Here is a 55,902-nt window from a genome sequence, read left to right as displayed (position 1 = left end):
CTCTTACCGAGGCGTACCGTCTTGGCTGCGAGGGATGCGGGGACCACTGGAGCGCTCGCTGCGGCAACGCAGCGGGCGCTTCGCATGGGAGCGATGGCGATGTGCACCAGAGCAGGGCTAGCATCCGGCTTCCGGGCTTTCTGTCAGCTCACTCTCCGGCTGGACCGCCAGCGCGCGGTCTCGATGTCGTCGCGGGAAATCCCCATGTCGCTGAGCATGTCGTCCGGTGAGTCGCTCAGATCGTCAGTTGCCTTCAATAGCGCCCTCTGATCGGCTCGGCGACCAAACCAATCGACAACGGGACCAGCTACGACTAGAGGAAGGTTCATAAGCATAGGAAGGTTCACAAGCATCAGGGCACTCCCTTCACCGCTGCACAAGCTAGGCCGATGCGCCAGGAGCGTCTGTGACAGGATTCACAGACCTGTTAGTGCCTGCTAATTCAAGAACGTGCCGAGAACATCACCGCCATTCCGTGTGAGCGGGAATGTTTTGCAATGCACGGAAAACAAGGGCTTAGGTGAGAGCGTGTTGCAAATGTGATGTAACCACGGTCCGGAGACCATGTTTTCATCTAAGGCATTGTTCTGCTTGGATATTTCGTTGGCTGGGGAACCTGGATTCGAACCAGGACTAACGGAGTCAGAGACAGTTTCGCACCGCTGTTTTCATTAGCTTTTCGGCGGAAATGTTCCATCCGTGTTCCAGCGGCGAGGCTACTGGAGCAGTCTCGCCTCGATCTCCGCGACCGCCGCTTGATCGGCGTCGGCATCTTCGAACAGATGCCCGTAGGTGTCGAAGGTCACTGTTATCGAGCTGTGACCCATGAGGGTTTGGACGCGTTTCGGGGATAGTTTCTGTTCGATGAAAAGGCTCGCCGCCGCGTGCCGCAATGCATGGAAGTTGTACTTCGCCACCTTGATCGGTTCGCCGTTCTCGTCCTCGCATTGAACAGTGTAGAGGCCGGCGGCAATTTGGAGGGGTCTCCAGATCCGGTTGATGATGTTCTGGTGGTTGAGGGGTGTTCCTTCCGTCGAGGGGAAGACAAGCCCGTTGGGTCCGTTTGGTGTGGCAAGGCGATGCTCTTTCAGCGCGTTGATCGCCATGGGCGCCAGCGGCACCTCTCGTTCACCAGCGGCGGACTTTGGCGCGCCAGCTTCGCCCCAGGCGTCTACACGCTCTCTGACCGAAACGACCCCCTTCTTCAGGTCGACGCAATTCCAGCGAAGGCCGCGAAGCTCGGAAGCGCGAAGCCCCGCAAAGAGGGCGGTCAAGATCAAGGCTCGGTGCTTTCCGGTCGCGGCGGCGATGATGTCGCGCAGCTCCTGCTTTGTCGGGATCTCGGGACGCTTCGACTTCCGGCGATCACCTACTTTTACGCGGGCATCTGACACAGGGTTAGTCGCTACAGAGCCGCGGCGCCGGGCTTCGACGAAGATGGCACCCAGCGAACGAATGACCCGTTTCACCATAGCGGCCGATCGACCTTCCTTGACGAGCTCGTCGGCGAACGCGTGGACTGCAGGGGTGCTGATCTGTGACAGCTTCTTTGTCCCGAGGAAGGGGACGATGTGAAGGTCGACATGCTGCTTGTAGGCGTCCCGCGTTGAGCGCTCCAAGCCGGCATCGGCACACCGACCGAGCCAGAGTGTCGCCGCCTCCTTTACGGTGAGAGAAGCGCTGTCGGCGACGTGGGTGCCGAGCTGCACGTCGCGCTTGACTTTCGTCAGCCAGTCGTCGGCAACCGACTTCTTATCGAACTGCTTGAAACGTCGCTGGCCCGAGACGTCGGTGTAATCGGCGAGCCAGACCGTCTTGCCGCTAGGAAGAGTTCTTTTGCGGACCTTGGCCATCGCTACCTCCGTTAGAATGGAACCTCGTCGTTCGTGATCTGGCCGTCGGCGTTGATGCTGAATGGCCGTTTGTGGCGGTCGACCATGGAGGCAGTGCCGTCCTGAAACACCGTGACCTGATCACCGGTGGTCATGCCGAAAGATATCGAGCCTGGGTTGATCTTAAGCGAACTGATCAGCGGATGACCAACCAGCACGTCTTTGGCGATGTCGGACATCATGCGTGTCTCTTTCAGGCGATCGAGAAACCTACGGGTGATCGCTTCGGCGTCGTCCCGGTGCTTAAGCGCCTCATCCAGGAGCCGGCGAGCGGCCTCAACCTCTGACGGAAGCTGCATGTCAGCCTGAAACTTGGTGATGCGGTCCACGAGTTCGGTCGGGAGCACGTAGACTCGTCTTTGCGTGCTCTCTTTGTCAGCAGCCATTACCATTTATCCCCAGAAATTTGGCCATGGGTTGCACAGACCTTGCGTCAGTGCAAGTGACTACTATATGTTAACGACAATTGACATTGCTGATTACATGAACAAAACGAGATTGGCTCGAACCGGATGAAAGGCGCCTGATGACGATAGTTGCAGAACCTCGGCCCATCGACCTCGTTTGGGGGGCAGAGAACATTGGCAAGGAAATCAACCGCAAGCCCCGCCAGACCTTCCACATGTTGGAGCAAGGTCTCTTACCGGCCAAGAAGGTCGGCAACCAGTGGGTGGCTGAGCGCGGACGGCTGAGGGACTTCTTCGTAGCGACGGAGAAGTCGGCATGAAGAAATTCAGCATAGTTGTGAAGGTCGAGCCGGATGGTCAGCCAGTGCGTCTTGATGGCCGCGCCGCCTGGATGATGAAGAAGCTGGTCGAGGCCGGGAAACGCGGCATCACTACACTTGATCTGCCGCCCGGCGTCAGGGTGAGTCATTGTGTCTACTTGTTGCGTCGGGCCGGGTTCATCATCTCGTCGCCGCGCGAGAGCCATGGCGGCCCCTTCCCAGGAACGCATTCTCGATATTGTTTGGCGACGCCCATCTCGATCCTCGAAGACATGCCGGTGGCGGCATGACGGAAACCCCATCGACGACATCCGACATTGCTGCCGCCGCTCAATGGCTTGCCACAGGCGGCGTCGATCGGACCAGGGCGGCGGTGCCGCAGATACGCCAGCGCTTCGGGCTCACCGCCGCTGAGGCAATCGCGGCCATCAGGGAAAGCAACCTCATTAAGGCGAGGGCGCATTGAGCGGCGTCTTCGCGGAATGGCAACCAGTCTACGCTGAACACGGCATTGCTACCTTTCCGGTGTCGATCGTCGGTAAGGACAAGAAGCCAGCCGTGAAGGGCTATTTGAAGCTCGGCTCAAAGGTGAGCGGGCAACTGGCGATAAGATTTCCCGGGCATGACGCCATCGGCCTTGCGTGCAAGCGCAACAAGATAACCGTTCTCGACGTCGACACGCCTGACGAACGTGTCCTGGCAGATGGCCTCGCAAAACATGGCCCGACCCCTTTCATTGTCAGAAGCGGTTCGGGCAACTTTCAGGCCTGGTACAGGCGCAACGGTGAAGGCCGGCGCATCCGTCCCGATCCGGCTGTCCCTGTCGACATCCTTGGCGACGGATATGTGGTGGCACCGCCGTCGCGCGGCTCGCGCGGCATCTACGAGATAGTTTCCGGCAAGCTGGACGACCTGGACACTCTGCCGGCCATGCGGACGTTGCCGGTGGCCGCGCTCTTACCCCTGACCAACGACAACGTGCCGGGAGCGGATCCGTCCACCGTGGTGGACATTTTGCCGGCGCGCGTGTCCCAAACCCGAGAAGGCAACCGCAACGACACGCTGTGGCGGCAGTCCATGATATTCGCCCGCCACTGCGGAAACATCGAAGAGCTGATGGGAGCAGCCATGCAATACAACCGAGAAGAACTATGCCCGGCGCTCCCGGCCGAAGAGGTCTTGAAGATAGTGGCCTCGGCCTGGGGCTACGAAGTCGAGGGCAAGAATTGGTTCGGCTACGGACCTCGGGTGGTGTTTGCGGCCGATGAAGTCGACAACCTCATGGACGACAGCCCGGACGCCTTCATCCTGCTCACCAAGATCCGGCGTCACCACTGGGGCCGCGACTTCGTCATCGCCAATGCCATGGCGGAACAAATGCCCGGTGGCGGCTGGCGGCGGCATCGGTTTGCTGCTGCGCGCCAATACCTGATCGACAAGGGCGAAGTCGAGGAAGTCAGGCCGGCGAGCCGTCAACACGGCCCCGCCATCTACAGGCTCAAGGGTGGACGAAAATGAACACCAATAAGAAACAGACACCCCTCTCCTGTCCATCCGCCTTCCTCTCCCCTGTGAGGGCAAGAGACAGGGGCATTCCTCAAGTCGCACGTAGGGCACAGCTTCTTGGCCGTCGGATATCCCGCTGGTTAAGCGACTGGATAGCCGGGCGGCGCTTCCAATCGACGGAGACACAGCATGACTGAATTGGACGGGCAGATGCCACTCGCGCTTGGCAGCGCAAAACCGGCGCGCGCGACGCCGGAGCCAGAGCAGAAATGGACCATGGACTGGGTAAACGGACAGGAGGTTGCCATCGAACATCAAGCAGCTATCGCGGTCTACACGAACGCAGCCGGCGGAATCGCCATTCGGCAAGAACGCTCCTGGGATGAGGAAGAAGACACGTTCATCGTCCTGTCGACGCCGGAGGCGGCCCGGAGACTGATCGCCGCAATCCAGCGCGAGTTGGCGGCACAGGAGCGCAAATGAGCGAGGAATTATCGGAAGAGCAACTGCAGCGCATGGCTGAAAAGCTGATGGCCGGCTACCGGCCGTCATCGGCGCTGCCAGGACTGGACGCGGAGGGGCGGCGCATGGCTGAAAAGTTGCTCGGCCGCGACAACACCGAAGCACTGCAGCGGCGCGGCCGTGATGGAGGGCGGTTCAGGCCTAAACCAGTGACGGTTGCCTACGAATACTGGTTTGTCGATGGCGGCAGCCACTCGATGGGTCGCTGGCAACTTGCGCGGATAGAGAACGGCCGGATCACCAACCAGAAGGCCTGCGGCCACAATGAACTGCTAGCCGATATCGGGCGACTTCGACTGGAGGGCCAAACCGTGCGGGAATTCAAGATCGATAACCGCTCGGCCCGACCAAAGGCGGACGGCCAGCGCAAGACTTTTGTAGAGCGCTACGGATCGTTCAAGATCGAGGGCAGGTAGGTGATGAGGCGGGAATATGCTCGCAAGGGTTGGCTGATCTATACCGCTGGCCGGCTTGGGGATGACTGGGTTTATCCGAGCGAGGCAGCGGCCCTGACAACAGTCGAGCGCTGTAAAGTCCTGGATGCCACCGTCGTGCCGGATCGCCGGCAAGGTCTGATCGACATAAGGGGGCGACAACTCTCTAAGAAGCTTCTGTTCGACAGGAAGAAGCGCCGTTGAAGGAGCGACCATCGCGAATGAACGCACGAAGCCACGGCACCCTGACACCCTTTTATGCCTATTCGTCCTTCAACAAGAGGGGTGGGAAGACGCATCCCCGCGTCGCGCGGACACGAAACCGAATACTCGACTTGTGGGAGGGCATGGCCAGCTATTCGACGATAGCCGAGGAACTGGACATCTCTATCAGCACGGTGGTCGAGTGCATCGCCAGGGCTAAGCGTCTGAAGGATCCGCGCGCCGATCGGCCATTCCGGCACAGGAAAATCCAGATCGCCGAAAAACGTCGCCGCGAGATCAGGCGGCTGCTCGATGACGGGTATCGGCCACGGGAGATTGCCAAGCGTCTAGGAGTTTCAAAGCGGCTGGTGCTACTCCGCATGAAGGAGAGCGCCAATGGCTAGACCCACGATCTACAGCGACGAGCTCGCCGACTCCATCTGCGAACAGATTGCCGAGGGCAAAAGCCTGCGGTCGATCTGTCTCGATGAAGACATGCCGGCGAAATCGACTGTGTTTGCATGGCTTGCTGATCCCGGCCGCGACGATTTTCGGACCAAGTACGCGCATGCGCGCGAAGCCCAAGCCGACGTCCTGGTCGACGAGATGACCGACATCGCCGACGACGGCAGCAACGACTGGATGGAACAGCGTAACAGCGACGGCACGGTCACCGGCTGGAAAGAGAACGGCGAAGTTTTGCGCCGATCGGCACTACGCATCAGCGCGCGCCAGTGGATCGCTGAGAAGCTGCGGCCGAAGAAGTATGGCAGCAAGGTCGCGCTGACCGACGGCGATGGCGGTCCGCTGGTCGTGCAGGTGCTGAAGCTATCGGAATCCAATGCCGACAATCCAGCTTCCAAATAACGGCTGGCGTCCGCGCTGGTATCAGCAGAAGGCTTGGAACACATGGGAGCGCGGCTGCAAGCGCCAGCTCCTGTTCTGGCACCGTCGCGCCGGCAAGGACGAGATCAACCTGAACATGCATGCAGTGTCAGCGCATGAGCGGCCAGGCACCTATTGGCACATGCTGCCCGAGGCCGCACAGGCGCGCAAAGCGATCTGGAATGCGGTCAACCCTCATACTGGCAAGCGCCGGCTGTTCGAGGCGTTCCCTGAAGCGCTGATCGAGAACATGAACGACAACGAAATGTTCGTTCGGTTCAAGGTCGGCTCGACTTTCCAAGTGGTCGGGTCCGACAACTTCAACAGCCTGGTAGGTTCGCCGCCAGTCGGCATTACGTTCTCGGAATGGGCGCTGGCCAATCCGGCGGCATGGGCCTACCTCTCGCCGATCCTGGCCGAAAACGGCGGGTGGGCATCGTTCATCACCACGCCGCGTGGCAGCAACCACGCCAAGGGCATGCTCGACGCGGTGAAGGGCAACGTGTTCGATCCGGTGACTAATCCCCGCGGTTGGTTCAGCGAAGTACTGCCGGCCTCTGCCACCGGCGCAATCGACGAAGCGACGATCGAAGAGCAGCGGGCGATCTATGTGGGCCTGTTCGGCAAAGAGACGGCCGACATGCTCATCGACCAGGAGTATTACTGTTCCTTCGCTGGCGCGCTGATCGGCTCCTATTGGGGCGCAGAGATAGCTCGGGCTGAACGGCAAGGGCGCATCGGAACCACGTTCGACATCGATCCTCGTCATCCGGTGCATACCGCGTGGGACCTGGGCAAGGCGGTCAACAACCCGATTTGGGCGTTTCAAGTCATCGACGGCGTTCCGCTTATCGTCGACTTCTACGTTCCCGACAGCGAAGACCTGTCGGACTGGTGCAAGTGGCTCGACGAGCAGGGTTACCATGGCAACGACTACGTGCCGCACGATATCCTGCATCCGCAGTGGGGAACGAAGCGCACGCGCCTTGACACGCTGAGAGATCACGGCCGCAAGCCGAAGATGGTCGGCATGGTCAGCCTGGCCGAGGGCAACAACGCCGGTCTGCAAACGATCAAGGTGGCGCGGTTCAGGAACACCGAACGTGTCACCGACGGCGTCGAAGGGCTGAAGGCCTACCGGCGTGAGTACGACGACGAGAAGAAGACGTTCCGCGACATACCGGTGAAGAATTGGGCCGAGCACTACGCATCCGCCTTCCGCTATCTCGGTCTGGCATGGCGCCAGGCGGTCGCCGAGGTGAAGAAGCCCGAGGGCGACAAGGGCGCCTATGTCGGCCAGAAAGACGGCACAATACGCAACCAGCAAACCGTCAAAGAGGCGGTCGACGCCATGGTAAGGCGGCGACGGGCACGGATCTAGGCGCTTGGGAGCCCGAACAACGACGAGAGGACGCCGATAAAGAAGCCCACCAGCGTTTTGATAGTGTCGACTGAAAAAGAGAACACCTTTTCACTTGATGTAAAAAAGATAGCCCCTGTGCACATGATGAGCAGAACAAGCAGCGCGATTACCATGCCAACATAAACAAACCCTCTCAGATTTGCTTTTAATGCCTCTTCACCGTTTGATATTCTGTCTCCATTGATTGCATTTTCCGCGTATGCCGCTGGTATAATTGAAAATTCTCTACTTCCTAACGTTTTTATTCTATCATTCATAGTCAGAAGTAAATCGTTCTTCTCCCTCGCCATTGCCACATTGAATTGAATTTCATAAAGTAACGACGAGATTTCTGACTCTGCGGCTACCACCATCGCTACAGAACCGCTATTTTCTTTTTTGTTTTCTGCGACTGTCTTATTTCTATCATCTTCTTCTGCTGCTGCCGCCTTGGCTTTTGCCTTCACGAGCAATTCTTTGGCTGTGTCCAATTCTTGTTGCTGTGTTAGAAGAAGGATCATCGTCTCTTCAAGAAGTTTATCTGTCTTGGGGGGCGCTCCCACAAAGGGCTGATGGTTCGGTGCAATGAATGAGTTTATCTGAGTTAGCGAGCCGAACGTCACAAGCAGCGTGACGAAGCTTGATATCAACAAAGGTGCTAGTCCTTTTGCTTTCAACAATTTCAGGCGGCTCCGAAGGCTTGACGCCTCTGTCAGTTCATTGCGTCCAGGCATTACAAACATGAAGGCCTCCCTCGGCGAGCGGGGCAAAGTCAAAGGACCATCAAGATAATACTCCTCGACTGACAAGTTGGCGATCAAGCGGCTTAGAGTTTCGCTGCTGGCGCCCCAATCATCGCTCCAATCGATAGATTGGAGCAGCTATGCCGCGCGCTGGTGGTGTCTACTCAGCCCCTCCGGGCACCAAGGGCAGCCCGAATACAACGATCGAGAGCGCGAAGTACAATGCGCTCGTTGACGATCTGGTGGCGGACGCCAACGCAGCTCGCCCGGTTACTGCTGGCGGGTCAGGATCCAGCACAGCCGTCGGCGCGGCCGACAATTTCAGCGCGGCCGGCGCGGACATGGCATCAGCCGCGACTGTCAACCTGGCAAACAGCACAGGTACGCTGGTCAACATCACAGGCACGGTCACGATCACCGCACTTGGCACGCTGCCCGCTGGCTCAGAGCGTGATCTGGTGTTTGCCGGTGTGCTGACGCTCACGCACAACGCAACATCTCTCATCTTGCCGGGTGGCGCGAACATCATCACGGCGGCCGGCGATGTGGCCCGCATGCGGTCGCTCGGCGGCGGCAACTGGAAATGTGTTGGCTACCAGCGGGCGGCGTCGGTGCCATACACCGACGATTCACCGACGCTCAATTCGCCTGCCATCGTTGGGGCCACCACGATCAGCGGCACCGCGGCCGGGTCGCTTCTTACGATCAGCACCACAGACGCCGGAGCCGGCACCGGTCCGAATATCGACCTTTACCGAAATTCAGCCTCTCCTGCGGCGGCCGATCTCATTTCGCAGATCGTGTTTTCCGGCCAGGATTCGGGAGGGAACAAGACCTCCTATGCCGAGATCACAGCGGCCATTGTCGATCCGACGAACGGCAGCGAAGATGGGCGTTTCTACATCGCCACGAACATTGCGGGGGTCTATGCGGTCCGGCTCTATTTCGGCGCCGGCATCTACACGGCGAACGCAACGGGGGGTGACAAAGGCGTCGATACCGTCAATGCCAAGGGCTATTATGTTGACGGAGCGCAGATACCGTTCTCCAAGGCATTCGAAAGCGCGCAAATCAACATCGTGACGAACACGACCGTCGCGCCGTTTCCCCACGGCCTCGGCGTCCAGCCGAAGCTGGTCATGGCGGCTCTCCAGTGCGTCGTGGCTGATACGGGATATTCCCCCGGCGACGAGGTTCCGATCAACGTCAATACAAACTCGTCCAGCGGCACTTCGGGCGGCATCAGCATGTACATGAACGGTCCGACTAATATCGGTCTCCGTATCGGTAACTCCATCAGCATCTGGGACAAGAACGGCGGAATTGCTGGTATCGGCCCTAGCAGCTGGAAACTGGTTGTGAGGGCTTGGGCCTAATCGGCCATGGCATCGAGCACGTCATTGCCAGCGAGAGAAGCTAATACTATCGGTTTATCAACGGGTACTTCGCTGACGGGGCAATCCGATGTCTCCTCTACCATGCTACGAGCATCGTGCTCACTGGCTGCGATGACAAGAGCGATGCCATCGCGCTCTTTGCTCCAAGTCAAAGGATCGCCAGAAGCAGAGCCAACCACAAATAGCTTCATCGTATCTTCCAGTCCGGCTCATTGAACTTCTCACCGAAAGCATTGCCGAGCAAGCAAGTCAAGCGGCTTACAGTTTCGCCGTACGCGCGCCCAGGATGGCGTCCGTCATTGAACGGAGCCGCCGATGGACCGAAACTTTGCGCGTTCGCTTGCTCTTGTCCTGAGGGCGGAGGGCCTGTGGTCGGACAACCCGGCCGATCCTGGTGGCGCGACGATGAAGGGCGTGACGCTCGTCAACTTCCGCCGCTATGTCAAAGCCGATGCCACCAAGGCGGATCTGCGAAACATCACCGATGACCAGGTGGCGACGGTGTACCGCCGATTTTACTGGGATGCGGTAGCAGGTGCCGAGCTGCCCGACGGTGTCGACTATGCGGTTTTCGATTTCGCGGTGAACAGTGGCCCGGGTAGGGCAGCGAAATACCTTCAGGCGGCATGCGGTGCCAGCGTAGTGCAGGACGGCCGGATTGGCCCCGCGACACTCGCGGCGGTGGGCGCCAAGCCGGCAGGCGTGCTGATCGACACGATTTGCGATGCGCGGCTGAAGTTCCTCGAGCCCGAACCCTGAGAAGAAGGCGACAGCGCAAGCTGATGCCGGCAAGGGATCGCCTGAGGGCGATGGCGGAGAGGGACAGGCCGGCGAAAGTCTGACGCCTGGCGCCGAGCAGGTTCCTCTCCCGGCCAACTGGCAGGGCATCAAGGGCGGCGTCGCCGACGACGTCAAACAGGCTTGGGAGAAGGCGCCTGCCGAACTCCGCAAGTTCGTCGCGGATCGCGAGCAGGAGCTTCAGCAGCGGCTTTCCGATCACGGTCGGCAGGCATCCGCCTACAAGCCGATTCAGGATGTCATCGAGCGGAATGGCAAATACTTCGACCCGAATACGGGGAAGAAGGGCGCCGACGGTCGCGTGATCACGCCGGCACAGGCGATCGACTATCTTTTCAACGTCCAGCAGAGCATGGACCAAGCTCCGGTCGAAACGGTGATGAACATCATCGACCGGTACGGTATCCGCGACAAGGTTGCGGCTGTCTTCGGCCAGACCGTCCAGCAGGGCGAGAACGAATTGCGGCAGGAAATCGCCGGGTTGAAGCAGATGCTCGCATCTGTCCACAACTCCGCGAACATCGACGACCGCATAAACCAGAGGCTTCAGGAACGCGACGGGATCGCCGCCGCCAATGAAGAGTTGAGCCGCTTGGCCGCCGACAAGCCGCTTTACTCCGAAATTCCTGAGAAGCGGATGGTCGCCTTCATCAACGATGCATGGGACCGGCTTGGAGCCACCGCCTCGAAAGAGGCCGTGTTCAATCTGGCCTATGACATGGCAGTCAACGCCGATCCCGATCTGAGGGCCAAGGCAGCCGCCGCGAAAGTGGCCGCTCCCAAGGACACCGGAAAGGTCGACGCGGCCAAGCGCGCCAACTCTGTCAACATCCCTTCAACAGCGTCGGGCAAGGCTCGGGTTCTCACCGAAGATGAAGAACTGGCCGCTGTCTACGACCGGAACCACAAAGGATAATAGCGATGGCTGGTCCGTCGACTACTTTCACGGAAATGGTGTCCACCACCCTTCGCAACAGCGCGACGGAAGTGGCGGACAACGTTTCGAAGAACAATGCCTTCCTCAACCGGCTGAAGAAGAAGAACAAGATCCGCAACCTTGATGGTGGCACCGAAATTCAGGTGCAGCTCGAATACGCGGAAAACAGCACCTATCAGCGTTATGCCGGCCTCGACACGCTGAACACCAACGGCTCTGACGTCGTCACCTCCGCAAAATACGACTGGGCGCAGGTCGCGCTGCATGTTGTGTCGAGCGGCAAGGAGCTTCGCCAGAATTCCGGCAAGTTCGCGATGATCAACCTGGTGAAGACCAAGAAGAACAACGCGCTCAAGACCGCCGCGAACAACTTCTCCGTTGACCTGTACTCCGACGGTTCGCTGGCGAACCAGATCGGCGGCCTGGCCAACATCCTTCAGACCAACGGTCAGGGCATCGTCGGCGGCATTGATTCCGCGACGTGGACCTTTTGGCGCAACAAGTTCCGCGAGGCCACCGGCACCAATCTTGCCGCGTCGCCTTCTGCGGCGAACGCTGCGACCTTCAAGGCCGACATGAACGCGATGTGGCTGACGCTCAACCGCGGGGCAGACAAGCCGGACCTGATCACGTTCAGCCACGACTTCTACTCGCTGTACGAGACCGGCGAGCAGCAGCTTCAGCGGTACATGGACGCCGACATGGCTCAGTCCGGTTTCATCGGCCTGAAGTACAAGACCGCAGACGTGATTTTCGATGACAACACGAATTTCACGACCACGGCCGAGAAGGGCTACTTCCTCAACAGCGACTACCTCTACGTCGACCAGCACAAGGAGGCGCAGTGGACGCAGGATGACGAGAAGAAGCCCGTCAACCAGGACGCCGTTGTCATCCCCTTCTACTGGATGGGCAATCTCGTCTGCTCGAACCGCTCGCTTCAGGGCGTGATCTTCGACGCGGCATAAGGAGCAAGAACGATGACCTCTTTTGTTGGTATCGACGTCACCAAGACGTACACCACCGCGCAGTTGACCGGCACCGAATCCGGCAAGGCTCCGAAGGTCGGCGACCTCTACGAATCGTACGACAACAAGACCTATCGCTTCGTGAAGTACAACCAGGGTGCCGGCGCCATCGCCGCCGTCGCCAACAACGTTGTCGGCTTCTACGCTCCCGGCGGCGTCTCGACCGGTGTCTACAATGAAGTGACTTCGGACGTGTCCGACACCGCCGGCCTTGGTGCCGGCGTTCTGGCCGGCGCGCCGGGCAACGGTGAATACGGCTGGATCCAGGTCAGCGGTCCGGCGACCCTGAATACGGCCCTTGTGTCCGGTGCTTCCGGTCAGCCGCTCGTCCTGTCCTCGACGACCGATGGCACCCTCAAGGTCGCCGGCGCTCTCACTGACAGCGTCGTAGCATACGCGATCCTCGCTGCGTCGAAAATCGTGATGTGCTCGTTCCCGCGTTGATCAGTCTGGAGGCGGGTCGCAAATGGCCCGCTTCTTTTCTCCAAGCAAAGGAGTGCCAGAGATGGCCGACAAGTCCGACAAGAACGAAGCAGCCGAGCCCGTCGTGGTCGATACCGAGGCCGGCATCTTCCCGAAATTCCGCCAGCTTTGGAACGGCGGCGAGCACCGCAACGCGGTCAATCTCGCCAATGCCGAGAAGCTGTCTGAGGCCGAGTGGGCGGCGTTGATCGCCGAATTTCCCGGCATCGTCGACGTGGTCAACCAGTAGGGCGCCGCTGGCGCCTACAAAGTTTCAGGAGCCGAACAAATGAGCGAAGCGCAGCCCCTTATCCGCGTGATCGGGTTCAAGACGAGCTACGAGAAGCTACCGGTCAAGGGCGACCCGGTGAAGGAGAAGTGCGACCATAAGGGCTACAAGCTCGACGCTAGTGGCCGGCGCATTCTTGAGCTTCAGCCCGAGGATTGGGTGACGTATTCGCCGTCGCATTCGCCGCTGAACACGCGCACCACGGAGCGCGTGCGCCACCTGCTGCCCGACCCGTCGCTGATGGGCGAGGACCAGGACGGCGAAAAGCTTCGTTTCATGACGGCGCGTTGGAACCAGATCGAGCCGGCTTATGAGGCCTTCAAGGCGGGTCGTGAGATTCCGTTGAATGGCACGGCCCTTGCTGCCTGGTCGGGCGTCACACCGGAGCAGGCCGAGGTTCTGCGCACCGCCGGCATCCGCACGGTCGAGGAAGTCCGCGATCTGCCCGACGGTCAGCTTGACCGCGTGCGCCTGCCGAACATGCGGGATCTGCGCAAGCAGGCCGGCTTGTTCCTCGCCAATTCGGACGCCGCCAAGGCTGCTGAGCGTGAGGCCGCGAAGGATGCGCAGATTGCCGAGCTGATCGAGCGCCAGGCGGCGATGGAAGCCATGATCGAGGAACTGACCAAGCCGAAGGGCAGGGCCAAGGATGCCGCCTGATGTCGATCCTCGACGTGGTCAAAGGCGCCGCGACAGTGCTCGGCATGGACGTGCCGAGTCTGGTCTATGGAGCGACCGCTCGGGAAATGGTCGAAATGCAGGAGCTGGCCAACGTCATGGCGTCGGAAATCGCGGATGCTCACGACTGGCAGAAACTGTTGATCCAGCAGACATTCACGGGCGACGGCGCGACCGACGCGTTCGACATGCCGTCGAACTTCCGGCGGATGCAGAAAACATCGTCGCTGTGGTCATCGCGCTGGCAGTGGGCAACCGAACATCTGACCAGCCCAGATCAATGGCTTGAGCTTCAGGTGACGCCCATCGCCACCGTGAACGGCTACTGGATCATCTATGGTGACCAGTTCCACCAGTGGCCGGTGATGGCCAGCGGGGAGACCGTCAAGTTCTTCTACGTGTCGAACCAGCTTGTTGCCGCAAGCGACACGTCGAAAAAGACGATGTTCACCGAAGACGCCGACAGCTTCCGGCTTTCCGAGGATCTGCTGAAGAAGGCGATCATCTATCGCTGGAAGCAGAACAAGGGACAGGCCTACGAACAGGATTTCGACGACTACCAGGAAATGCTTTTGCGCCGGATTGACACCGACGGCGGCTCGAAGCCGGTCGTTTCCGGTCAGCCTCCTGTCAGTTGGCGCGGCCGGCGCGTCGCGTGGCCGGGCACGGTCACAGGTGCGGCGTGAGGTACGAACGTTTCCCAGGTCGCCGGAAAGCCGTTCCGGCTCCCGCGCGCGCCATTGCACAGCCGTACACTTTCGGCGCACCAGTCGCCGGCTGGGTGACCAATCAGAGCCTGGTGAAGTCCAAGCCCTTCTCGGCCCAGAGGCTTGAAAACTGGCTTCCCACCTCAACCGGCATTGTCATGCGCGGCGGGTCGATCAAACGCGCCACGATCGGCAGTGACCCGGTTGAGAGCTTCATCACCTACAATGCCGGCGGCACCAAGAAGATCTGGGCCTGCGACGAGACGACTATTCGTGACGTCACGGCGCCTGCCGACGCGGTAACACCGCCCGCCGCGTCTGTCACAGGTCAGACGTCAGGCTATTACTCCTACGTGAATTTCACGACCTCGGGCGGTTCGTTCGTCGTCGCGGTCAATGGTACCGACTTCCTGCAGCTTTACAGCACGACGTTCGACTGGACCGCGGTCAACGGACTTGCCACCTATCGGCTGAACTTCGACGCGCAGACGGTGAATTTCACCAGCGGCGGCACCGTGACGGGCGGCACCAGCGGCGCGACCGCGACCATCGTCAAGAACGTCGACAACGGCTCGACTGGCTCGCTGATGATCCAATCGATCACCGGCACCTTCGTCGACAATGAAATTATCACCGGCGGCGCTGGCGGATCGGCCACGGCGAACATCCCCGGCGGCGTGGTCCAGGTATCGGCCGCCATTACCGGCGTTGCCACCAGCGCGCTTTCCCATGTGTGGCTCTATCGAAACCGCCTGTTCTTCATTCAAGGCGGCACGATGAAAGCCAGCTATCTGCCGGTCGATTCCGTGACGGGCGCGCTCGGCACCATCAACCTGTCTGGTGTCTTCCAACGCGGCGGCTCGCTTCTGTTCGGCGCCACGTGGTCGCTGGATGCCGGCGACGGCATTGACGACAAATGCGTGTTCATCACCACGGAAGGTGAGGCTGCGATTTTCGAAGGCAGCAATCCGGCAGGCACGACGCAAGCCGAATGGAACCTGGTCGGCCGCTACGACCTCACCACACCGATGGGCAAGCGCGGCACGATGCGCGCTGGCGGTGACCTGATCGTTGCGACCAAGGAAGGCATGGTTCCCATCTCAGCCGCCATCAACAAGGATGCCGCAGCGCTGTCACTCGCCGCCGTATCGCGCAACATCGAGCCGGACTGGAAGCGGGAGGCCGCCCGCCGGCTGTCGCTGCCCTGGGAAGTGATCAAGTGGCCGGACATGAATTACGCCATCGTCTCGCTGCCGATCACGGCCGAGGGACAAGAGGCGTGGTCGTTCGTCGTCAACCTCGAAACCGGCGCCTGGTGCAAGTTCGTCGGATGGGCGACACGCTGCCTTGAACTGCATGACAGTCGACTGTTCTTCGGCACCAACGACGGCAAGGTGTTTGAAGGCGAAATCAATGGCAACGACGACAGCGGAGCGATCTACTACACCTACGTCGGCAATCCTGATCACATGAAGACGCTTGGCCGCCTGAAGACGGTGCACCAAGCGCGGCCGACGTTTCTCAGCTCAACGCCGTTCAATCCGAAAATCTCTTTCTCGGTCAACTACAGGGTTACGCTGCCGACGGCACCGGATGCGGCCGACGGCGGCACGGCGGACCTGTGGGATTCCGGTCAGTGGGACGTGGCGAAGTGGGATCAGGCCGCGCCCGCCGCGACCGTGAGCGGTGGCCAATGGATATCGATCGGCAAGACCGGCTACGTGGTGCAGCCGCAACTGCAAGTCACCGGCTTTCTCAACCGGCGCCCCGATGTCGAATTCGTGCAGCTTGATGTGACGTTTGAGAATGGCGGGGTGGTCGTATGAGCTACGACATCGCCATCGAGAACTTCAACGAAGCTTGGCCGGAACTCGAACCGCTTTGCCGGCGTCACTACGGCGAGATGCAAGCCCGCATGGCGGCCGAAGGTATGACGATCGGCGATTTCAAGCCGCGGCTGAACGTCTACGGCTCAGCCAGTCATCTGCTCTGCTTCGTGGTCAGGATGGAAGGGGAGGCCGTTGGCTATGCCTTCATCTGGCTCACGCAAGACATGCACAACAGCGAACGCATCGCCATGGAGGACACCATCTACATGCGGCCGGATCACCGGAACGGCGTCGGTCGGAAGTTCACCAAGCACATTTTGGCCGAACTCAAAGCGCGCGGCTGCGTCAGGGCGCACGTGACCATCGCCACCGATCTACGCGTTGCCAAGATGTGCGAGCGCGTGGGCTTCAAGCGGTCGGCAATCGCAATGACGTATTTTCTGTAGGAGCCGAAAATGTGTGCACCATCGCCTCCCGAGCCTCCAGATCCCAAAGAGACCTCTGCGGCTTCGACCGCCACCAACGTGGGCACAGCGATTGCGAATGCCAATCTCGGCAACGTCAATCAGGTCACTCCCGACGGTTCGCTGACCTATAAGCAGACTGGCACTTACAAGTGGAACGATCCCTACACGGGCAAGTCCTACGACATCCCGACCTACACCGCGACGCAGACGCTGTCGGGCACCAGCCAGGCGATCAAGGATCAGACCGACCAGGCCAAGCTCAATCTCGGCGAGCTGGCGGCAGGGCAGTCGTCATTCCTGAAGGATTGGTTGGCCAAGCCGGTCGACCTGTCGAACGATGCGACCGAAGCCCGGTTGATGGATCTCGGCATGAAGCGGCTGCAGCCGGCGCTGGACGCGCGCCGTGCTTCTCAGGAGGCGGACCTGATCAACCGTGGCATCCGGCCCGGCTCGGACGCCTACGCGCAAGCGCAGAACCTCGAAAACCAGTCGGAAAATGACGCCTACAACCAGCTTCTGCTTTCGGGGCGCGGCCAGGCGGTGCAGGAAGCGCTGGCGCAGAACTCGGCGCCGATCAACAATCTGACGGCGCTGCTGTCCGGCTCGCAGGTGAGCCAGCCGAATTTCGTCAACGCGAACATGCCGACGATCCCCACGACCGACGTGGCTGGGCTGATCAACACCAACTACAACCAGAAACTCCAGAACTGGCAGACGCAGGCATCCAACACGAGCGACCTTTTCGGTGGCCTGTTCGGCCTCGGCGCTAACCTGATCAAGTATTCTGATCGCCGGCTGAAAAAGAACATCCGCGCCATCGGCACCTTCGCCAACGGCCTCACGAAATACGTCTTTGAATACCTGTGGAGCGATGCCCCGCAAACCGGTGTCATGGCCGACGAGGTGAGGGCCTATCGGCCGTATGCGGTGAAGACAATCAACGGCTTCGATGTCGTCGACTATGCGGAGGCCTTGGCATGACCGTCCAGCCCTCTTTCATCTTCGGTGGCGACACTGGCGTAAAGACGCCAGAAGACCTTGCACGGCTCCGGGCTATCGCTCAGGCGCTGTCGCAGCCATCGCCGGCACCTCGCACCGTCGGCCAGGGCCTAAACGCGCTTGGCGAAGCGATCGGCTACCGCATGGCGAACAACAAGGCGACGGCGGCAGAGCAGGATTGGCGCAAAGGCGGCGACAGCGTGTTCTCGGCACTGTTCGGCAATGGCGGCGGTGCATCGTCGACCGGTTCGGGCGCCGTGGCTTCTGCCTTGAATGGCGGTGGCTCAACCGGCAACCTGCCGACGGTCGACGTGAGCGGAAGCGTTGCCGGCGCAGCTGATCCGAAGGCACTGTTCGCCGGCTTGAAGGCGCGCGGCCTCAACGATGCGCAAGCTTATGCCACGCTCGGCAATTGGAAGCAGGAAAGCGAGTTTCGGCCCGGCGCGATCAATCCGGGCGAGGGAGCGATGGGCTTCACGCAATGGCGGGACGCGCGCCGCGCTTCGCTCGATGCCTTCGCCAAGGCAACCGGCCGCTCGGCATCCGATCCAGAAACGCAGATGGATTTCTATGTCCGCGAGGCCGGCATTGTTCCTGACAAAACCGGCACAGTGCGGGTTGATCCGGGCGGCGCGGCATTCGCCAAGGCCACCGACATCGAAGGCGCAAACCGCGCTCTGAAGGGCTTCATTCGGTACGGCTCACCCTATGACAAGGGTGGCGAAGGCACGCGCCTTGCGAACGCCTTGGCCTATCAGAAGCTCTTCGGCGGCAGTGACTCGCCCGTGCAGGTGGCGAGCATCGATCCGTCTGCTGGCGTCGCACAGGCCACAGGCGGCCAGCCGGCGCCCGCTCAGACGCCGGCACAGGCACTTGCGCGCCAGCCGGTATCGCCACGCGCTACAGAGCCGGCGCCCGTCGTGGCTCGACCGGCCGCGCCTGCAGCCGCCCAAACGGCACCAGCAGCGCCCGTCCAGGTCGCTGGCGGCCCGAGCCTTCAGCAGCTCTTGCAGGCATCCCAAGACCCGCGTCTGTCGGAACAGCAGCGCGCGGTGGTCAACCTGATGCTGAAGCAGAAGATCGACGAGAACAGCCCGGAAACTCAGCTTGAGTTGCAGAAGAACCGGGCGGATCTGGAAAAGACGCAGCTCGAAACCGAGCGGCTGCGCAACCCGGCGATTCCGCCGGCAGACCAGGCGCGCATCGATCTGGACCGGGAGAAGTTCGCGGCCGAGAAGAACAAGCCGATCGAGGTTGGCGGCGTCCTGGTCGACCCGAACACGCACCAGCCTGTTTACACCGGCCAGCAGACCGATTGGGAAAAGCTCGACGAGCGCACGCTGTACAACAAGCGCACGGGCGAGACGCGGGCTATCGGCGGCGCGAATGCCGGTCAGTTCCGGTTCACCGGCAACTCCGTCGAGGCTCAGGCGCTCAACGGACTTATGGACGGTGGCGGCCTCACAGTCGAGCAAGCGCAGCAACTCGCTGCCGGCAAGACGATCAGCGGTCCGAACGGCGAACTGCTATTCCTAACGCCGCAAGGCGTGTTTGGACAGGCTTCCGCTGGCGGTCCAGCAATGCCGGTCACGCCGCCCAAGACAGTGCCGGCACCGTCGGCCGCGCCAGCACCGGAGGCAGCGCCAGCGCCGGCCGCTCAGCCGCAACCGAACGCAACGCCGACCAGCCCGCACGCGGCAAACCCACCGCCGACCGACAACGCTGGCATCCTGCCGCTGACCGCACCGAAGTCGAAACCGCCAAACGAGCAACAGCAGCGCGACAACAAGCTTTATTCCGTCGTCGCGCCCGAGATGCAGATTGTCGAAAAGAACTTCTCGGCCCTGTCCAATCCGTCGGATCAGGCCCTGTCTGCGATCCCGCATGGTTCGGACTACGGCGCCGAGTACCTGAAATCGCCTGAATATCAGCGGGCTTCGAACTCGCTTCGCACCATCATCGCGTCCTACCTCTACAGCGTGTCCGGTGCGACGGCAGCTCCAGCGGAAGTCGAGAACCAGGCGGCCATCCTGACGCCCAAGCCGGGCGAGGCTAAGGCTTCGCTCGACGACAAGCTGGCTCGCATCCGGCAGATGGTCGAGGCGATCAAGGCGGGTGGTTCTGGCACCCTTCCGGCCGGGAATGCAGGTACCGGCGGCGGTACCACCAGCAACGGCTTGAAGTGGAGCATTGAACCCTGATGGCTACGCTCAACATCAACGGCCGCAAGGTCAATGTCGACGACGCCTTTCTGTCGATGACGACAGACCAGCAGAACGCGGCGGTCGAGGAAATCGCCAAGTCGCTGCCGTCGCTTGGCTCGCCGACGAACCGCCAAGGCTCACCAGCAGTAGACGCGGCTGCCGCTCGCGCTCAGGCCGGCATGGCGCTGGCGCAGAGGATGCAGGGGATGTCACCCGAGGAAAAGCGAGCAGTCGTCGGCATTGACCCGACGACTTTGCAGCCAGCCGGTGTGCCTGCTTACGCGCCTGAAGTTCCTGGCTACAACGCGCTCACTGGCGATATCGAGGGCGATGATGCCGTCAGCAAAATTCGAACCGCATCCGGCGGCGTTTTGGAGGGCATCCCGATCGTCGGCCCCATGATCAGGGGCGGCGTAGACCATGCTGCCGCCGCGACTATCGCGGCTATGAATGGCGAAAGCTACGACGATGTGATGAAGCGAATTCAGGCGGGTACGGTCGCCGAAAAGACGATGAACCCCAAGCTCGACAAGGGAGCGCAGATTACCGGCGCCGTTGCTGGAACCATTCCCGCGATGGCGACCGCGCCTGAAGTGTTCGGCATTAACGTTGCGTCGAAACCGCTGAGCTACGCCGCCAGCATCGGGTCTGGCGCAGTCATCAACGGCGCGGACGCCGCAGTGCGATCGGGCGGCGACGTAGGTGAGACAATCCGGAGCGGAGCTATTGGCGGCGGCCTTGGCCTGGCTGCACCAATCCTTGCGCCTCTGATCGGCAAGGGCGTGAAGGCCATCGCCGACAATGTACAACTTAGCTCTATCGCCAAGGCCCTCGGCCTCGACAAAAGCGCGACCAAGGTGCTGGCGGACGCAGTTCGGCAAGACGCCGTAGAGCACGGCGCACTGTCGCAGCTCGGCGAAAACGGCATGTTGATGGATCTCGGCCCGAACCTGCGTCATACGGCCGGCGCCATCGCGGCGACGCCTGGTGAAGGCAAGGCCATCGTGCGCGGCGCGATCGGCGCCCGCGATGCCGACGCCAACTGGCGCATCCGGTCGAGCATCAATGAGACGCTTGGCGAAGCCCCAACGCCATCGCGCATCATCGACCGGGCAAACCGAAACCAGCAGTATCTGCAGCCGGAATACCGGGAAGCCCTGCGCGAGGCTGCCCCAGTCGATGTCGCGCCGATCGCGCACTACCTCGACGCCGAAACGCAGACGCTGCGTGGTGACGCGCAGAGGGGTATCCAGCGCGTTCGCTCGATGCTGGACTATGTTCCGACGCCTCAAGAGATCGAGCAGGCCCGTGCGACCGGCCAGCCTGTTCCAGGCGGCCTGATTACCGATGCCGAGACGCTGCTGAACGCCAGGCACGCCGTCGACGATCTGCTGGAAAACGTGAAAGGCACGAATGAGCGAAATGCTCTGACGACCGCGCGTCAGGCGATCGACGACGAGCTTTCGTCTACAGTGCCGGGCATCAAGGAAGTCGATGCGAAATACGCTGAGCTGGCGGGGCAGAAGGAAGCCGTTCAGCGTGGCCAGACGGTGCTTTCCAGCGGCCGGGAAGCGCCACGGCCCGACGAACTCGCCGCCGAAGTCAGGCAGGGCGCATTGCCGCAGGGTTTGCAGGTCGGTCCCTCGGCCGTGCCGCTTCGCTTGCGTGAAGGTGCTCGCGCCGAGATTGAGCGCATCGTTGGCACCAAGGCGAACGACCGCGTCGCGCTGCAGCAGATCATCAAGGGCGAAGGCGACTGGAACCGTGCTCGCCTTTCCGCACTGTTCGGTGACGACAAGGCCAAGGCCATCATCGATCTGCTCGACCGGGAAAGGCTGTTCAACGACACGTCGAACATCGTCACGCGCAATTCCGAGACGGCGGCTCGCATTGCGGCCAGGGATGCGATCGACGGCGGTAACAGCGGCGGGTTCGGGGTGCGCGAAGGCTTCATTGCCGGCGGCGCCCGTGGTGCGGCCCGAGCTGCGGGAACCCGCGCCGTCGAACGCGTTGTTGATGCGCTTCGCAACGGCGGGAACGAGAAAGCGATATCGGATATGGCGCGAAGTCTGACGGGCGGCCCGCAACAGAGCGCTGTGCTCGATGCGCTTATGCGCGCCGGCCAGGGCTCACGCCTTCAGCAGTCACAGATCGATCGAGTGGCGCGCGCGCTGCTGCTCGGCGGAGGGAATGTCGCCAACCGCCCGTGAGAGGCGGTCTTTGCGGTCTTCATAAAACCAGACCAAGAGAACGACTACGGCGCCCGTCATGACGCCCAAGGCGTAGTCCACCGACATCAGGTGGAAGAACCAGTCCAACCCTTGGTGCAGGACGGCCAGGACGGCGATGGTGATCGCCGCTGCGATTAGCTGAAGGGTCGTGCTGCGCGACATGGCGCGGAAGATAGTGCGAAACCTGACTGAGGAAAAGGGCAGCGTCAGTTAGACCGGCGGCCGACGCATACGGTTGGGGGGATTGGGGTACATGAAAGCGTCGGCCGCCAGCTTTGGGCGGGGCGCGCCATCATCGGCGCACAGTCAGGTTAGGCGCGATTGGAGCGCCTTCAATCACGATGCCCGCATATGGTGAACAAGCAGTTACTTTCCACAGGGTCGTCGGCGACGTGAGGGGAGAAAAAGTCCGCCGGGCGAAGCCCCCAAGCCTCAAGCCCGGCGAAGTTACGTCCTGATCCCCATCAGGAGGCCGGTGGAGGAGTACCGGCAATCTCTTCAGTGCAAGACCGGTGCCAGCTTCTTGGTCCCGAAACGAGACGCAAGTCCGTCACTCAAGCGTGATGGAATAAAACCGAGCACGGTGTTGTTGACCGGATGCGGGGCGGTAATCGGCTGAAGGGAAGCAACCCCCATGCGCAGTCTCATCACAATCGCAGCGTTGCTAGTGATCCTAACCGGTGCTGCCGGGACCGGGTGCATGACCAGCAAAGGATCGCAGCATACCCCAGCTCAGACCACAAATGGTGGCAGCAGTGGCAGTACCGCCGGTACTGGCGGCGGCATGGGCGGTGGTGGCTACTGAGGCGCCGCCGGCCTTCCCGAGGTCATGAACATGGATTGAAGGCCCTACGGCTCGCGGTCTTCATCCGAAATGGGCTTAGGTACGCTAGGCAATCCTGGCCGCGGTGGGACCATAGGTTCTGTGCGGCGCAGCAAGTCGCGAGAGCGCTTTATCGCTTCTCTGGTACCTTGGATCATTTGGTCGAAAACTTCGCTCGCCGAGGGCGGCGCTGTCTTGTCTTGGGGCACAACGGCTCTCCCGTTTCAGACGGGAGCGCGTTGGTTGTCTCTCAGGCGCCAATGATGTCCAGTGATCGGTTACCGGCGATGGAACTAAGCTAGGGCGGTTTAGATATTGGTCAAGTGTCGATTGTCGGAATGCGCCCAACCGGCTCGCTTCGAAGGTCGGCCAGCTGCTGCCTAAGCGCTATGGCTTGCTGGATCCGAGCCCAAACTTCCAGCCGCATGCGCCTGTTTTCAACCCGCAAGCTTTCGGCTCGCTTAATGATGGTTAGATATTCGTCGAGACTATTATCCATAACGTCGCGGAACGTCGGCAGGACGAAAAGGTTCCGCTGCTGTAATTCAAACTGACCCACTTCCTCACGCGGACGGGCCTTTTGCCAGTCTGCGGCGCCATGTCCTATTATCCTTGCTATTTGCACCAACCTCGCTTTTGGACAGATCGGCTAGTGATGCGTCTCCTGCTCTAAAGACAACACCGGCACCCTCAAATGCTTGGCGCATTGCGGCGAGTTTCCTTGAGCTCGGAATTCTGCGACCATTTTCAAAATCGCTGATAGTACCCTCGCCAAGGCTGCATTTGGCGGCAAGCCTCGCCCGCGACCAGTTCAGCAGTCCTCGTGCCGCTCGCGACTGGTCGGCCGTCAGATGGCTCGAAGCCATCATCTTGTTTCGTCGGGTCATCATGAGTCGAGCTTGAGCGGCGTATGCTCTGGCTGCTCGTGCCAGATCACCTGCCGCAAGTCGCGCCGATCGACACTCTGACCGCATTTTCGGCATTTGTAGAAATGGTCTTGCTCGCGTGCCGGCTCGCCACCGTGTCTAGTGCCAGGGATGGGCGGCCCGAGATCTGATAGCTTTGTCATTCAGGTCGCCTTATCCACCAGCGGCGTCTTCCGCTTCGGCGGCACATAGGACGTCACCAGCCTGAGCGTGTCCGCGTTCACCGTAACCGGGACGCCAAGATTCACCGTCACCAGATCCCCGTCGATATGGGTGACATCGCCTGTCAACTCTAGCGCCTGGCCCTTCTTTACCGTTGACGTCCTGTCTACGATCGAATGCGGAAAGCCATAGGACGGGATCGATACGCTTATCCGATCCTCAGTCACGCGCCGCCGCACGGTTGCGGTGATGGCCACCTCGTCGCCGATCTTGATGCCCTTCGCCATGCCCATACAATGCTGGCGCGGCGGATAGGTTCGCAAGCATCGGCTAATATGGTCGAGGTGGCGGCTCTATCTCCCGCGGCCTATATCGCCGGCATGGGTAACACCTGGACACTTCAAGAGCTGATCGACGCTGGTATGGCGATCACCGCCGGCTGTCTCGATTGCCGCCACAGTCCCGAGCTTGATCTGTCGGCGCTCCGCGACCGCCTGGGGCCTGACGCTTCCGTCATGGAATGGGATCTCAGGCCGAAGATGAAATGCGCCATCTGCGGCGGCAAGCGGGTCGCGCTGATCTACACGCCGGACACGACCCCAACGGCCCACCGCAAGAGCAAATAGCCGGCCAGGGCCGCCATTGATGCTGGCCAGCGGCCCGACAGTCCGTTGGGGGGGTATTCAAACTGACCGCCGGGCCTAACCGGCTTGGCGATGGGGGCGGGGAAGCCGGCTAGGACGACCGTAATATTAGCAACTCGGCAACAGAACCCTGCGCGGACGTTTTCCCCCGCTAATCCCCCTGCCCATAGCTGCCGCCGCGCGGCTGAGCCCCAAACCAAACAGATGCCCGCCATCCTTTGGGGAATGGCGGGCCTCCGTCTCTCTCCTACCGACGATGAAGGGACTCATTCTCGCCGGCCCAATCAAATGATTCAGCGAGGCGAAGGTTTCACAGCGGGCGACAAATTCGTCACCGTGACGATTTTATCGCCGAAACGGTCACGTACATCATTTGTAAATGACTGCGGCACTGCTGCCATTGCCAAATGACAGGTCAACGTCAGCAAGGGGAATTCGCAATGAAGCGTACCATCGCCGACAGAAAGGCAACGGCTTTCAGATCGCTATGATTGCCGTCATCGTTTTCGCTGCAATGGGCTTGATCCTGCTCGCAGCTACGGCGATGCACTGAAAGTGGCCCGGTGGCCTTTGGGTGTGGCTTTGGGGTGGCCACCGGGCCTTGGCCGGCAGGGGAAAGAGCCGGCGAGCCAGTATATTCGCGTCTGCTAATAAATTGAATTCAGCCAAAAGGCGCTGATCGTGATGCGCGGCAGCGTGGGGTCGCAGGCTTATCAAGCGGATGCCAATATTCGGCAGAATCCAATAACCCGCCGCTCGGTGTGCCCCCACACCCAGCGACGGGCTAAAATGACCGGCGCCTTTTCTCGTGGGGGAGAATTGCCTGAGCCCGGCGCCGGCCTGGCGAACTAGCGGTCCGCCGCACATTCAAGGTAGCTAATCTCCCACAAAAGGACATGGCGTGATCGCGTAACCCTCTGGCAATCGCCCGGCATCTCCGGTGCGGCGACCAGCGGCCCGGCAGGCTAGCGGGGTAGGCCAGCGCAAGCCGGGCCTAACCGGTGGGGGCTCGGAATCGAAACACGGCACCGGCTGACGAAGAACATACGTCCCTGCCGAAATGATCGGCATCATCCATAAGGACAAAGCGCGAGGTAGGTGCCTAGCTCAGCAAGGCATACAGCGCCAACCCAGCGATGATTAGGCAAGCGGCCATGCCGATAAAGTCGCGCCGAAGATAGAACCAGATCGAGCTGCCCAGCATCAGGCCGTGATTGCGGCAATGTAGAGCGGGACCAGCGGCAATTCCCATTCCCTGCGTCAATTCACTTTAAGTTTCAGCGCTCAATCCATTCTATCCCTCCACCGGCCCTGTGTAATTCGTGGACCCCCAAATTCGTCGATTGGAACGGTGTATCGGGTGCGACATCGTTTCGTCGGGCAGGCGGCAATAACCCGGAGATCAAGATGCATGGCACCTTTGAACCGCGTCCAGCGCGCATCGTGCGCGCGGATAACACGTGGACTTTCAACGAGAGCGAACTGCTTCGGGAGCATTGGCCAAATGTGGCCACGCTTCGAAAACTCCTGCCTCACCGGACAGAGCGTGCGCTTCAACATATGGCGAAACGATGTGGTCTGATACCTCCAAAAGAGCAGAACATCTGGACTGGTGCCCAGGATAAGACGCTGTCCCGCATGGCGGCAGCCGGAGCAACGCGAGACGAGATAGCTGCTGAGCTTGGGCTGACAGTTCTCCAGGTGGCCAACAGGATGAACTACCGAAGGATAAATCTCGCCAAGCGCCCACCCAAATCATACGGGGACCCCTTGGTAGATGAGATCCGCCGACGCGCATTCGATCTAAAAATGAGTGTGACGGACCTCGATCGTTCCTTAGGCGCTCGCCGCATCTTCACCAATGCTTGGAAAGGCCGGCGGGTCAAAGCGACTCACATTCACCGCGCGGTGAAGGCGCTTGGCGGCGTGCTCAAAATCGAATGGGCTGACCAATGAGCGCGTTCTTTCGCAAGAGGATCGAAACCACGATAGAGCACCTAATTGACGTCCTCGACCAAATGGATGGCGATCCCGACTTGGAGCCGGAGCCAGTCGAAGAGCAGCACGACAGAGAGGCTGAGCCTAAGACGGCTCCAATCTCATTTGTCGCAGCAGAGGCGAGGCGCAGATATCAAAGGACGCGGCACTGACAGATCAATCAGCAAGGTGGTCCTGGTCGATCCTTGCGATAACACCCCTCAGCACTTCCGCAGCTCGCTTTGATATTTCAATGTGGGCTGCGGTCGTGTCGACCCGCCCCTTACCGGGCTCAACATGCCACATACCCGTGCGCCCTGCCTCGGCGCTCTCTATGAACCTTCGCTCCTGCTCTAGCTGTTCACTGAGTTCTGATCGATAAGCCTTCCAGTCGTCCTTCGAAGCGCCCATTGTTTCCCTCCCTACTTCTGAAGTCGCACCGATCTGAACACGGCAAGCAAGCTCTCGCGCTTGCCGAAAATTTGGCAGATTAGTTCAGGCCTCTGGTTCAAGAGTCGGTAGCTCACCGATGATCATTTTTCCATCGCTATCCAATAGATTGGCGTCCACACGCTCGGCCGCAACGTTTAAGATCCGATGCACTTGTTCATCGAACAAATTTTCCGGATTGTCGCGAGGGTCACTTGCCTGCAAGGCTTCGTAGAGGACGAAGGCGGTGTGCCGTTTGCCGGCATAGTCAAAGGCGAAGGCCACCCACCCATGACCCGGAACATCATCGCGACGAAAAAGCATCGGCCTAGGTTGGACGGAGCCAGAAAGCCGAACGCCCGGGCTGCCATGGTTTAGGAACTCGACACCTTCCGCCTCCAAAACCTTCATGACGGCTCGGATCTTGTCTAATCCGCTGGTCAGGCCGTGGCCGCCTCGCTTCTCCATTGCGCTGATGGTGTTGATGTTGACGCCAGCTCGCTTCGCGAGCGTCCCCTGGTCCATGTCTGCAAGCGCTCGTGCCGCCCGAAGCTGGTTTCCTGTTGTGAGCATTCTGTGTCCTTTTCTTATCTCACTAGGATTTTTTCATAGTTTGATGTTGACGGCAAGTCATTTCGGGTTCACGGTCAACTAGTAAATAAACCTAGTTACCCAGGAGCCAATCGAACACAGGTGTTCGGGCAGCCGGCGGAGCTATGCCCGCTGCCATCATCGGAAGCTTGAAGCCCTATGGCGTCCCAGATGGGCTGGATCCCCGCGAATGGCGAATCGCTGTTCAGCGGCGGGTGAATGAACTGCTCGACCAGTCCATGGCGCTGATTACCGCGCTCGATGTCATGGAGGCGGACAGCGAAGACCTTGAAGACGGTGCCGATGCCGAACCGTCGCTCGGCTGGACAGCACGAGGCGGGCAATCATTCCTTGCCGGCACGGCGCCCAATGGCTCACCCTGCGACACGATCGACCTTGAACTAGACAACTGCGACGATGAGGACGGCCACGACGCGGAGGAGGATAACACCGACCTGGATCACCTCACGTGGGAGACCGATCAGTCGCAGGAAGTGCTGGTGTCGCTATGAACAAGTCACCCGATCTTGACGACATCACTCTTAATCTCGGTCACCTTGCGGAGCTGCTCGAAGTTCTGGTCGATATCACGTGCCACGGCCCGAGCATGACGCCTGGACAGCTTAATCAGGTCTGTTCACTGTCAGCCATCGCCCGTGACGTGGCCAAGCGCACAGTGAGCGAATTGGAGGAATGTCACTCGAACCTGATCGTGGCTGGCAAACGCGCCGCCTGACCGAGTGGACAAATTGTCCAGACTGGCCCGCTGCCTCACGGTGGCGGGCTATCGCATCGCAGGCTTTATGAGCATCCGCTTAAATGATATGCTCGGATGTCTTCATGAGTGAGACACATCCCGATTGTTGTGGACCTGGCCCGGCGCTTCGGCTTCCGGGCCTTTTTGTTAGCCCACCGCCCTTCGGCTGGACCGCCAGCGCGTGGTCTCGATGTCATCACGGGAAATCCCGATGTCCCTGAGCATGTCGTCCGGTGACTCGCTCAGTTCGTCCGTTGCCTTCAACTGCGCCTTCTGATCGGCTCGGCGACCAAGCCAATCGACGACAGGACCGACCACGACAAGAGGAAGGTTCACAAGCATAGGAAGGTTCACAAGCATCGGAGGACTCCTTCCCTTCACCGCTGCAGGAAACGCACGCTGCAAGCTAGGCCGATGCGTCGATGCGTCTGTGACAAAATTCACAGACCCGTCCTTCCGATGGTGGACCTTCGTTTTTGGGATAACATTTGGCTATGGAGGTCGTTAGCCTGCCCACCGGCTTTAGGGACAAAAAGGGTTCCGGCTTCGGCTACCGGGCCTGTCTCAGTGGCAGAAAAGTCACGCGCCTGTAATATGCAGCGCTTCAACTAGGGCGCGCTTATTATCCATCGAAGCGAGGCGTACCGTCTTATCTGCGAGGGGCCGCTGGAGCGCTCGCTGCGGCAACGTAGCGGGCGCTTCCGATTCGGGCTATGGCAATCCACGTAGGCTGTCGGGCTTCGGCTTCCGGGCATTTTTGTCAGTCCAGGTCAGGGTGAACGTGCCGGGAACATGGCATCGATTCTGTGTTCCACTCGTGTTCCATGGAGTACGCGGGAGTGTTTTGTAATGCGTGTGAAAACAAGGCGTTAGCCGAAAGCGTGTTGCAAAGGCTCTGCAACACGAACCGAACGCAGTGCTTCCGCCTAACTATCTGTTTTCGCTTGGTAAAATGACTGGCTGGGGAACCTGGATTCGAACCAGGACTAACGGAGTCAGAGTCCGCTGGTCTACCGTTAACCTATTCCCCAGCAGGCGCGGTCGGTATCGCGCGAAGCGGGCGGCTCAAGCGCCGCGAGCGCTGCCTTGTAGCCGCCATCCGAAAATAGTCAACCCCGCGCCGCAGTTCAACCGCAGCCTTTTTCTCATTCGATCGCGGGCCGCACGGGGACGCTCAGCCTTCGCCGCGGCTGTATTGCGAATGCTCGAAGAACAGCACCACGCCGAGCCCGATCAGCAGCGGGATGATCAGGTAGAACAGGCGGAACACCAGGAGTGCGGCGAGCACGCCGACCGGATCCATGTGCGACAGTCCGGCCAGGAAGACGACCTCGAAAACGCCGAGGGCGCCCGGCGCATGCGACAGCAACCCGATCGAAAAGGATATCATGAAGACGCCGAGCACGACGAAATAGCCGGGATTGCCGGCCGCCGGCAAGGCAAAGTAGATGATGGCCGCCGCCGCGAGCAGCTCGACCGGGCCGATCAGCAATTGCCGCGCCACGATCGGCAGTGCCGGGTAATGCAGCTGGAAGCTGCCGACCTTGAGCGGCCTCAGATGCAGCCAGCTGCAGAACACATAGACCGCAACCAGGATCAGCATGGCGAGGCCGGCGGCTGTTGCCAACTCGTGGTGCGGGGTCGTGGTGAAACGGTCGACGATCTCCGGCTCCAGCACCAGCACGAGACCCCCGACAAGCAGGCTGGAGAGCACGAAGGTGATCCAGCAGATCGCCACCAGCACGCCGACATCCTGGCCGGTCAGCCCCCGGGTGCCATAGGCGCGGTAGCGGATCACCGCGCCAGACAGCACCGAGCCGCCGATATTGTGCGACAGCGCATAGGTGGTGAAGGAGCAGAGCGTGACGAACAGCCACGAAACTTTCTTGCCGATATGGAGCAGCGCAATGTGGTCGTAGCCGGCGAGGGAGGCATAGGCGACGACCGAGCTCAGCGCCGCCAGCACCCAGGCGCGCGGGGGGATGGCGACGATACCGGCCCAAACATCGTCGAGTGAGATGCCGCGCAACTCATGGATGAGCAGCCAGAGCGAGAACACCACGGCCGCTACGCCGATGACCGGCCAGAAATAGCGCGTCCAGTTCATGGCGTCGTCGTCATGCGATTAAGCTCATTGCTATGATGTCGCCCAAACCCGTTCCAAGTCTCATTGAGACATGCCTGATTGAAGCCGGCTATTCAACCGGCATGAGGTGGCCCCTGCGTGACGGCGCCAAAAATCGGGCCATGCGCTCTTGGTGATTGCAAAGCGCGCTGCTAGTCTGTTCTCAACTTGAACAAATCGAGGTGCCTGCTGCGTCCTTGCTGGTTCGCGCGGCGCCGAAAGGAATTGAAGTGGAAGACCACGATACCGGCGCGGGCGCGTCGGCAGTGGGCGTGTCCGGGGCATCGCCGGCGGTACCGGCGGGCCCGCCCGCGGGGCGTTTCAGCCGCCATGCGGGCGCGCACGCAAGACATGCCGACAATCAAGGCGAGAACCCGAAAGGCAAAACGCGCAAGCGCCGCAAGCGCAGGCGAGGCCGCAAGGTTTTCGCACGTGATGAGAACGGCGGAATACCCTCGCCGGGGCCCGTCGCCGCTCCCGCCAGCCTTGCGCCTGAACCCGCGCCGATCGTCCCCCAGCCGCGACCGTCGCTTCCAAATGGCGCGCGCCCGTCGCATCAGGAACTGCCGGTATTCGCAGCGCTCGATCTCGGCACCAACAATTGCCGGCTGCTGGTCGCGGTGCCCGCCCGCCACGGCCAGTTCCGCGTCATCGATGCGTTCTCGCGCATTGTCAGGCTGGGCGAGGGGCTTTCGGCCAGCGGGCGGCTCGGCCAGGCGGCCATGGACCGTGCCGTCGAGGCGTTGAAGGTCTGCGGAGACAAGCTGCGCAACCGCAAGATCAGGAAGGCGAGGCTGATCGCCACCGAGGCCTGCCGCTCGGCCGAAAACGGCGTCGACTTCCTCGAACGGGTCGAGCGCGAGGCCGGTCTGAAGCTGGAGATCATCGATCGCCAGACCGAGGCCCGGCTGGCCGTCTCTGGCTGCGGCTCGCTGGTCGAGCGCGAAACGCGCGGCGTGGTGCTGTTCGACATTGGCGGCGGCTCGTCCGAGATCGCATTGATCGACCTCACGCGCGGCCAACGCTCGCCGCAGCTCGCCAACCACATCGTCTCCTGGACGTCGCTGCCCGTGGGTGTCGTCTCGCTCGCCGAACGTTTCGGCGGTCGCACGGTGACGCGCGAGACCTTCGCCGCCATGGTCGATGACGTTGCGGTGCGGCTCAAAGCCTTCGACGGGCGCGACCGGCTCGCGCATGTGCTCGCCAGTCCGAATTTCCATCTGCTCGGCACCTCCGGCACGGTGACGACGCTGGCCGGCGTCCATCTCGACCTCGAGCGCTACGATCGCCGCCGCGTCGACGGGCTGTGGATGGACCGTCAGAGCGTCGACCGCATGGTGGAAAAACTGATCGGCTGGGATTTCCAGCAGCGCGTCGCCAATCCCTGCATCGGCGCCGACCGCGCCGACCTGGTGCTTGCCGGCTGCGCCATCCTGGAAGCGATCCGCGGCGTGTGGCCGTCGGAGCGGCTGCGGGTCGCCGACCGCGGCTTGCGCGAAGGCATATTGAGCGAACTGATGGCCGATGACGGCGTCTGGCGTCATGACGGGCGCGGCCGACAATGAGCAGGAAGCCAGAGAAGCCGGGCTCGGCGGGCATGCGCGTGCTGAAGACCCGGATCAAGAAGAAGAGCGGCCTGAAGGAATCCTCGCGCCGCTGGCTCGAGCGGCACATGAACGACCCTTATGTGCAGCGCTCCAAGGCCGATGGGTACCGTTCGCGCGCCGCCTACAAGCTCACCGAGATCGACGACAAGCATCATCTTTTGAGACCCGGCATGAAGGTGATCGACCTCGGCGCCGCGCCCGGCGGCTGGTGCCAGGTGGCGGCGGCCCGCACGAAATCGAGCGCGGAAAACCCGCATGTCGTCGGCATCGACTATCTTGAGATGGACGCGGTGCCGGGCGCTGTCATCCTGCAGTTGGATTTCCTTGATCACGACGCGCCGCAAAAGCTGTCAGAGGCGCTCGGCGGTCAGCCCGATGTCGTGCTGTCGGACATGGCTGCCCCCACCACCGGGCATCGCCGGACCGATCATCTGCGCACCATGCATTTGTGCGAAGTGGCGGCGGATTTCGCCCTGCAGGTTTTGAAGCCCGGCGGCCATTTCCTCGCCAAGACCTTTCAGGGCGGGGCCGAGAACGAGCTTCTCTCGCGGCTCAAGCAGAATTTCCGCTCGGTTCATCATGTGAAGCCGCCGGCCTCGCGCGACGAGTCGGTGGAGCTTTACCTGCTGGCGAAGGAGTTCAAGGGGTAGCGCCTAACCTTCTCCCCTTGTCAGGAGAGAAGGGAAAGGTGGCGCTCATTTCCCCGCGGTCCCCACCGCCTCCAGCGTCTTCGGCGTCGTCAATTTGCCATGTCCCGACACCGCATTGCCGGCGTCCGGCGCCAGCCGCATGAAGGTCAGCGATGCCGCCGCCGAAACCGCCGCGACGATGAAGAAGGCGATGTGGAAATCGCCAAGCGTCAGCGGGCCGCCATGGATCGAAGTCGACACTTCGAGGATGCCGCCGGCCAGCGCCACGCCGAGCGCGATCGACAACTGCTGGAACACGGCAACAATCGGCGTCGCCTTGCTGGTGTCGGCGGTCGATACTTCGGCGTAGGACAGCGCGTTGACGCCGGTGAAGAACATCGAGCGGATGAAGCCGCCGACCAAAAGGATCGCGAGCATCAGCGCATAGGCGGTTGCGGGGGTGAAAAGGCCGTAGATGGCAATCGAGCCGGCGGCGATCAGCGATCCCCAGATCAGCACCCGCCGGAACCCGGCGAGCCTGAAGAGCAGCGCGGTGACGAACTTCATGCCGATGGCGCCGACCGCGGAGACGAAGGTGATCATACCGGACTGGAACGGCGTCAGCCCGAAGCCGATCTGGAACATCAGCGGCAGCAGGAAAGGCACCGCGCCGATGCCGATGCGGAACAGCGAGCCGCCGAGCACGGAGGAGCGGAACACCTGGTTTCTGAAGAGCTCCAGCGCCAACAGCGGGTTCCTGGCGCGCCGAGCATGCAGCAGATAAAGCACGCCCGAAACCAGGCCGACGGCAACGGTAATGAAGCCGGCGATCGGCGGCAAAGCGGGGAGGCTGACCACCGAGAGGCCGAGGACGATGCCGGACGCCGCGAGGCCGCTGAGCACGAAGCCCGGGAAGTCGAGCGGCGGCGTTTTGGCGGGGTCGGTTTCCGGCAAATAGCGGGTGGCAAGCCAGATGCCCAAAAGCCCGATCGGCACGTTGATCAAAAAGATCCAGTGCCAAGTGAAATAGGTGGTGATGAAGCCGCCGATCGGCGGGCCGACCAACGGCCCGACCAGCGCCGGCACCGTCAGCCATGACATCGCCGCGACGAGCTCGCTCTTTGGCGTCGCGCGCACCAGCACCAGGCGCCCGACCGGCGTCATCATGGCGCCGCCCATGCCTTGCAGGAAACGCGACACCACGAAGGCCGGCAGCGAATTGGAGAAGGCGCAGGCGACCGAGCCGGCAATGAAGACGGCGATCGCGGCGCGAAACACGTTCTTGGCCCCGAACCGGTCCGCCATCCAGCCGCTAATCGGAATGAAGATTGCCAGCGACACGAGATAGGCCGTCAGCGCCAGCTTCAGCGCGATCGGGCTGGTGTGGATGTCGATGGCGATTGCCGGCAGCGAGGTCGCGATCACGGTCGAATCCATGTTCTCCATGAAAAGTGCGACCGCCAGGATGAGCGGGATGATGCGGTTCAAGGGGACGCCCTGATTTGACTTCGCGATTCCGGGCCTGGCTTTGGGGGCGAGCCGGCACGCCGGGGCGGTACCACCAATTGGCCCGGATGTCGCATTAATTTGCTGTCACTTTTGTGCGACCGCAACCCTCGCTGGGAAACATCGCGCGCGCCGCTTGATAAACAGAGCCTCTGGGTTATTGTAGTGAAAATAACTACAGGTTATGCAGCCATGGACGAAACCGTTTCGGCAGCCGATGCCAATCGCAGGTTTTCCCACATCCTGCGTGATGTACGCGAGGGCTACAGCTACGTCGTGACCACCCATGGGCGGCCGGTGGCGCGGATCGTGCCTGCGCAGAAGCACGAGGGCGTGGCCTCCCGCTCGCACGCAGCATTGCTGTCGCGCCTCGAACGGCAGCCGATCCTCAATGCCGGACACTGGACCCGCGATGAACTTTATGAGGACGATCGGTGAAGGTCGCCATCGACCCCAACGTCCTGGCCTATGCTGAGGGCGTTAACAACGCGGAGAAGCGCGACGCCGTTATCGAACTGCTACGCAACGTTCCACGAGAGGCCGCGGTCATTCCGGTCCAGGTGCTGGGCGAACTGTTCAATGTTCTCGTCCGCAAGGCCGGAAGACATTCCCAGGAAGCTCGGGATAAGCTGCTTAGCTGGAGCGACGCCTTCGCGGTTGCCGGAACGACGCCGGAAGTGATGATGAAGGCTGTCGATCTTGCGGCAGACCATCGTTTCGGCATCTGGGATGCTGTCATTCTTTCGACTGCTTCGCAAACGGGTTGCCGGCTACTCCTGTCGGAAGATCTGCAGGATGGCTTTACCTGGGGCGGTGTAACCGTCGTCAATCCTTTTGCATCGCCGCGGCACGCTCTGCTGGATGCTCTCCTAGGTGCGGAATAGGAACCTGAAGCGTCTCGCAACGATCGGCTTTTCATCGCCTGCGGGACGTGTTACCAGCCAGCGCCAATCCTGAAAGGGAAGATGAGAGTCGGCGCTGGCCATTTCGGCCCAGCGCCTTTTCCGCATTCAAAAAGGACTGGCCATGGCAAAAATCATCGAGACGTCCACCGGCGCATTGGCGCTGACCTTCGACGACGTGCTGTTGCAGCCCGGCCATTCGGAGGTCATGCCCGGCCAGACCGATATCCGCACCCGCATCGCCACCGACATCGACCTCAACGTGCCGATCCTCTCGGCCGCCATGGACACGGTCACCGAAGCGAGGCTGGCGATCGCCATGGCGCAAGCCGGCGGCATCGGCGTCATCCACCGCAATTTCTCGCCGGCCGAGCAGGCCGAGCAGGTCAGGCAGGTGAAGAAGTTCGAATCCGGCATGGTGGTCAATCCCGTTACCATCGGCCCCGACGCCACGCTCGCCGACGCCCTGGCACTGATGCGCGCTCATGGCATTTCCGGCATTCCGGTGGTCGAGAACGGCGGCACCGGCGGTCATACGGTCGGCCGGCTGGTCGGGATCCTCACCAACCGCGACGTGCGCTTCGCCTCCGATCCGTCGCAGAAGGTCTACGAATTGATGACCCGTGAGAACCTGATCACGGTGAAAGAGAATGTCGACCAGGACGAGGCCAAGCGCCTGTTGCACAAGCATCGCATCGAGAAGCTGGTGGTGGTCGACCGCAAGGGCAATTGCGTCGGCCTGATCACCGTCAAGGACATCGAGAAGTCGCAGCTCAACCCGCACGCCACCAAGGACGCTCAGGGGCGGCTGCGCGCCGCGGCCGCCACCAGCGTCGGCGACGACGGCTTCGAGCGCGCCGAGCGCCTGATCGATGCCGGCGTCGACCTTCTGGTCATCGACACCGCGCACGGCCATTCGCGGCGCGTGCTGGACGCGGTGACGCGGGCGAAGAAGCTCTCCAATTCGGTGCGCATCCTGGCCGGCAACGTGGCCACCGCCGAGGGCACGCAGGCGCTGATCGATGCCGGCGCCGACGCCGTCAAGGTCGGTATCGGCCCCGGCTCGATCTGCACCACCCGCATCGTCGCCGGCGTCGGCGTGCCGCAGCTGTCGGCGATCATGTCGGCGGTGGAGACGGCTGAGAAGTCGGGCGTGAGCGTCATCGCCGATGGCGGCATCAAATATTCGGGCGATCTCGCCAAGGCGCTCGCCGCCGGCGCAAGTGCCGCCATGATCGGCTCGCTGCTTGCCGGCACCGACGAGAGCCCGGGCGAGGTCTATCTGCACCAGGGCCGCTCCTTCAAGGCTTATCGCGGCATGGGTTCGGTCGGCGCCATGGCGCGTGGCTCGGCCGATCGCTACTTCCAGGCCGAGGTGCGCGACACCTTGAAACTGGTTCCGGAGGGCATCGAAGGACAGGTTCCCTACAAAGGACCTGTGGCTGGCGTGCTGCACCAGCTTGCGGGCGGCCTGAAAGCCGCTATGGGTTATGTCGGTGGGCGCGATCTTGCCGAGTTCCGCGAACGCGCCACCTTTGTGCGCATATCAAACGCCGGACTTCGTGAAAGCCACGCCCATGACGTCACGATCACCCGCGAAAGCCCGAACTATCCGGGCGGACTTTGATCAGGCGGACGAGCGGCCGGATCGCTTGGGACTATGGCGCAACCTGATCGTCACGGTGTTGCGCCTGTCGCGTCACGCGGCGGCGCTCTCGATTGGGTCCGCGGCGATCTTCATCGCCATGACGGCGCTCGAGTTCTTTTATTTCCGCCACCTGAGCGGCGGGCTTCCTTCGCTCGACATGCGTGTTACCGGCTTCACGCCAGATGAGGGCATGGCATGGCTGACGGCGCTCGGCCGGCGCGGCAGCGAGATCATCATCGTTTGGCATTATCTGACGTTTGATCTGCTCTTCCCGGCGCTGCTGTCGCTCACCTTGCTCAGCCTGATCCTGGCCTTCGGCAGGCGGCTCAGCACTTTCCGCTCCATGCCTGCGCAAGTGCAGGCGCTGTCGGCACTGGTCCTGGTGCTGCCCTATACGGTCGCCGACTACGCGCAGAACTTCGCCGTGGCGCGGCTTTTGTCGGATTTCCAGTCGGCCAATCCCGATTCGCTGGCCTTCGCCTCGTCGCTGACCGTGACAAAGTTCACGCTTCTGGCGATCCCCTTCGCGGTCGTTGCGGTCCTGGCGCTTGCCGGGCAGCGGCGGCGTTAAACGGTAGGGGCAAGATGAACCAGACCGCCATCTTCTGGCCGATGCTGGCGCAGGTGCTGCTGGTCTACATCGTCTATCTGGTGATGCTGAAGCGGCGTTATCTTGCCGTGAAGTCCGGCGAGGCCAAGATCAGCCAGTACAAGGTCCGCTCGACCGAGCCGGCCTCAAGCGTTACCGTCGCCAACAACCTCATCAACCAGTTCGAGCTGCCGGTCCTCTTTCACGTGCTATGCTTGGCGCTGTTCGTTACCAATGGCGTGAATTACCTGACGCTGACGCTGACGTGGCTCTTCGTCGTGACGCGCTATGTGCATGCCTGGGTGCATCTCACCAGAAACTATCTGCTGCACCGCAGCCGCGCCTTCTTCCTCGGCGCGGGCATCCTTCTCGTCGCCTGGATCTGGTTCGCGCTGCACCTGCTTGGGGCGGTGTAGACTGATGCTTGTCGCTCAGAAGTGTGCGCGGTTCTGGGACAACGACACGCCATCAACTCAAGTATTTGAAGCACGTTGCCGGAAACCGTTTCAGCGCGACGCGCTTTAGAGGTCGAACACCGCTATCCTGCGCTTGTCGAACTTGATGCCGATCTCGCCGCGCACCAGTCTAAGCGCCTGTTCGCCAAACACGGCACGCCGCCAGCCTTGCAACGCCGGCACGTCGGCGGCATCACCCTCGGCGGCGATGCGGTCGATGTCGTCGCTCGAGGCGAGCACCTTGGAGGCGACGCCTTCCTTCTCGGCGACGATCCTGAGCAGCACCTTGAGCAGTTCCGCCGCCGCGCTCGAGCCCTCCGGCGGCTGGAATGTCTTCGGCAGTTTGGGCATCGCTTCCTTCGGAAGGGAAAGGGCGGTGTTGACGGCGCTGAGCAGCGCGGTTGCCGTCGCCGAACGCTCCCAGCCCTTCGGCGTCGTCCGCAGCCGCCCCAACGCAGTCGCGTCGCGCGGCGCCTGTTGCGCGATTTCGTAGATCGCATCGTCCTTGAGCACGCGGCCGCGCGGCACGTCGCGCTCGCGCGCCTCGCGTTCGCGCCATGCCGCCACCGCCTGCACGATCGCCAGCTCCTGCGGCTTGCGCAGCCGCATCTTCAGCCGCTTCCAGGCATCCTCCGGATGCGGATCGTAGGTCTGGCGCGAGGTGAGGACGTCCATCTCCTCGTTGAGCCAGTGGGCGCGGTCCTCGCGCTTCAGCTCGGCGCTGAGGTGCTCATATACCTTGATCAGGTGGGTGACGTCGGCGAGCGCGTATTCGAGTTGCTTGTCGGAGAGCGGCCGGTGCCGCCAGTCGGTGAAGCGCGAGGATTTGTCGAGCCGCGCGCCGGTGATGCGCTGCACCAGCTGATCGTAGGAGACGCTGTCGCCGAAGCCGCAGACCATGGCCGCCACCTGCGTGTCGAACACAGGATGCGGCACCAGGTCGCCCAGATGAACGATGATTTCGATGTCCTGGCGTGCGGCGTGAAAAACCTTGACCACCGCTTCGTTGGCCATCAGCCGGAAGAAGGGTTTGAGGTCGATGTCGGGCGAAAGCGGATCGATCAGCGCCGTCACGCCTGGCGCGGCCATCTGGATGAGGCAGAGGATCGGCCAGAAGGTCGTTTCGCGGATGAATTCGGTGTCGACGGTTACGAATTCGGACTTTTCGAACGCCGCGATGACGCTCTCGAGTTCTTTCTGGGTGGTGATGACGTGCATCAATTCGCTTTTGGCATCATATCAGGCCTCTTCAATTTCAGCCGCAAGCGCTTTCGTCAAGCCGCAGTTAGAGCAATTCCAGGAAAAGTGACGAACAGTTTTCCGTCCGTAATTGCGTAAAATCAAAGAGATAGAGCGGTTCGGCGTGTCCGCGAAACGCTGAAACGCCTAATCCTGCTTGTCTGAATCGCCACCCCGCCGCGCCAGCCGCGCGAATAGCGTCGACGTGCGCAAAAGCGCGGTGAAGCGGCTGCGGCTGCCGGCCGGCACACCCGACCGCACCTGCATGCGGTAGAGGATCACGATGATGAGAACGGCATAGACGACGGCGTTGAAAACGAACAGCGCGCTCGGCCCGAAATGTTGCATCATCGCCGAGGCCGCAATCGGACCGCCGATCGCGCCGAAGGAGTAGAACAGCATCAACGCCGCGTTGATCAGCACGAATTCGCCTTTGCCGGCGCGGTCGTTGGCATGCGCTGCCGATAGTGAATAGAGCGGCATGGCGAAGCTGCCGAAGATGAAAACGATGATGAAGTTGAGGAACGGGTCGGCTCGCGCCACGAAGGCCAGCGCCAGCGCGGCAAGCATGGCGCAGCACGTCGTCGCCAGCAGCACCGAGCGCCGGTCTCGGCGGTCGGAGAGATAGCCAAGCGGATATTGGATGAGGGCGCCTCCAAAAATGCCGACGCTGACGAAGGTCACGACATCGGCAACCGACATGCCGATCTCCTCGGCATAGACCGGCGACAGCGTGCGAAAGGCGCTGTTTGTGACGCCGACGGCGATGCAGCCGATCGAGCCGAGCGGCGAGATCCGCCAGACGCGCGGCAGGTCGAGCTTGACGTCTTCCGGAGGCGCCGGGTTCGAGCGGTCCCCGAGCGAGACCGGCACCAGCGAAAAGGTGATCATCATCGACATGACGGCGAAGGTGGCGAAACCGCCGGCGCCGAAGATCGGAATCAGGAATTGCGCGCCGGTAACCGAGCCGATGTCGACCATGCGATATATGGCGAGCACCCGCGCGCGGTCCTTGTTGCCGACGCCGGAATTCAGCCAGGCTTCCATGACGGTGAACAGGCCGGCAAAGCAGAAGCCGCCGGCAAAGCGCACCGCGCACCACATGACGGGGTCGATGACGAGCACCAGAAGCAGCGTGCCGACCGAGGCGATCGCGGCCAGCGCGGCAAAAGTCCGGACGTGGCCGACCGCCTTCAGGATACGCGTGACGGCTAGGCAGCCGAGCAGGAAACCGGCGAAATAGAACGTGCCCATCAGGCCGATATCGGAAGCGGAAAAGCCTTCCTGCGCCCCGCGCAAGGCAATCAGCGTTCCCTGCAGCCCATTGCCGCCAAGCAGGATGCCTGCGGCAATCAGGAGCGGAATAAGCGGACGGATGGACGACATTAAAGAGAGGCAATCACGGATCTGTGACCTCTTCTTGGACCATAGATCCTGTCAACGCCAGCGGCAAATGCAACTTCACATCCTTGCACCCGGCCGAGGAGATGGGCTGCCAATTGGGGTAGGGGTGTCCTAAGCCTTGCCGGCCCATATTTCTATCTCCAGCTCGACCGTAGCAGGTGTCTCGCCCGGAAACGCATGGATGTTCTCCGCGGCCGGCCTCCGGCCAAGTGAACCTACCGTCAGCAGGCTGAGCACGATGAAGGGGATGCCGATGCCATAGGCGGAGCGGATGCCCCAATGGTCCGATACGAAGCCGAGCAGCGGCGGGCCGAGCAGGAAAGCGATGAAGGAAATCTGTGAGAGCGCCGCGACGTTGATCGCCGCCGGGCGATCCGTCCGTTGCGCGGCGGCGGAGATCGCCAGCGGGAAGAGGGCGCTGCTGCCAATGCCCAACAGGGCAAAGCCAAGCATCGAAACGGCCGGCAGCGGCGAGAAGAAGACGATGAGCACGCCGGCCGCCATCGCTGCCAAGAGCACGCGCGCGACCCCGCTTGGCGAGTGGCGGTCGACGAAGGAGTCGGCGAAAAAGCGTGTGGTTGCCTGCGAGAAGGCAAACAGCGCCACGGTCAAGCCGGTGACGAAGGGGCCGGAGTCGAAGACGGTGCGCATGTAGATCGCCGACCAGTCGATGCTGGCGCCTTCGAGGAGCATCGCCGAAAGCGTCACAGCGACCAGGACCAGGATCGGCAATGTCGGCCGCGCGAACATCGGCGCCTTGTCGCAGGAGTTGGCGAAGCGGGCGGGCGCCGGCTCGAAGCCGCCGAGAAACAGGGCCGTTGCAATGGTCACCATCGGCACCACCAGCGCCAGATGCAGCTGCGGCCACAGGCCGAGATGCGCCATGGCGCCGCCGAACAGCCCGGCGCCGAAGAAGCCCGCGCTCCAGAGCTGACGGTCGCTACCAATTCGCCGGGCGTCGCATCGGCACTCGCCGATCTGCCCCTGGTCGAGCTGTTTGTGCTGGGCGGCAGGTATGTCCGCGACCTCGGCACCTGTGTCGGCGGCGATACGCTGGCCGCCGTGGCGCAGCTTGGCGCCGATCTGTTCTTCCTTGGCTCCTGCGGCCTCGATGCCCTCGCGTGGCGTCACCGCCTTCGATTCGGCGGAAGCGGAGGTCAAGCGCGCTATGGCCAGGAATAGCGCCGGCATCGTGATCGCCGTCACCAACGACAAGCTCGCCACCGCAGCGCCTTATCGCGTCGCCGCGCCCGACGCGATAAGCCATCTGGTGGTGGACAAGACGGCGCCTTCACCCATCCTTGCCGATTTCGAGCGCCTGGGTGCCGAAATCCACTTTGCCTGACCTGGGGCACCGCGCCTGCGTGTGACCGCTTGCCTTGACAAAGCCGGCCTCTCATGCGCTTTTCGCGCCAATTTTCGAGCCGGGCTTTCGCCCGCAATTCCGGACTCCACCAATGACAATGCATCGTTACCGCAGCCACACCTGTGCCCAATTGAGAAAGACCGACGTCGGCAATTCGGTCCGCCTGTCCGGCTGGGTGCATCGCGTGCGCGACCATGGCGGGCTGCTCTTCATCGATCTGCGCGACCATTACGGCCTGACCCAGATCGTCGCCGACCCGGACTCGCCGGCCTTCAAGGTCGCCGAGACGGTGCGCGGCGAATGGGTGATCCGCATCGACGGCGAGGTCAAGGCGCGCCTGCCGGAGACCGTCAACGCCAATTTGCCGACTGGCGAGATCGAGATTTTCGCGCGCGAGATCGAAGTGCTCTCGGCGGCCAAGGAGCTGCCGCTGCCGGTGTTCGGCGAGCCTGAATACCCCGAGGACATCCGCCTGAAATACCGCTTCCTCGACCTGCGCCGCGAGACGCTGCACAGGAACATCGTTGCGCGCACCAAGATCATCGCCGAGATGCGCAAGCGCATGGGCGAGGTCGGTTTCACCGAATTCTCGACGCCGATCCTGACCGCGTCGTCGCCCGAAGGCGCGCGCGACTTCCTGGTGCCGTCGCGCATCCATCCCGGCACCTTCTATGCCCTGCCGCAGGCGCCGCAGCAGTACAAGCAGCTGATCATGGTCTCCGGCTTCGACCGCTACTTCCAGATCGCGCCCTGCTTCCGTGACGAGGATCCGCGCGCCGACCGCCTGCCCGGCGAGTTCTACCAGCTCGATCTCGAGATGAGCTTCGTCGAGCAGGATGACGTGCTCTCCACCATGGAGCCGGTGCTTCGCGGCGTCTTCGAGACCTTTGCCGCCGGCAAGCCGGTGACTCAGCAATTCCGTCGCATTCCCTTCGACGAGGCGATGCGGACCTACGGCACCGACAAGCCGGACCTGCGCAACCCGATCGAGATGCAGGCGGTCTCGGATCATTTCCGCGATTCCGGCTTCAAGGTCTTCGCCAACATCCTGGCCAACGATCCGAAGGCCGAAGTCTGGGCTATCCCCGCCAAGACCGGCGGCAGCCGCGCCTTCTGCGATCGCATGAACTCCTGGGCGCAGGGCGAGGGCCAGCCAGGCCTCGGATACATCTTCTGGCGCAAGGAGGGCGACAAGCTCGAAGGCGCCGGACCGATCGCCAAGAACATCGGTGAGGAACGCACCGAGGCGGTGCGCCAGCAGCTTGGCCTTGCCGATGGCGATGCCGCCTTCTTCGTCGCCGGTGACCCGAAGAAGTTCGTTTCCTTCGCGGGCGCCGCGCGCACCCGCGCCGGCGAGGAATTGAACCTCGTCGACCGCGATCGCTTCGAACTCTGCTGGATCGTCGACTTTCCGTTCTTCGAATGGAACGAGGATGAGAAGAAGATCGACTTCGCCCACAATCCGTTCTCCATGCCGCAGGGCGGCATCGACGCGCTCGGCGGCCAGGAGCCGCTGGGCATCAAGGCGTTCCAATACGACATGGTCTGCAACGGTTTCGAGATCGCATCCGGCGGCATCCGCAACCACCTGCCGGAGACCATGGTCAAGGCCTTCGAGATGGTCGGCCTCGATCGCCAGACGGTCGAGGAGCGCTTCGGCGGCCTCTACCGCGCCTTCCAGTATGGCGCGCCGCCGCATGGCGGCATGGCGGCCGGCATCGACCGCATCGTCATGCTTTTGGTCGGCGCCAAGAACCTGCGCGAGGTCACCATGTTCCCGATGAACCAGCAGGCCTATGACCTGCTGATGAACGCGCCTTCGGAGGCCACCCCGCAGCAGCTTCGGGAGCTGTCGCTGCGCGTCGCCGTCGCGAAGAAGGACTGAGACGCGGGGACTCATCCTGAATCGATGGTAGCTCCGGGAGTGATTGGCGGCTGGCCTTCGCTCCAGAGCCATTTTCTCAAGGATTGGGTCAGAGCGTGTGGGCAACCGCCCGGATTTCAACCAATTGCTGCGGGAATGCCAGGCCCGAGACCCCGAGGAGGGTCACGGCAGGGCGGGGTGGTCCGACATACTCCTGTAAAGAGCGACAAACGCCTTCGTCGAGGAGGTCAGGCCCTGATCGTAGGAAAACGGCGATCCGGATCATCCGAACCGCCGTTGGATAATGCTGGCAGGTGCGCGGCGCCCCCGATCAGTCCTCGTTCGCCTTGACCTTCACGCCCAGCGTCTTCGGCAGGTCGAGCGGGTTGGACATGGCGCCGGCCATGATCAGCGCGAACGGCACCGACGCCGGCGGCTCGGCCGAGATCTCGAGGCTCTTGGGGTCGTCGAGGAACTTGTTGACCGCGGCTGACACCTCGGCCGTCAGTTCGGGATTGTTGAGCTGCGCCATGCCGAACGGCACGATCGCCTTGGCTTGATTGGCGACGTCCTTGCCGGACATGCCCTGCTGCTTGCCGACATAGTCGAGCACCTTGCCGGTCAGCGAATCGTCGTCGAAGCGCACCGAGGCGCCGTTGAAGGAAAGCTGCTGCAAGAGGCCGAGCATGGCCATGCCCTGCGCGGAATTGTCGGCACCCTCGGGCTGTGCAGCGAACTTCTTTTGCATCTCCTGCATCGACTTGATGAAGTCGAGGGTGTAGCCGCCGAGATTGAAGGTCATGCCGAGCGTGCCGGCATTCTCGACCGAGATGTCGTATTTCGAGAGCTCCATCTTGCCGTCGCTGGGCTGCCAGGTGCCGGCCATCGAGACCGTACCGGAGATATTCTGGTAGCCGAGCGCTTGAATCGCCTCCTTCGACTTCGGGTCCTCGACCAGTGTCAGGTCGGCGTTGAACTTTTCCGTGTTGGCGGTGAAGTCCATCGCCTTGCCGTCGGCCGGCGGGGTGATCTGGACGGCCAGCCCGTCCATCGAGAAGGCCGTCTTGTCGCCGACCTTGACGGTCATGTTGGAGAGCTCGGCCGACTTGTACATCATCAGCGAGCCGAGCGGGTCGGTGCTGCCTTCGGCCGGCACCTTCATGCCGTGAATGACAACGGGGCTGAGGTTGAGCGTCACGCCGTCCTGGCTGCGCTCGAATGCCGAGCTCGAGACGGTCGCGATCTCGAAGCCGCCATTGGCCTCGGTGATGCCCTCCAGCTTCACGTCGCCGATCGGCAGGGCTTCCTTCTCGGCTGCCGGCTTGATGGACACGCCCTGCAGCACCGCGTTCGAATTGTCGCCGGAGACGCCGGTCCAGGAAATGTCGACGCCCTGGGCGGCAAGGGCCGCCTTGACGCGGTCGGCCACCGCCGGATCGGCGGCGAAGGCGGTGTTGAGCGGCAGGGCCAGCAGAATGGTTGAAAAAGCCAGTTTCTTGAGCATTGAGCGTTGAATTTTCATGGCGAGTTCCCTGTCCTGAAAAGTGTTTTTGAATTCTACTCCATCACCATTCCGCGACGAACGGGTCGGGAACAAGGCGTTTCCCGGCACATTTGTCGAAAACGGCGATGAAAAGCAAACCCGGCCGGCACGCTTTGCATGATGCGGTGAATTTGTCATGAAGACCGCGGCTCTCCTGCGCCGGCGCGTTGCCTGCCCAGATAGAGGGCGCATGTAACAGATTGATGTTGGCCGGTTAGCCCGCTTGCTGCCGGGGCCGGTTGCAGAATGGGCAAACTGGAATGTTCAACTTGCCGCTTCCGTGAAATCCTTCACGTCGCCATTTGCGACGAATCCGCCGACTGCCAACCCGGCGCTTGCCGCGAATCACCCGCTCGGCTAGTCCAAATCCATGGGCAAAAGGCATTTGCCGCCTGAAGACAATGGCGGCGGCGACAACATCGAACCGGTCGATCTGAAGGAAGCGCTCGAGAAGCGCTATCTTGCCTATGCGCTGTCGACCATCATGCACCGGGCGCTGCCGGATGTGCGGGACGGACTGAAGCCGGTCCATCGCCGCATCATGCATGCCATGCGGCTCTTGCGGCTCAACCCGGATCAGGGCTTCGCCAAATGCGCCCGCATCGTCGGCGAGGTGATGGGTAAGTTCCATCCGCATGGCGACCAGTCGATCTACGACGCGCTGGTGCGGCTCGCGCAGGAATTCTCGATGCGCTACCCGCTGGTCGACGGGCAGGGCAATTTCGGCAATATCGACGGCGATAACGCCGCCGCCATGCGCTACACCGAAGCGCGCATGACGGAGGTGGCGACTGAGCTGCTTGCCGGCATCACCGAGGACGCCGTCGACTTCCGGCCGACCTATAATGAGGAGGACGAGGAACCCTCCGTTCTACCCGGCGCCTTCCCGAACCTGCTCGCCAACGGCTCGTCCGGCATTGCGGTCGGCATGGCGACCTCGATCCCGCCGCACAACGCCGCCGAGCTTTGCGACGCGGCACTTCATCTGATCGAGCATCCGGACGCGCCGGTGGCGAAGCTGATGGATTTCGTCCAAGGGCCGGATTTCCCGACCGGCGGCATCATCGTCGACAGCCGCGCCTCGATCCTCGAAGCCTATGAGAGCGGCCGCGGCGGTTTCCGCGTGCGCTCCAGATGGAGCCAGGAGGACCAGGGCAGGGGCACCTGGAGCATTGTCGTTACGGAAATCCCCTATGGCGTCCAGAAGGCCAGGCTGATCGAGAAGATCGCCGAGCTGCTGATGGCGCGCAAGCTGCCGCTGCTCGAGGACGTCCGCGACGAAAGCGCCGAGGATATCCGTATCGTGCTGGCGCCGAAGAGCCGCAGCGTCGATCCAGGCATCCTGATGGAATCGCTGTTCAAGCTGACCGAGCTCGAAAGCCGCTTCCCGCTCAACATGAACGTGCTGTCGCGCGGCAAGGTGCCGAACGTCCTGTCGCTGAAGGGCGTGCTGAAGGAATGGCTCGATCACCGCCGCGACGTGCTGATCCGCCGCTCGAGATATCGGCTGGGCGAGATCGAGAAGCGGCTGGAAATCCTGGCCGGCTATCTGATCGCCTATTTGAACATCGACGAGGTGATCAGGATCATCCGCGAGGAGGACGAGCCCAAGCAGGTGATGATGGCCCGCTGGTCGCTCACCGACAATCAGGCCGAAGCCATCCTGAACATGCGGCTGCGCGCCCTGCGCAAGCTGGAAGAGATCGAAATCCGCAAGGAGTTCGACGGCCTTACCGAGGAGAAGAAGCAGATCGAGGCATTGCTTGCCTCCCACGCCAAGCAATGGGCGACGATCAAGTGGGAAGTCGCTGAGGTTCGTAAGAAGTTCGGTCCGGAGACCAAGCTCGGCAAACGCCGCACCCAGTTCGCCGACGCGCCCGAGCATGACCTCACCGATATCGCGCACGCCATGATCGAGCGCGAGCCTGTCACCGTCGTGGTTTCGGAAAAGGGCTGGCTCCGCGCGATGAAGGGTCACCTGACCGACTATTCGCAGCTTGCCTTCAAGGAAGGCGACAGCCTGAAGCTCGCCTTCCACGCGCAGACGACCGACAAGATCCTGGTCTTCACCACCGGCGGCAAGTTCTACACCATCGGCGCCGACCGGCTGCCGGGCGGGCGCGGCCATGGCGAGCCGATCCGCATCATCGTCGACATGGAAAACGACCAGGACATCGTCACCGCCTTTGTCCACGACCCGAAGCGCAAGCTGCTCTTGGTTTCCTACGACGCCAACGGCTTCGTCGTCTCCGAGGAAGAGGTGATCGCCAACACCCGCAAGGGCAAGCAGGTGATGAACGTCAAGGCGCCGGACGAGGCCAAACGCTGCATTCCGGTCGCCGGCAACCATCTCGCCATTGTCGGCGAGAACCGCAAGATGCTGATCTTCCCGCTGTCCGAAATCCCGGAAATGGCGCGCGGCAAGGGTGTGCGCCTGCAGAAATACAAGGACGGCGGCGTGCTGGACCTTAAGACCTTCACGATTGCAGCGGGGCTGACCTGGCAGGATTCGGCCGACCGCACCTTCACCAAGTCGCGCGAGGAATTGGCCGAGTGGATCGGCGCTCGCGCAGCCGCCGGTCGCATGGTGCCGAAGGGTTTCCCGAGGACGGGCAAGTTCGGATAGCGGGGCTCCCTCTTCTCCCCGTGTGGGAGAAGGTGTCGCCGAAGGCGACGGATGAGCGTGTTCCAAGGAACGCAGAGGTCTCGCTCCGCTGGAACATCCTTTATCCGTCTCGGCGCTACGTGCCGATCCACCTTCTCCCTCACGGGGAGGAGGCTAGGCGCAAACATTTGGACTATCGTCACGATTGCTGCACTATGATGGTGCATAAGCAACCATCGAGCTGGCAGGGGAGAACCGCCGCGTTGAAGCGGGCTGAGATCCAGAAACCAGGGCAGCGCCTGTTCGGTCTGTCGGCGCCGCTGAGGGCTGCCGTCATCCCGCCGCTGTCGGCGGCGCGCTGGCTCCTGGTGCTGATCGTCGCCGCCGGCGTCTATTTCTTCCACGGCTTCCTGTTCCCGGTGCTGGCGGCGCTCGTCATCGCCTTCGCCAGCTGGCCGCTCTACCGCCGGCTGCTCGCCGGGGTCGGCGGCAACCGCACGATCGCCGCGACCCTCGCGATCCTGTTCATTCTGACCTTCCTGGTGGTGCCGATAGCGCTCGCCGGCACTTACGCCATCAACGAGCTTCGCGAGTGGGTGGTCTGGGCGATCGAGACCAACCGCCACGGCTCTGCCACGCCCCAATGGATCGCCACCATGCCGGTCGTCGGCGAATGGCTGAACCAGCAGTGGACGGCCAATCTCGGCCATCCCGGCGGCATCGGCGAATTGATCCAGATGGTCAGCGGCTCCAACATCGGCACCATCTATCGCGGCGCGCTGGCCGCCGGCGGCAGCGCCTTCGGGCTGCTGCTCACGCTGCTTTTCATGCTGATCGCGCTGTTCTTTGCCTATCGCGACGGCGAGGGCTTCGCGGCGCAGGTTGATCGCCTCGGCGAGCGCATCCTGCCGACGCGCTGGGAGCGCATCTCGCGCGTCGTGCCGGCTACCATTTCATCGACCGTCACCGGCATGACCGTCATCGCCATCGGCGAGGGCGTGGTGCTGGGCGTCGCCTATTGGCTGGCCGGCGTGCCGTCGCCGGTCACGCTCGGCGCGCTTACCGGCATCATGGCACTAATCCCGGGCGGGGCGCCGCTCTCCTTTACGCTGGTGTCGATCTACCTCGCGGCCAGCGGCAAGTTGTTTGCGGGCCTTGCGCTGTTCGTCTGGGGCGCGGTCGAGCTTTTCATCGTCGACAAGACGCTGCGCCCGAAGCTGGTCGGCGGGCCGATCAAGCTGCCTTTCCTGCCGACCTTCTTCGGCCTGATCGGCGGCGTCAAGACGATGGGCTTCCTCGGCCTGTTCATAGGCCCTGTACTGATGGCGCTGCTCGTCGCCATCTGGCGCGAATGGCTGCGAGAGGTCGAGCTGATGGATGAGCTTCCACCTGCCGCTGAAGAAGGGAACGGGCCGCCACGGATCGAGACGGCGCCTGAGACCAGGAAAATTCAGGCCGGGTAGGCGACGGCGAGCGCCGCGCGGCGCCTGCGGCCTTCGTGCAATTGCCAGAGCGAGTGGGCTACCAGCGCCACGATCAGGATCGCGCCGCCGATCAGGCTGTTTCGTGTGGGAGCCTCGGCAAAGACCAGCCAGACCCAGACAGGCGCGAGCACCGTCTCCAGAACGTAAAACATCGCCACCTCCGGCCCTGAAATATATTTCGGGCCGGCGGCGAGACAGAAGAACGAGATCGGCATGATCACCGCGCCGTTGAAGATGATCCACCACGGCGCGTTGACGTGCAGTCCTTCACCCGAGACCATGAATGCGGCGAGCGCCAGCGGAAGGACGACGCCGACCAGCGCGGTGAAGCCCATGTCCTTGCCGCTGGCGCGCGAGATGGTGATGGCGAGTGCGACGAAGAAAGCCGAGCAGAGCGCCATGAAATCGCCGAACAGTTTTCCGGTGCCGACCGAACCGCCGACGATGATCAGCACGCCGACGATCATCGCCAGCATTGCGATCACGGTGCTCAGCCGCGGTCGTTCTCTGAGGAACAGCCAGGAGAGCAGCGCCGCGAAGACGGTGTTGAAGGCCAGGATGAAGACGAGGTCGGCGGTCGAGGTATGATAGACGGCGGTGACGAAGGTGATCGAAGTCAGGCCGTAGCAGATCGCCGCCGCCAGGCCCGACCAGCCGGGGATGAGCTTCGGCACTTTGCCGCGCACCGCGCGCCAGACGACCCAAATCAACAGGGTGGCGACAAGCGTTGTCCCGGTCCGCAGCGCCATGATGGTCCACGGGCTGCCATCCGCGAGCCGGATCAGGGGAATGTCGAAGGTGAGCACCAGGCCGCCGATGGCGGTGATCAGCAGGCCTTTCTGATGGTCGTGGTGGGAAGCCATGATTGGTCTCGCAATGATTTGCAGGCGGCGGCTGGCTCGATGGCGCACGCTTCCAGCGAGTGGCGGAAACACCAGCTTCCTGCCCCTTGAAACAGTTAAGATCGGGCTTTGGAAAAAAGGTCAGCGACTGACCGCTTCGTGGTCGTAGCGTTCCCAGCCTTTCGGGCCGAGATGCTCCTGCGGCATGAACCGCATCTTATAGCTCATCTTGCGCGAGCCGTTGACCCAGTAGCCGAGATAGACGTGGGGCAGTCCCATCGCCTTGGCGCGGGCGATGTGATCGAGGATCATGAAGGTGCCGAGCGAGCGGTCCTCGAAATCGGGATTGAAGTAAGAATAGACCATCGACAAGCCGTCGGCCATCTTGTCGGTCAGCGCTACGGCAATCAATTCACCCTGGCCCTTGCCGGTGATGAAGGTGTCGGGGCCGCGGCGCCGGTATTCGATGATCTTGGTGTCGACATGCGTGTCCTCGACCATCATCGCATAGTCGAGCACTGTCATGTCGGACATCCCGCCGCGGCGATGGCGCGCGTCGAGATAGGCGCGAAACAGCGAATACTGCTCGGTGGAAGGCTGCGCGTCGTGCATGGCGCCGATGAGGTCGGCATTGCGCTGGGTGACGCGGCGCATGTTGCGGCTGGCGGTGAACTCCTGCGCCAGGATGCGCACCGACACGCAGGCGCGGCAGGATTCGCAGGCCGGCCGGTAGGCGATGTTCTGGGAACGCCGGAAGCCGCCTTGCGTGAGCAGATCGTTCATCTCGGGCGCCTTGTCGCCGACAAGGTGCGTGAACACCTTGCGCTCGAACTGGCCCTCCAGATAGGGGCACGGGGACGGCGCGGTCAGGAAGAACTGCGGCGACTGGGTCGGATGCTGCGTCATCGATTCTTGGACACGCTCCTGCGAATCGCCCTACCTTTGGCCCGGCCGGCGAAAAATTCAACAGGATTGTGCTGTCTCGGCCGGCCCAAGCTGTTCATAATCTAGCACAACCGGCGCGGCGAGGGCGGCCGCACATAGCGTCAGCTATCGGTGCGGGTGACGACGGTGCCGAGAAGCAGGTCGTGCAGCGTGCGCTTGCGATCGGAAAACAGCGTGACCAGCAGCACCAGCGGCGTCAGGATGACGTTGCCGGCCCAGAACAGCACCGAATGCACGACGGCGGTCAGGCCGTCGATGCGCGTGCCGTCGAGCCTCTCAAGCCGGATGCCCATGATCTTCATGCCGGCTGTGGCCTGGTCGCGGCTGCCCAGCGTGTTCCAGATATAGAGGATGGCAACCGCCGGAAGCAGGACGGAGAACAGGGCCCAGCCCAGGCCGAAGGTCAAAAGCCCGAGTAGGGCGACCAATATGGCGAAGGGGATGGTGAGCAGCGCCACGAAGAAATAGTCGAGGATGAAGGCGAAGACGCGCCTGGTGCGCACGCCGCGGTAGGCGCGTGTATTCTCGAGCCTTGTGGTGATAATCTCGCCGTCCAGCACGCGCGTGTTCATGTGTCATGCCCTCGCAACAGGCCGGAAATAAGTCTCGGCCATTCGCCTCTGAAATGGTGAAAGCCGATGGCGGAATCAAGATGGACTGCTCGTGACGCCGGCGCGGCAGGCTGTGGCGAGCGGCGCTGCGGCGATTGAATTCCAGGCGCGGATCGCGTTAGCCTGCTGCGGCGCAAAAAGACGCCGAGGGGATGGGGAATATGGATTACGACATGTTGGTCATCGGCAGCGGCCCCTCCGGGCGCCGCGCCGCGGTGCAGTCGGCCAAGCTCGGCAAGTCGGTTTTGGTCGTCGATAGGGGCCGGCGTCTCGGCGGCGTCTCCGTGCACACCGGCACCATTCCATCCAAGACGCTGCGCGAAACCGTGCTCAATCTCTCCGGCTGGCGCGAGCGCGGCTTCTACGGGCGCGGCTACCGGGTCAAGCAGGATATTTCGGTCAGCGACCTCGTCGAGCGCCTGCACAAGACGCTCGATCACGAAGTCGAGGTGCTGCAGCATCAGTTCATGCGCAACGCGGTCAAAAGCGCGCGGGCCACGGCCAAGTTCATCGGCGCCAACAAGGTCAGCCTGACCACCGACAATGGCGACTACAGCGAGATCGGTTTCGCCAATGCGCTGATCGCGGTCGGCACCAGGCCGCACCGCCCGCGCGACGTGCCGTTCGACAAGACACGCGTCTTCGACAGCGACGAGATGCTGGAACTTAACCGGTTGCCGCGAACGCTGACCGTCATCGGCGCCGGCGTCATCGGCGTCGAATACGCGACCATCTTTTCGGCGCTCGACGTGCCGGTGACGCTGGTCGAGCCGCGCAACACCATCCTCGATTTCGTCGATCGCGAAATCGTCGACGACTTCATCCATCAGATGCGCGACCGCGGCATGACCATTCGCCTCGGCAGCACGGTAAAAGAAATCGCCTCCAAGCCCGATCATGCCGAAGTGACCCTTGCCGACGGCCGCACCATCCGCTCCGAAATCGTGCTTTACGCTGCAGGCCGCAGCGGCAATCTTGGCAGCCTCGGGCTCGACATGGTCGGCATCGAGGCCGACAGCCGCGGCCGCATCAAGGTCGATCCCCAGACATTTCAGACCAGCGCGCCCAATATCTATGCCACCGGCGACGTCATCGGCTTTCCGAGTCTGGCCTCGACCTCGATGGAGCAGGGCAGGGTGGCTGCCTGCCATGCCTTCGGCGTGGCGCTGCCGCCGCCGCCGGAAACGTTTCCTTACGGCATCTACGCCGTGCCGGAAATCTCCACCGTCGGCCAGTCCGAGGAGCAGGTGCGCGAGAGCGGGATCGCCTATGAGGTCGGCGTGGCGCGCTTCCGGGAAACCTCGCGCGGCCACATCATGGGCGTCAACTCAGGTTTCCTGAAACTCCTGTTCTCGGTCGACACGCGCCGCCTGCTCGGCGCCCATATCGTCGGCGAGGGTGCGACCGAGCTCATCCATATCGGCCAGGCGGTGATCAATCTCGGCGGCACGGTCGACTTCTTCGTCAACAACACCTTCAACTATCCGACGCTGGCCGAAGCCTACAAGATCGCCGGGCTGGATGCCTGGAACCGGATGGGGCAGGGCTAGCCTTGGCAGCAGCGTCTATCTCTCGTCAGGCGGCCGGCGTCGAGGTCGCGGCAAGCCACTGCCGGGCGATCGCGGCATCCGCTTCGCCGAACTCATGGCCGGAGGCGACGATGCGCGCATCGACCTCGGCACGGCGCTGGCTGAAGAGCGTCACCAAGGCTGGCGCGAACGGGCCGTAGGTCTGGTCGGCCGCGCCGGCGATGATCAGCACCCGCGTTCCGGCAAGGTTCGTCGCCGGCGCATCGTCGAGCACCGGCATCGCCCTGAGCAGCGCCGCCTGCCTGACCAGGCCCGGATGAAGCAGCATCAGCGTGGAAACCAGATTGGCGCCGTTTGAGTAACCCAGGAAGGTCGCGCGGGTGAGATCAAGCTGGTGGAGCCGTGCGGCTTCCACTGCGAATTGGGCGAAAGCGGCCGTCTCCGCGCGGATGCTCGACTGCTCGAAGCTGATCGGCGTGATTCGCTCGAACCAGCGAAAACCGTCCTCCTGGCGGATGCGGCCGCGTGCTGCGACAACCACCGCGCGCGGCGCGATCTGCCTCGCCAGCGGCAAAAGTGTCGTTTCGTCCACGCCCGATCCATGCAACACGAAAAGGCATCCGCCGCTCGCATTTTCCGGTCTGATCAGACGATAGGAAAAGGGCAGATCATGCTGCAGCTCGCTGTTCTTGCTGTCATGTTCGGACATGATCAGATCCTTTTGATTCTACGGTGATTTCGCTGATTTGCCGGCTTCAAAACGGAATGTTTTCAAGCTCCGCGAAAGTTGATTGAACCTGGCGCATTTCGGGCCGTTTCTGCGCCGATACACTCCCGAACGGGAGGAATCGAAGCGGTGCGTCGGGGGTCGCATTGCTGGACATGAAACACCAGCTCTGAGGCCTTTTGTCGATGACCATCCCCGTTTCTCAACGCGATACGCGTATCGATGTGCTGCGCGCGCTCGCCTTGCTCACCATTTTCGTCGACCACGTGCCGGGTACCGTCTTCGAAAACCTGACCTACAAGAACCTCGGCTTTTCCGATGCGGCAGAGGCCTTCGTTTTGATCTCCGGCATCTCGGTGGCGCTCGCCTATGGCACCAAGTTCAAGCCGGGGGGCAGGCTGCTGGCGACCCTCAAGATGTGGCGGCGCGCCGGCGTGCTCTACGTCACCCACATCGTCATCACCATGCTGGTGATCGCCCTGTTTTCCGCCACGGCCGTGTTCGCCCACCGCCCGGAGCTGTTGAAGATGATCAACATCGAGCCGCTGATGAAGGACACGCCGGAGGTGCTTTTCGGCATCGTCACCCTCGGCCATCAGCTCGGCTACAACAACATCCTGCCGGTCTATGCGGCGCTGCTTCTGGCGGCGCCGGCCTTCGTTCTGTTCGTCAGCTACAGGCCCGTGGCGGCACTGACCGTGTCCGGGCTGCTGTGGCTGGTCGCCGGCATCTGGCAGATCGCTCCGCCGAATTATCCCGAGCCGGGTCTCTGGTTCTTGAACCCGCTGTCCTGGCAGTTTCTGTTCAACATCGGCCTTGCCGCCATGCTGCATATCAAGCGCGGCGGCACCATCCCCGTAAACCGGTGGCTGGTGGGTTTCGCCGGCGTCTATGTGGTGGGCGCGGCGATCTGGGTGCACAGCCCACTCTGGGGGCAGATCACCTGGTTCAATCTGCCGGTGGTGATCGGCGGCTTCGACAAGACCTTCCTGTCGCTGCCGCGGCTGCTGCATATCTTGGCCGTCAGCTATCTGGTAGTCGCCCTGCCGGCCGTATCGAACCTTTTCCGCGCCAAGCCCGACAATCCGCTGGCGATCCTCGGCAAGCGTTCGCTGCCCGTCTTCGTTGCCGGCACGCTGATTGCCATGGCCGCTCAGGTGCTCAAGCTGATCAATCCGGGCGGCCTCGCCTATGACACGTTGCTGATCGCTGCCGGCATCGCCATGCAGTTCGCACTGGCGCTCTATCTCGAATGGCTCGCCGGTCTCGGCCCGACCCGCATCAAACCGGCGCGTGCGGAGCCGGCGCGCACCGGGTTCGCTGCGCCGCCCATGCCGGCGCGGGTCGGCGGATATTGAGATGTGGTTCTAGGATATGGGAGCAGGACCCGTCGAGGCCCTGACGACGAGCTCAACGCCCATCGTCTCGCGCCGCACGGCGCCGTCATAGTCGAGGATCATGCGCGCGGCCCGCCGGCCGATCTCGGTGATCGGCTGCGCGATGGTGGTCAGCGGCGGGTCGCAGAGCGCGCCGTCGGGCACCCCGTCGAAGCCGACAACGGAAACGTCTTCCGGCACTTTCAGACCGCGCGCAGTCAGCCAGTCGATGGCGATCATGGCCATCCTGTCCGAC

Annotated in this window: 60 protein-coding genes and 1 tRNA gene (1 of these 61 cut by a window edge); 40 read left to right on the top strand and 21 right to left on the bottom strand. The window is 62.1% G+C overall.

Going from position 1 to position 55,902, the window contains the following annotated elements; genetic code table 11:
• Positions 1-716: 716 nt before the first annotated feature.
• The gene (locus P9228_RS18625; protein ID WP_278054782.1) at positions 717-1,853 is read right to left on the bottom strand and encodes a site-specific integrase; all 1,137 of its coding nucleotides are present in this window, start codon (positions 1,851-1,853) and stop codon (positions 717-719) included.
• 11 nt (positions 1,854-1,864) lie between these two features.
• Positions 1,865-2,278, bottom strand: coding sequence for a hypothetical protein (locus tag P9228_RS18620; protein WP_278054781.1), 414 nt, complete (start codon positions 2,276-2,278; stop codon positions 1,865-1,867).
• A gap of 140 nt (positions 2,279-2,418) precedes the next feature.
• Here P9228_RS18620 and P9228_RS18615 point away from each other — a divergent pair, with 140 nt between their 5' ends.
• The 9 genes from P9228_RS18615 (at position 2,419) to P9228_RS18575 (ending at position 7,551) form a co-directional block, all read left to right on the top strand.
• Positions 2,419-2,619, top strand: coding sequence for a DNA-binding protein (locus P9228_RS18615; RefSeq protein ID WP_278054779.1), 201 nt, complete (start codon positions 2,419-2,421; stop codon positions 2,617-2,619).
• Positions 2,616-2,909, top strand: coding sequence for a hypothetical protein (locus tag P9228_RS18610; RefSeq protein WP_278054778.1), 294 nt, complete (start codon positions 2,616-2,618; stop codon positions 2,907-2,909). Before P9228_RS18615 ends, P9228_RS18610 begins: the two co-directional genes overlap by 4 nt.
• Positions 2,906-3,085, top strand: a complete 180-nt coding sequence (locus tag P9228_RS18605; protein ID WP_278054777.1) for a hypothetical protein — start codon at positions 2,906-2,908, stop codon at positions 3,083-3,085. Before P9228_RS18610 ends, P9228_RS18605 begins: the two co-directional genes overlap by 4 nt.
• Positions 3,082-4,137: a bifunctional DNA primase/polymerase gene (locus P9228_RS18600; RefSeq protein WP_278054776.1), complete on the top strand. Its 1,056-nt coding sequence runs from the start codon at positions 3,082-3,084 to the stop codon at positions 4,135-4,137. Before P9228_RS18605 ends, P9228_RS18600 begins: the two co-directional genes overlap by 4 nt.
• Positions 4,138-4,314: 177 nt before the next feature.
• Positions 4,315-4,608: a hypothetical protein gene (locus P9228_RS18595; RefSeq protein WP_278054774.1), complete on the top strand. Its 294-nt coding sequence runs from the start codon at positions 4,315-4,317 to the stop codon at positions 4,606-4,608.
• Complete coding sequence (locus tag P9228_RS18590) at positions 4,605-5,063, top strand: hypothetical protein (RefSeq protein WP_278054773.1); 459 nt, start codon at positions 4,605-4,607, stop codon at positions 5,061-5,063. The genes P9228_RS18595 and P9228_RS18590 overlap by 4 nt, the downstream gene beginning before the upstream one ends.
• A 239-nt stretch (positions 5,064-5,302) precedes the next feature.
• On the top strand, positions 5,303-5,689 hold the full coding sequence (locus P9228_RS18585; protein WP_278054771.1) for a hypothetical protein: 387 nt from the start codon (positions 5,303-5,305) through the stop codon (positions 5,687-5,689).
• A complete protein-coding gene (locus P9228_RS18580; protein ID WP_278054770.1) occupies positions 5,682-6,152 on the top strand; it encodes a terminase small subunit protein in 471 nt (156 codons plus the stop codon). Before P9228_RS18585 ends, P9228_RS18580 begins: the two co-directional genes overlap by 8 nt.
• Before the next feature lie 160 nt (positions 6,153-6,312).
• Positions 6,313-7,551: a hypothetical protein gene (locus P9228_RS18575; protein ID WP_278054768.1), complete on the top strand. Its 1,239-nt coding sequence runs from the start codon at positions 6,313-6,315 to the stop codon at positions 7,549-7,551.
• Here P9228_RS18575 and P9228_RS18570 read toward each other — a convergent pair.
• Complete coding sequence (locus P9228_RS18570) at positions 7,548-8,315, bottom strand: hypothetical protein (RefSeq protein WP_278054766.1); 768 nt, start codon at positions 8,313-8,315, stop codon at positions 7,548-7,550. The two genes, P9228_RS18575 and P9228_RS18570, sit on opposite strands and share 4 nt — an antisense overlap.
• Before the next feature lie 140 nt (positions 8,316-8,455).
• Here P9228_RS18570 and P9228_RS18565 point away from each other — a divergent pair, with 140 nt between their 5' ends.
• Positions 8,456-9,691 (top strand): hypothetical protein, encoded by a 1,236-nt coding sequence (locus P9228_RS18565; RefSeq protein WP_278054764.1) that lies wholly within the window; start codon positions 8,456-8,458, stop codon positions 9,689-9,691.
• Here the strand turns inward: P9228_RS18565 and P9228_RS18560 are convergent.
• The gene (locus P9228_RS18560; RefSeq protein ID WP_278054762.1) at positions 9,688-9,903 is read right to left on the bottom strand and encodes a hypothetical protein; all 216 of its coding nucleotides are present in this window, start codon (positions 9,901-9,903) and stop codon (positions 9,688-9,690) included. The two genes, P9228_RS18565 and P9228_RS18560, sit on opposite strands and share 4 nt — an antisense overlap.
• A gap of 124 nt (positions 9,904-10,027) precedes the next feature.
• Here P9228_RS18560 and P9228_RS18555 point away from each other — a divergent pair, with 124 nt between their 5' ends.
• The 12 genes from P9228_RS18555 to P9228_RS18500 all read left to right on the top strand — a co-directional run bounded on the left by P9228_RS18555 (position 10,028) and on the right by P9228_RS18500 (position 22,320).
• Complete coding sequence (locus P9228_RS18555; RefSeq protein WP_347404301.1) at positions 10,028-10,471, top strand: glycosyl hydrolase 108 family protein; 444 nt, start codon at positions 10,028-10,030, stop codon at positions 10,469-10,471.
• 340 nt (positions 10,472-10,811) lie between these two features.
• Entirely contained in the window at positions 10,812-11,426 is a 615-nt protein-coding gene (locus P9228_RS18550) for a hypothetical protein (RefSeq protein ID WP_278054760.1), read from the top strand.
• A gap of 5 nt (positions 11,427-11,431) precedes the next feature.
• A complete protein-coding gene (locus P9228_RS18545) occupies positions 11,432-12,415 on the top strand; it encodes a phage major capsid protein (RefSeq protein ID WP_127216416.1) in 984 nt (327 codons plus the stop codon).
• A gap of 12 nt (positions 12,416-12,427) precedes the next feature.
• A complete protein-coding gene (locus P9228_RS18540; protein ID WP_278054757.1) occupies positions 12,428-12,919 on the top strand; it encodes a hypothetical protein in 492 nt (163 codons plus the stop codon).
• A 61-nt stretch (positions 12,920-12,980) separates the two neighbouring features.
• A complete protein-coding gene (locus P9228_RS18535) occupies positions 12,981-13,187 on the top strand; it encodes a hypothetical protein (protein WP_278054755.1) in 207 nt (68 codons plus the stop codon).
• Between the two features lie 39 nt (positions 13,188-13,226).
• A complete protein-coding gene (locus P9228_RS18530) occupies positions 13,227-13,886 on the top strand; it encodes a hypothetical protein (RefSeq protein WP_278054753.1) in 660 nt (219 codons plus the stop codon).
• Positions 13,886-14,590, top strand: coding sequence for a hypothetical protein (locus P9228_RS18525; protein ID WP_278054752.1), 705 nt, complete (start codon positions 13,886-13,888; stop codon positions 14,588-14,590). Before P9228_RS18530 ends, P9228_RS18525 begins: the two co-directional genes overlap by 1 nt.
• A gap of 95 nt (positions 14,591-14,685) precedes the next feature.
• Positions 14,686-16,437, top strand: coding sequence for a hypothetical protein (locus P9228_RS18520; protein WP_278054750.1), 1,752 nt, complete (start codon positions 14,686-14,688; stop codon positions 16,435-16,437).
• The gene (locus tag P9228_RS18515; protein ID WP_278054748.1) at positions 16,434-16,886 is read left to right on the top strand and encodes a GNAT family N-acetyltransferase; all 453 of its coding nucleotides are present in this window, start codon (positions 16,434-16,436) and stop codon (positions 16,884-16,886) included. The genes P9228_RS18520 and P9228_RS18515 overlap by 4 nt, the downstream gene beginning before the upstream one ends.
• A 9-nt stretch (positions 16,887-16,895) precedes the next feature.
• Entirely contained in the window at positions 16,896-17,888 is a 993-nt protein-coding gene (locus tag P9228_RS18510) for a tail fiber domain-containing protein (protein WP_278054747.1), read from the top strand.
• Positions 17,885-20,107, top strand: a complete 2,223-nt coding sequence (locus tag P9228_RS18505; protein ID WP_278054745.1) for a phage tail tip lysozyme — start codon at positions 17,885-17,887, stop codon at positions 20,105-20,107. The genes P9228_RS18510 and P9228_RS18505 overlap by 4 nt, the downstream gene beginning before the upstream one ends.
• Before the next feature lie 182 nt (positions 20,108-20,289).
• Positions 20,290-22,320: a hypothetical protein gene (locus tag P9228_RS18500; protein WP_278054744.1), complete on the top strand. Its 2,031-nt coding sequence runs from the start codon at positions 20,290-20,292 to the stop codon at positions 22,318-22,320.
• On the opposite strand, the gene P9228_RS18495 is transcribed toward P9228_RS18500, so the two are convergent.
• From P9228_RS18495 to P9228_RS18485, 3 genes are all read right to left on the bottom strand, one after another.
• Positions 22,255-22,503 carry a hypothetical protein gene (locus P9228_RS18495; protein ID WP_278054743.1) on the bottom strand — a complete coding sequence of 83 codons (249 nt, stop codon included), beginning with the start codon at positions 22,501-22,503 and terminating at the stop codon, positions 22,255-22,257. The genes P9228_RS18500 and P9228_RS18495 overlap by 66 nt on opposite strands.
• A 1,224-nt stretch (positions 22,504-23,727) precedes the next feature.
• On the bottom strand, positions 23,728-24,030 hold the full coding sequence (locus P9228_RS18490) for a helix-turn-helix transcriptional regulator (protein ID WP_278054958.1): 303 nt from the start codon (positions 24,028-24,030) through the stop codon (positions 23,728-23,730).
• Positions 24,031-24,233: 203 nt separating this feature from the next.
• A complete protein-coding gene (locus P9228_RS18485) occupies positions 24,234-24,539 on the bottom strand; it encodes a hypothetical protein (protein WP_278054742.1) in 306 nt (101 codons plus the stop codon).
• Positions 24,540-24,587: 48 nt separating this feature from the next.
• On the opposite strand from P9228_RS18485, the gene P9228_RS18480 reads away from it, so the two are divergent.
• Positions 24,588-24,878: a hypothetical protein gene (locus tag P9228_RS18480; RefSeq protein ID WP_278054741.1), complete on the top strand. Its 291-nt coding sequence runs from the start codon at positions 24,588-24,590 to the stop codon at positions 24,876-24,878.
• 1,425 nt (positions 24,879-26,303) lie between these two features.
• Positions 26,304-26,852, top strand: a complete 549-nt coding sequence (locus tag P9228_RS18475) for a hypothetical protein (RefSeq protein ID WP_278054740.1) — start codon at positions 26,304-26,306, stop codon at positions 26,850-26,852.
• A 516-nt stretch (positions 26,853-27,368) separates the two neighbouring features.
• On the opposite strand, the gene P9228_RS30995 is transcribed toward P9228_RS18475, so the two are convergent.
• Positions 27,369-27,875 carry a helix-turn-helix transcriptional regulator gene (locus tag P9228_RS30995; RefSeq protein WP_347404300.1) on the bottom strand — a complete coding sequence of 169 codons (507 nt, stop codon included), beginning with the start codon at positions 27,873-27,875 and terminating at the stop codon, positions 27,369-27,371.
• Positions 27,876-28,018: 143 nt separating this feature from the next.
• Here P9228_RS30995 and P9228_RS18465 point away from each other — a divergent pair, with 143 nt between their 5' ends.
• Positions 28,019-28,405 carry a hypothetical protein gene (locus tag P9228_RS18465; protein WP_278054739.1) on the top strand — a complete coding sequence of 129 codons (387 nt, stop codon included), beginning with the start codon at positions 28,019-28,021 and terminating at the stop codon, positions 28,403-28,405.
• Positions 28,402-28,629, top strand: a complete 228-nt coding sequence (locus P9228_RS18460; protein WP_278054738.1) for a hypothetical protein — start codon at positions 28,402-28,404, stop codon at positions 28,627-28,629. Before P9228_RS18465 ends, P9228_RS18460 begins: the two co-directional genes overlap by 4 nt.
• Positions 28,630-28,797: 168 nt before the next feature.
• On the opposite strand, the gene P9228_RS18455 is transcribed toward P9228_RS18460, so the two are convergent.
• From P9228_RS18455 to P9228_RS18445, 3 genes are all read right to left on the bottom strand, one after another.
• Positions 28,798-29,010, bottom strand: coding sequence for a hypothetical protein (locus tag P9228_RS18455; RefSeq protein ID WP_278054737.1), 213 nt, complete (start codon positions 29,008-29,010; stop codon positions 28,798-28,800).
• 597 nt (positions 29,011-29,607) lie between these two features.
• Positions 29,608-29,681: transfer RNA gene (locus P9228_RS18450), tRNA-Gln, on the bottom strand.
• A 143-nt stretch (positions 29,682-29,824) separates the two neighbouring features.
• On the bottom strand, positions 29,825-30,757 hold the full coding sequence (locus tag P9228_RS18445) for a YbhN family protein (RefSeq protein WP_278054736.1): 933 nt from the start codon (positions 30,755-30,757) through the stop codon (positions 29,825-29,827).
• Between the two features lie 248 nt (positions 30,758-31,005).
• Here P9228_RS18445 and P9228_RS18440 point away from each other — a divergent pair, with 248 nt between their 5' ends.
• Both P9228_RS18440 and P9228_RS18435 read left to right on the top strand, forming a co-directional pair.
• A complete protein-coding gene (locus P9228_RS18440) occupies positions 31,006-32,340 on the top strand; it encodes a Ppx/GppA phosphatase family protein (RefSeq protein WP_067329955.1) in 1,335 nt (444 codons plus the stop codon).
• Entirely contained in the window at positions 32,337-33,032 is a 696-nt protein-coding gene (locus tag P9228_RS18435; protein ID WP_067329957.1) for an RlmE family RNA methyltransferase, read from the top strand. Before P9228_RS18440 ends, P9228_RS18435 begins: the two co-directional genes overlap by 4 nt.
• Before the next feature lie 45 nt (positions 33,033-33,077).
• On the opposite strand, the gene P9228_RS18430 is transcribed toward P9228_RS18435, so the two are convergent.
• A complete protein-coding gene (locus tag P9228_RS18430) occupies positions 33,078-34,499 on the bottom strand; it encodes an MFS transporter (protein WP_278054735.1) in 1,422 nt (473 codons plus the stop codon).
• A gap of 210 nt (positions 34,500-34,709) precedes the next feature.
• On the opposite strand from P9228_RS18430, the gene P9228_RS18425 reads away from it, so the two are divergent.
• From P9228_RS18425 to P9228_RS18405, 5 genes are all read left to right on the top strand, one after another.
• Positions 34,710-34,955 carry a type II toxin-antitoxin system prevent-host-death family antitoxin gene (locus P9228_RS18425; RefSeq protein WP_278054734.1) on the top strand — a complete coding sequence of 82 codons (246 nt, stop codon included), beginning with the start codon at positions 34,710-34,712 and terminating at the stop codon, positions 34,953-34,955.
• Positions 34,952-35,401 (top strand): PIN domain-containing protein, encoded by a 450-nt coding sequence (locus P9228_RS18420; protein WP_127246925.1) that lies wholly within the window; start codon positions 34,952-34,954, stop codon positions 35,399-35,401. Before P9228_RS18425 ends, P9228_RS18420 begins: the two co-directional genes overlap by 4 nt.
• A gap of 142 nt (positions 35,402-35,543) precedes the next feature.
• The gene (guaB, locus tag P9228_RS18415; RefSeq protein WP_278054730.1) at positions 35,544-37,046 is read left to right on the top strand and encodes an IMP dehydrogenase; all 1,503 of its coding nucleotides are present in this window, start codon (positions 35,544-35,546) and stop codon (positions 37,044-37,046) included.
• Between the two features lie 43 nt (positions 37,047-37,089).
• Positions 37,090-37,638: a hypothetical protein gene (locus P9228_RS18410; protein WP_278054957.1), complete on the top strand. Its 549-nt coding sequence runs from the start codon at positions 37,090-37,092 to the stop codon at positions 37,636-37,638.
• 14 nt (positions 37,639-37,652) lie between these two features.
• Positions 37,653-38,072, top strand: a complete 420-nt coding sequence (locus P9228_RS18405) for an MAPEG family protein (protein ID WP_278054728.1) — start codon at positions 37,653-37,655, stop codon at positions 38,070-38,072.
• Between the two features lie 105 nt (positions 38,073-38,177).
• On the opposite strand, the gene rnd is transcribed toward P9228_RS18405, so the two are convergent.
• The 3 genes from rnd to P9228_RS18390 all read right to left on the bottom strand — a co-directional run bounded on the left by rnd (position 38,178) and on the right by P9228_RS18390 (position 41,504).
• Positions 38,178-39,329: a ribonuclease D gene (rnd, locus tag P9228_RS18400; protein ID WP_067329970.1), complete on the bottom strand. Its 1,152-nt coding sequence runs from the start codon at positions 39,327-39,329 to the stop codon at positions 38,178-38,180.
• Positions 39,330-39,497: 168 nt separating this feature from the next.
• Positions 39,498-40,736 carry an MFS transporter gene (locus P9228_RS18395; protein ID WP_278054725.1) on the bottom strand — a complete coding sequence of 413 codons (1,239 nt, stop codon included), beginning with the start codon at positions 40,734-40,736 and terminating at the stop codon, positions 39,498-39,500.
• Positions 40,737-40,865: 129 nt separating this feature from the next.
• On the bottom strand, positions 40,866-41,504 hold the full coding sequence (locus tag P9228_RS18390; RefSeq protein WP_278054956.1) for an MFS transporter: 639 nt from the start codon (positions 41,502-41,504) through the stop codon (positions 40,866-40,868).
• A gap of 102 nt (positions 41,505-41,606) precedes the next feature.
• Here P9228_RS18390 and P9228_RS18385 point away from each other — a divergent pair, with 102 nt between their 5' ends.
• The 3 genes from P9228_RS18385 to aspS all read left to right on the top strand — a co-directional run bounded on the left by P9228_RS18385 (position 41,607) and on the right by aspS (position 44,005).
• A complete protein-coding gene (locus P9228_RS18385; protein WP_347404299.1) occupies positions 41,607-41,936 on the top strand; it encodes a hypothetical protein in 330 nt (109 codons plus the stop codon).
• Complete coding sequence (locus P9228_RS18380) at positions 41,923-42,099, top strand: hypothetical protein (RefSeq protein ID WP_245307716.1); 177 nt, start codon at positions 41,923-41,925, stop codon at positions 42,097-42,099. Before P9228_RS18385 ends, P9228_RS18380 begins: the two co-directional genes overlap by 14 nt.
• Before the next feature lie 118 nt (positions 42,100-42,217).
• A complete protein-coding gene (aspS, locus tag P9228_RS18375; protein WP_067329976.1) occupies positions 42,218-44,005 on the top strand; it encodes an aspartate--tRNA ligase in 1,788 nt (595 codons plus the stop codon).
• Between the two features lie 310 nt (positions 44,006-44,315).
• Here the strand turns inward: aspS and P9228_RS18370 are convergent, their stop codons facing one another.
• Positions 44,316-45,506, bottom strand: a complete 1,191-nt coding sequence (locus P9228_RS18370) for a hypothetical protein (protein WP_067329980.1) — start codon at positions 45,504-45,506, stop codon at positions 44,316-44,318.
• Between the two features lie 391 nt (positions 45,507-45,897).
• On the opposite strand from P9228_RS18370, the gene parC reads away from it, so the two are divergent.
• Positions 45,898-48,153 (top strand): DNA topoisomerase IV subunit A, encoded by a 2,256-nt coding sequence (gene parC, locus P9228_RS18365; protein WP_278054723.1) that lies wholly within the window; start codon positions 45,898-45,900, stop codon positions 48,151-48,153.
• Between the two features lie 242 nt (positions 48,154-48,395).
• A complete protein-coding gene (locus P9228_RS18360) occupies positions 48,396-49,595 on the top strand; it encodes an AI-2E family transporter (RefSeq protein ID WP_067329987.1) in 1,200 nt (399 codons plus the stop codon).
• On the opposite strand, the gene P9228_RS18355 is transcribed toward P9228_RS18360, so the two are convergent.
• The 3 genes from P9228_RS18355 to P9228_RS18345 all read right to left on the bottom strand — a co-directional run bounded on the left by P9228_RS18355 (position 49,583) and on the right by P9228_RS18345 (position 51,975).
• A complete protein-coding gene (locus P9228_RS18355; RefSeq protein WP_278054721.1) occupies positions 49,583-50,479 on the bottom strand; it encodes a DMT family transporter in 897 nt (298 codons plus the stop codon). The genes P9228_RS18360 and P9228_RS18355 overlap by 13 nt on opposite strands.
• Before the next feature lie 120 nt (positions 50,480-50,599).
• Positions 50,600-51,364: an arginyltransferase gene (locus P9228_RS18350; RefSeq protein WP_067000678.1), complete on the bottom strand. Its 765-nt coding sequence runs from the start codon at positions 51,362-51,364 to the stop codon at positions 50,600-50,602.
• Between the two features lie 140 nt (positions 51,365-51,504).
• Positions 51,505-51,975 (bottom strand): RDD family protein, encoded by a 471-nt coding sequence (locus P9228_RS18345; protein ID WP_278054718.1) that lies wholly within the window; start codon positions 51,973-51,975, stop codon positions 51,505-51,507.
• 200 nt (positions 51,976-52,175) lie between these two features.
• On the opposite strand from P9228_RS18345, the gene sthA reads away from it, so the two are divergent.
• Positions 52,176-53,564, top strand: a complete 1,389-nt coding sequence (sthA, locus tag P9228_RS18340; RefSeq protein ID WP_127216644.1) for a Si-specific NAD(P)(+) transhydrogenase — start codon at positions 52,176-52,178, stop codon at positions 53,562-53,564.
• A gap of 25 nt (positions 53,565-53,589) precedes the next feature.
• On the opposite strand, the gene P9228_RS18335 is transcribed toward sthA, so the two are convergent.
• Positions 53,590-54,252 (bottom strand): alpha/beta hydrolase, encoded by a 663-nt coding sequence (locus P9228_RS18335; RefSeq protein ID WP_095824750.1) that lies wholly within the window; start codon positions 54,250-54,252, stop codon positions 53,590-53,592.
• Positions 54,253-54,455: 203 nt separating this feature from the next.
• Between P9228_RS18335 and opgC the strand changes: the two genes are divergently transcribed.
• Positions 54,456-55,628 (top strand): OpgC domain-containing protein, encoded by a 1,173-nt coding sequence (gene opgC / locus P9228_RS18330; RefSeq protein WP_067330202.1) that lies wholly within the window; start codon positions 54,456-54,458, stop codon positions 55,626-55,628.
• Positions 55,629-55,637: 9 nt separating this feature from the next.
• Here the strand turns inward: opgC and P9228_RS18325 are convergent, their stop codons facing one another.
• Positions 55,638-55,902 carry the end of a substrate-binding domain-containing protein gene (locus P9228_RS18325; RefSeq protein WP_067000691.1) on the bottom strand. The gene runs 815 nt beyond the window's last position, so only the last 265 of its 1,080 coding nucleotides appear in the window; its start codon lies off the right edge, out of view; its stop codon occupies positions 55,638-55,640.

It is taken from the genome of Mesorhizobium sp. WSM4898, assembly GCF_029625845.1.
Lineage (GTDB): Bacteria > Pseudomonadota > Alphaproteobacteria > Rhizobiales > Rhizobiaceae > Mesorhizobium.
The sequence above is the reverse complement of the archived record's forward strand: the minus strand, read 5'-3'. Positions and strand labels throughout refer to the sequence as shown.

Coding starts and splice junctions, on each gene's coding strand:
- opgC (WP_067330202.1), top strand. CDS start 54,456: ATGACCATCCCCGTTTCTCAACGCGATACGCGTATCGATGTGCTGCGC.
- sthA (WP_127216644.1), top strand. CDS start 52,176: ATGGATTACGACATGTTGGTCATCGGCAGCGGCCCCTCCGGGCGCCGC.
- P9228_RS18605 (WP_278054777.1), top strand. CDS start 2,906: ATGACGGAAACCCCATCGACGACATCCGACATTGCTGCCGCCGCTCAA.
- P9228_RS18525 (WP_278054752.1), top strand. CDS start 13,886: ATGTCGATCCTCGACGTGGTCAAAGGCGCCGCGACAGTGCTCGGCATG.
- P9228_RS30995 (WP_347404300.1), bottom strand. CDS start 27,875: ATGCTCACAACAGGAAACCAGCTTCGGGCGGCACGAGCGCTTGCAGAC.
- P9228_RS18395 (WP_278054725.1), bottom strand. CDS start 40,736: ATGTCGTCCATCCGTCCGCTTATTCCGCTCCTGATTGCCGCAGGCATC.
- P9228_RS18390 (WP_278054956.1), bottom strand. CDS start 41,504: ATGTTCGCGCGGCCGACATTGCCGATCCTGGTCCTGGTCGCTGTGACG.
- P9228_RS18585 (WP_278054771.1), top strand. CDS start 5,303: ATGAACGCACGAAGCCACGGCACCCTGACACCCTTTTATGCCTATTCG.
- P9228_RS18515 (WP_278054748.1), top strand. CDS start 16,434: ATGAGCTACGACATCGCCATCGAGAACTTCAACGAAGCTTGGCCGGAA.
- P9228_RS18480 (WP_278054741.1), top strand. CDS start 24,588: ATGGTCGAGGTGGCGGCTCTATCTCCCGCGGCCTATATCGCCGGCATG.
- P9228_RS18350 (WP_067000678.1), bottom strand. CDS start 51,364: ATGACGCAGCATCCGACCCAGTCGCCGCAGTTCTTCCTGACCGCGCCG.
- P9228_RS18380 (WP_245307716.1), top strand. CDS start 41,923: ATGGCCAGGAATAGCGCCGGCATCGTGATCGCCGTCACCAACGACAAG.
- P9228_RS18490 (WP_278054958.1), bottom strand. CDS start 24,030: ATGGCTTCGAGCCATCTGACGGCCGACCAGTCGCGAGCGGCACGAGGA.
- P9228_RS18565 (WP_278054764.1), top strand. CDS start 8,456: ATGCCGCGCGCTGGTGGTGTCTACTCAGCCCCTCCGGGCACCAAGGGC.
- parC (WP_278054723.1), top strand. CDS start 45,898: ATGGGCAAAAGGCATTTGCCGCCTGAAGACAATGGCGGCGGCGACAAC.
- P9228_RS18595 (WP_278054774.1), top strand. CDS start 4,315: ATGACTGAATTGGACGGGCAGATGCCACTCGCGCTTGGCAGCGCAAAA.
- P9228_RS18460 (WP_278054738.1), top strand. CDS start 28,402: ATGAACAAGTCACCCGATCTTGACGACATCACTCTTAATCTCGGTCAC.
- P9228_RS18510 (WP_278054747.1), top strand. CDS start 16,896: ATGTGTGCACCATCGCCTCCCGAGCCTCCAGATCCCAAAGAGACCTCT.
- P9228_RS18505 (WP_278054745.1), top strand. CDS start 17,885: ATGACCGTCCAGCCCTCTTTCATCTTCGGTGGCGACACTGGCGTAAAG.
- P9228_RS18500 (WP_278054744.1), top strand. CDS start 20,290: ATGGCGCTGGCGCAGAGGATGCAGGGGATGTCACCCGAGGAAAAGCGA.
- P9228_RS18555 (WP_347404301.1), top strand. CDS start 10,028: ATGGACCGAAACTTTGCGCGTTCGCTTGCTCTTGTCCTGAGGGCGGAG.
- P9228_RS18485 (WP_278054742.1), bottom strand. CDS start 24,539: ATGGCGAAGGGCATCAAGATCGGCGACGAGGTGGCCATCACCGCAACC.
- aspS (WP_067329976.1), top strand. CDS start 42,218: ATGCATCGTTACCGCAGCCACACCTGTGCCCAATTGAGAAAGACCGAC.
- P9228_RS18355 (WP_278054721.1), bottom strand. CDS start 50,479: ATGGCTTCCCACCACGACCATCAGAAAGGCCTGCTGATCACCGCCATC.
- P9228_RS18370 (WP_067329980.1), bottom strand. CDS start 45,506: ATGAAAATTCAACGCTCAATGCTCAAGAAACTGGCTTTTTCAACCATT.
- P9228_RS18610 (WP_278054778.1), top strand. CDS start 2,616: ATGAAGAAATTCAGCATAGTTGTGAAGGTCGAGCCGGATGGTCAGCCA.
- P9228_RS18445 (WP_278054736.1), bottom strand. CDS start 30,757: ATGAACTGGACGCGCTATTTCTGGCCGGTCATCGGCGTAGCGGCCGTG.
- P9228_RS18575 (WP_278054768.1), top strand. CDS start 6,313: ATGCTGCCCGAGGCCGCACAGGCGCGCAAAGCGATCTGGAATGCGGTC.
- P9228_RS18615 (WP_278054779.1), top strand. CDS start 2,419: ATGACGATAGTTGCAGAACCTCGGCCCATCGACCTCGTTTGGGGGGCA.
- P9228_RS18405 (WP_278054728.1), top strand. CDS start 37,653: ATGAACCAGACCGCCATCTTCTGGCCGATGCTGGCGCAGGTGCTGCTG.
- rnd (WP_067329970.1), bottom strand. CDS start 39,329: ATGCACGTCATCACCACCCAGAAAGAACTCGAGAGCGTCATCGCGGCG.
- P9228_RS18560 (WP_278054762.1), bottom strand. CDS start 9,903: ATGAAGCTATTTGTGGTTGGCTCTGCTTCTGGCGATCCTTTGACTTGG.
- P9228_RS18530 (WP_278054753.1), top strand. CDS start 13,227: ATGAGCGAAGCGCAGCCCCTTATCCGCGTGATCGGGTTCAAGACGAGC.
- P9228_RS18455 (WP_278054737.1), bottom strand. CDS start 29,010: ATGCTTGTGAACCTTCCTATGCTTGTGAACCTTCCTCTTGTCGTGGTC.
- P9228_RS18495 (WP_278054743.1), bottom strand. CDS start 22,503: ATGTCGCGCAGCACGACCCTTCAGCTAATCGCAGCGGCGATCACCATC.
- P9228_RS18580 (WP_278054770.1), top strand. CDS start 5,682: ATGGCTAGACCCACGATCTACAGCGACGAGCTCGCCGACTCCATCTGC.
- P9228_RS18435 (WP_067329957.1), top strand. CDS start 32,337: ATGAGCAGGAAGCCAGAGAAGCCGGGCTCGGCGGGCATGCGCGTGCTG.
- P9228_RS18465 (WP_278054739.1), top strand. CDS start 28,019: ATGCCCGCTGCCATCATCGGAAGCTTGAAGCCCTATGGCGTCCCAGAT.
- P9228_RS18590 (WP_278054773.1), top strand. CDS start 4,605: ATGAGCGAGGAATTATCGGAAGAGCAACTGCAGCGCATGGCTGAAAAG.
- P9228_RS18345 (WP_278054718.1), bottom strand. CDS start 51,975: ATGAACACGCGCGTGCTGGACGGCGAGATTATCACCACAAGGCTCGAG.
- P9228_RS18625 (WP_278054782.1), bottom strand. CDS start 1,853: ATGGCCAAGGTCCGCAAAAGAACTCTTCCTAGCGGCAAGACGGTCTGG.
- P9228_RS18570 (WP_278054766.1), bottom strand. CDS start 8,315: ATGTTTGTAATGCCTGGACGCAATGAACTGACAGAGGCGTCAAGCCTT.
- P9228_RS18475 (WP_278054740.1), top strand. CDS start 26,304: ATGCATGGCACCTTTGAACCGCGTCCAGCGCGCATCGTGCGCGCGGAT.
- P9228_RS18385 (WP_347404299.1), top strand. CDS start 41,607: ATGCAGCTGCGGCCACAGGCCGAGATGCGCCATGGCGCCGCCGAACAG.
- P9228_RS18425 (WP_278054734.1), top strand. CDS start 34,710: ATGGACGAAACCGTTTCGGCAGCCGATGCCAATCGCAGGTTTTCCCAC.
- P9228_RS18620 (WP_278054781.1), bottom strand. CDS start 2,278: ATGGCTGCTGACAAAGAGAGCACGCAAAGACGAGTCTACGTGCTCCCG.
- P9228_RS18540 (WP_278054757.1), top strand. CDS start 12,428: ATGACCTCTTTTGTTGGTATCGACGTCACCAAGACGTACACCACCGCG.
- P9228_RS18335 (WP_095824750.1), bottom strand. CDS start 54,252: ATGTCCGAACATGACAGCAAGAACAGCGAGCTGCAGCATGATCTGCCC.
- guaB (WP_278054730.1), top strand. CDS start 35,544: ATGGCAAAAATCATCGAGACGTCCACCGGCGCATTGGCGCTGACCTTC.
- P9228_RS18535 (WP_278054755.1), top strand. CDS start 12,981: ATGGCCGACAAGTCCGACAAGAACGAAGCAGCCGAGCCCGTCGTGGTC.
- P9228_RS18545 (WP_127216416.1), top strand. CDS start 11,432: ATGGCTGGTCCGTCGACTACTTTCACGGAAATGGTGTCCACCACCCTT.